This is a genomic window from Pseudomonas sp. GW823-FHT02C02, assembly GCF_058797635.1.
Genome location: NZ_JBXAJV010000003.1, coordinates 451,777 through 507,018 on the forward strand (window position 1 = coordinate 451,777; position 55,242 = coordinate 507,018).

Here is a 55,242-nt window from a genome sequence, read left to right on the forward strand (position 1 = left end):
GGTTGCCTGAGTGCTCCATGCGCTCAAACAACCCGTATTGATAATAGGGCTATTGGTCTTTGCCGATGACACGAGGATACTGGCCGCCGTTTCCCGTGACCTGAAGCCACCATGACTCTTAAAAGACTTTCTGTTGTATTGCTGGCCTGCCTGACCTTGTCTGCCTGCGGTGGCGTTGATCCGAATTCGCCGCTGGGACAACGCAAGGCGATCTTCAAACAGATGCTCAAGACCGGTGAAGACCTGGGCGGTATGTTGCGTGGTCGTATCCCGTTCGACGGTCCGAAATTTGCCGAAGGCGCCGTGAAACTCGACACCTTGTCCCGTGAGCCTTGGAAACATTTCCCGCAAGTGCGTGAAGAAGATCACAGCAGCGCCACGGACAATGTGTGGCAGCAGCAGGCACGCTTCCAGGACATGGTGCGCACCCTTGAAGCCGCCACCGGTGAATTGGTGATTGCCAGCAAGGTTCAGCCTTACAAGGCCAGTAACCTGGGCCCGGCGGTGCAGAAAGTCGAAGATGCCTGTAGTGCCTGCCATAAAGAGTTTCGGGATCATTGATTGGCAATGCATTCCTGTGGCGAGGGGGCGTTCCGACAAGCCCCTCGTCACAAAAGCTCCCTCGCACAATTCGGGGGTTACTTGTCCAACTCGTCGAGCGCGTTCTGCAATTCCTTTCGGGACTCGGCAAGTTTGTCTTTGCGCTTGTTGATCTTGTCCGGATCGCCTTTCTTCATGGCCTTGTCCAGATCGGCCTGGCGCTGGCTGACTTCATGCTTGGCGTCGAGCACCTTGTTTTCCCGTTCTTTCTTCAGCGAGGCGTCGGTGCAATGGGTGGTGACTTCGCTCAGGGCCGTTTCGAGGCCAGCCTGCTGTTCAGCATTGCCGTGGGATTTGGCCAGTTCGATCTGATTGATGATCCCCTGTTTCTTGGCGGCGCAGCCGGTCAGCCCCGGGGCTTCTTCGGCGGCCATCAGGGGAGCGGCCATCACGCTGCAAAGGGTCAGCAAGGCGAGTGGTGAAAGAAATTTCATAAAAGCTCCAAGTGCGAAGACAATCGGGTCGATGTGGCGATGGGCGTTTGAGCCCGTCGGCCCCTTTGGGTTCCCGGGCTGCCGGGGCTCGGTGTTTAAAAGCCGTCAATCCCGGCCATACGTAATGTTTGACTCAGTGCCAGGACGTGCGGGTCGCGGAAAAAGGCGCTCAATTGCGCTGCGCGTCCCGGGCCGATACCTGCTTCTGCCTGCCATTGTTCGGTGTTTCTATTCGCCAGTTCCTGCCATGAATCGGCAAGCCGTGCCTGGCCGGTCGGCGGCAACCCCAAGGCTTTGAGCCAGCGAGCGAAAGGGCGTTGCCGTGCGCTGTTGAAGCTGTTTAGAAGACGAGCCGCGCTGCGTTCGCCGAAGCCATCAATGTTAGCAAGCTCTTGAGCATCGAGGGTCAACCAATCCAACAGGCTGTCGAGGCGGCCTGTTTCGAAAAGTTTCTCCCAGGTGCCAGGGCCGAGATGGGGCAAAGCCAGTCCTTGCTTGCCGCTGAGCCAGGTCAGTCGCGCGAGGAATTGGCTCTCGCAGCCTGATGTCGGTTGCCAGCAACTCAAATGGTGAAAGTTTGCTGCCGATGGCACGTTTAATTCAGTGCGTTCGGTACTGCGCAGCACGACGCCATCGAGCCTTGGAATGGTCAGTCCCGCCAGGCTGATGGACACCTGATCCCCAGGGCGGACATCCAGCTCTTCCCAGCGTCGCAGGGAGCTGACGCTTACCCGTTTGATCTGTCGGTCATCCAGCTTCACCGGCGTCAGGTCCAGCACCGGAGTAATCCGACCTGTGCGACCAATCTTGAAGTGGACCTTGCGCACTTCGGCCAGTGCCTGGGCGAACGGATACTTCCAGGCAACGCTCCAGAAGGAGGGGCGCGCCTGCCAGCGTTCGGCCGGTGGTCGCTGGCTCTGGCGCAAAACGACGCCGTCACTGGCGAAGGGCAGTGGCGTGCGATACCAGTGATCGCGCCATCGTTCAGCGTCGGCAAACACCTTGATCGGCTGACTGTAGGGCGCCGTGCCCGGAAAACCCATTTCATCGAGAGCCGCCACGCGCGCCGGCAGGCTTGCCGGACCCTGCGGCCAATCCCAGACAAACAACCCGATACCACCTGCCTGCTCGGCGGTCAGCTCTTTGCGGGCCATCAACCCGGCCACCGTGGAGCGGGCGTTGAGGCTGCCTGCCTTGGCTTGCACATGGTCGTTCAGGCGCCAGTAGAGTTCGCCTTGCACCAGCACATCCAAAGGTTGCGGCAGATGCCGGGGAATGGCCGCAATCTGTCGGGCCGAGGCGGTCCAGTCCTGGCCATTGACGCCGTTACCGCGGCTGATCGCCTGATGCAGCGAGCCGTTGCGATAGATCAGCGTCACGGCCACGCCGTCGACCTTGGGTTGTATCCAGATGTCATTGCGCTCGCGTAGCCAATGCTCGACTGCTCCGCCATCACGCAGTTTTTCCAGGCCGGTGTGAGCGATGGGGTGGGCCATCTTGCCGCCCGCCGTGCGCAAGGGGTCGGGCGCCAGACTCAAATCAAAGCACTCACGCCATTCGCTCAATCGCGCGCGGGATTGATCATAGATTTCATCGGCGACCAGCGAGCGTCCGTGGCGGTGATAGTTGTCGTCCCAGAAATCGATCTGTTTTTGCAGGGCAGTGATTTCGTCCAGGGCGCGGGCGGGTGACCAGTCGGGGCAGTCGGCAGCGTTCGAGCTCAGGCAAAGCAGGGTCAGGAACAAAGCGGAAAACAGGCGCAGAAGCATCGTGAGCGTCCTTGCTCAGGGGGGATGCTTGAAGGTTAGTCAGTATTTTTTTTAGGAAGGAGTGGGTGTTTTGCCTGGTGTTTCCGGGCTGGATCTTCAGTGAGGGCAACGCTGGCGCATGACAGGACTAATGTGGGAGCGAGCCTGCTCGCGATGGGGGCGATCCGGTGTAAAGCGAAAACCAATAAAAAGCCCCGCACGGCGAACCGTGCGGGGCTTTTGGTACCGCCAGGAAAGTCTTACAGGCCGGCTGCAGTACGCAGGTCGTCGGCGCGGTCGGTCTTTTCCCAGGTGAACGTGGTGAAGGTGTCTTCGCCCACAGTCTTGGTTGCCGGGGTGCGACCGAAGTGGCCGTACGCAGCGGTTTCCTGGTACATCGGGTGCAGCAGGTCGAGCATGGTGGTGATCGCGTATGGACGCAGGTCGAAGATTTCGCGGACCAGTTTGACGATCTTGTCGTCGCTGATCTTGCCGGTGCCGAAGGTGTTCAGCGAGATCGAAGTCGGCTGGGCAACACCGATCGCGTAGGAAACCTGAATCTCGCAACGCTCGGCCAGGCCGGCAGCAACGATGTTCTTGGCCACGTAACGACCGGCGTAGGCTGCCGAACGGTCAACCTTCGATGGATCCTTGCCGGAGAACGCGCCGCCGCCGTGACGGGCCATGCCACCGTAGCTGTCGACGATGATTTTGCGACCGGTCAGACCGCAGTCACCCACCGGGCCGCCAATGATGAACTGGCCAGTCGGGTTGATGTGGAACTGGGTGTCTTTGGTCAGCAGTTCGGCAGGCAGCACGTGCTTGACGATCAGCTCCATCACGCCTTCGCGCAGGTCTTTGTACGACACTTCAGGGTTGTGCTGGGTCGACAGTACAACGGCGTCGATACCGACGACCTTGCCGCCTTCGTAACGGCAAGTCACTTGCGACTTGGCGTCCGGGCGCAGCCAAGGCAGCAGGCCGGATTTACGGGCTTCGGCCTGGCGCTGCACAAGCTGGTGCGAGAAGGTGATCGGTGCTGGCATCAGCACGTCGGTTTCGTTGCTGGCGTAGCCGAACATCAGGCCCTGGTCGCCGGCGCCCTGATCTTCAGGCTTGGCGCGGTCGACACCCTGGTTGATGTCAGGGGACTGCTTGCCGATGATGTTCATCACGCCGCAAGTGGCACCGTCGAAGCCGACATCGGAGCTGTTGTAGCCGATGTCCAGAATGACGTTACGCACGATCTCTTCCAGGTCGACCCAGGCCGACGTGGTGACTTCACCTGCGATGATTGCCACGCCGGTTTTAACCAGGGTTTCGCACGCTACGCGGGCGAACTTGTCTTCAGCAATGATGGCGTCCAGCACCGCATCGGAAATCTGGTCGGCGATTTTGTCCGGGTGCCCTTCGGACACGGACTCGGAGGTGAAGAGGGAGTATTCGCTCATCTCGATTTTTTCCTGAATTTACCGATGGTGAGTGTCGCCAGCCGGTCGCTGAAAATGGCGGACCTGGATCTGGAAACCATTACGTAAGCCTACATAGAGGCTTTCCCCGGGAACGAGTCCCGCAGCGGTGGCCCAACGGGCCAAATCGTCCTGTTCAAACCCCAACCACAGATCACCGCAGGCCTCCCTGGCCCAACTCTGGTTGTGGCTACATAACTCTGTCACGAGCAGGCTACCGCCCGGTTGCAGCAAGTCGGCCATGTGCTTGAGTGCTTCGGCCGGCGCGGCGAAATGGTGCAGCACCATGTTCAGTACAACGCAATCGGCCTTGAGGCTCACGCCATTCAATGCATCGGCCAGTTGCAGGCTGACGTTAGCCAGCGTTTCACGTTCGCAGACCTGGCGCGCCAGTTCGAGCATCGCCGGGCTGTTGTCCAGCGCCGTGACCTCGGTGAAGCGGCGCGCCAGTTCCGGCAAAAATTCACCGTCGCCGGGGCCGACTTCAATGGCCGTCGCGCCGTCTCTGAAACTCAGCTTGTCGAGCAGCGCCACCACGCTTTCGCGGTATTGCGGCAGGCCGGCGATCAAGTCTTGCTGGGCACGAAACTTCTCCGCCACCCGTGAGAAAAAGTCCTGGCTGGCCGCCGCTCGTTGTCCATGGACCTGAGCGATCCGCGACTGCACATCGGCCGGCAACGTCAGGTTGTCCACTTCTTCGAGCAAGGCGGCGTGCAGCTTGCCGCCCAGCAGGTCGGTGTGGGGCAGGGCGCGACGGTAGAAAATCGCGTTGCCTTCACGGCGGGTCGCCACCAGGTCGGCCTGGGCCAGGACCTTGAGGTGGTGGCTCATGCCGGACTGACCGATACCGAAGATCTGCGCCAGTTCCAGTACGCCAAACGAATCGTTGGCCAGCGCGCGCAATACATTCAGCCGCAGAGGATCACCGCCGGCCTTGCACAGGGCCGCCAGCTCATCGCAATCGTCATGTTGAATGGAAGGCACGCGTAAATTCATAAGGCCAGCAGTCTAGTGACGCTCAGAAATCACCGCAAGGGCAATATCAAAAAGTTTTGATATTGGTCGATAGATGGCACTTCCAGACGTTAGGTTCAGTCAACAAACGAACTGCAGAAAGGTTTCATCAGTCGAAACCGCTGTTAACAATTGGAAAAACGCCTCCAGATGACTATCTGTCATTGCCCCGAGGCGGGTGGGTGAGGGAAAATGCTCGCCTTTTTTCCGTTTCGTTTTATTCACTCTCGATACAGAACCCGCAGGAGAACAGCGATGCCCAGCCGTCGTGAGCGTGCCAACGCCATTCGTGCCCTCAGCATGGATGCCGTGCAAAAAGCCAACAGCGGCCATCCCGGTGCCCCGATGGGTATGGCGGATATCGCCGAAGTACTTTGGCGTGACTACCTGAAGCACAACCCGAGCAATCCATCGTTCGCCGACCGTGACCGCTTCGTGCTGTCCAACGGTCACGGCTCGATGTTGATCTACTCGCTGCTGCACCTGACCGGCTACGACCTGTCGATCGATGACCTGAAAAATTTCCGCCAACTGCACAGCCGCACCCCGGGTCACCCGGAATTCGGCTACACCCCGGGCGTTGAAACCACCACCGGTCCTCTGGGCCAAGGCCTGGCCAACGCCGTCGGTTTCGCCCTGGCTGAAAAAGTCCTGGCGGCGCAGTTCAACCGTCCTGGCCACAATGTTGTCGATCACCACACCTACGTGTTCCTGGGTGATGGCTGCATGATGGAAGGCATTTCCCACGAAGTTGGCTCCCTGGCCGGTACATTGGGCCTGGGCAAGCTGATCGCTTTCTACGACGACAACGGCATCTCCATCGATGGCGAAGTAGAAGGCTGGTTCACCGACGACACGCCCAAGCGTTTCGAAGCCTACAACTGGCAGGTGATCCGCAACGTCGACGGTCATGACCCGGAAGAGATCAAGACCGCGATCGAAACCGCGCGTAAAAGCGATCAGCCAACCCTGATCTGCTGCAAGACCACCATCGGTTTCGGTTCGCCGAACAAGCAAGGTAAAGAAGACTGCCACGGCGCCCCATTGGGTGACGCGGAAATCGCCTTGACCCGTGCCGCGCTGAAATGGAACCACGGTCCGTTCGAAATCCCGGCTGACATCTATGCCGAGTGGGACGCCAAGGAAGCTGGCCGCGCGGCCGAAGCCGAGTGGGATCAGCGTTTCGCTGCCTACTCTGCGGCTTTCCCTGAGCTGGCCAACGAACTGGTCCGTCGCCTGGGCGGCGATCTGCCAGAAGACTTCGCGGAAAAAGCCTCGGCTTACATCGCTGAAGTTGCGGCCAAGGGCGAGACCATCGCCAGCCGTAAAGCCAGCCAGAACGCACTGAATGCCTACGGCCCGCTGTTGCCTGAACTGCTCGGCGGCTCCGCTGACCTGGCCGGTTCCAACCTGACCCTGTGGAAAGGTTGCAAAGGTGTTTCGGCTGAAGACGCCAGCGGCAACTACATGTACTACGGCGTTCGCGAATTCGGCATGAGCGCGATCATGAACGGCGTGGCCCTGCACGGCGGTCTGGTGCCTTACGGCGCCACCTTCCTGATGTTCATGGAATACGCCCGCAACGCCGTGCGCATGGCTTCGCTGATGAAGAAGCGCGTGGTGTTCGTCTACACCCACGACTCCATCGGCCTGGGCGAAGACGGCCCGACTCACCAGCCGATCGAGCAACTGACCAGCCTGCGCAGCACACCGAACCTCGACACCTGGCGTCCAGCCGATGCCGTTGAATCGGCCGTTTGCTGGAAACAGGCCATCGAGCGCAAGGACGGCCCTTCGGCGCTGATCTTCTCGCGTCAGAACCTGCAGCATCAGGAACGCAGCGCGCTGCAGATCGCGGATATCGCCCGTGGCGGTTACGTGTTGAAGGACTGTGCAGGCGAGCCTGAGCTGATCCTGATCTCCACCGGTTCGGAAGTCGGTCTGGCGGTTCAGGCCTACGACAAGCTGACCGAGCAAGGTCGCAAGGTGCGTGTTGTTTCGATGCCGTGCACCAACGTGTTCGATGCCCAGGACGCCGGCTACAAGCAAGCGGTTCTGCCGTTGCAAGTCAGCGCCCGTATCGCCATCGAAGCCGCGCACGCGGACTACTGGTACAAGTACGTGGGCCTGGAAGGCCGCGTGATCGGCATGACCACCTACGGTGAGTCGGCGCCTGCGCCTGCCTTGTTCGAAGAGTTCGGCTTTACCCTGGAAAACATCCTGGGCCAGGCTGAAGAGCTGCTGGAAGACTGATCCAGAAGTAGCGTTATCGGGGCTGAAGTCTTCGCGGGCAAGCCTCGCTCCTACAAGGGATCGCGTTGTTTTCAAGACAACCGAAGACCTGTAGGAGCGGGCTTGCCCGCGAAGGCGGCAGTCCTGGCAACCTCATTCCCAAGCTTCATCGAGAACCCCATGCCTCAACCGCGTCCTTACAAAGTTGCACTCAACGGCTACGGCCGGATTGGTCGTTGCGTCTTGCGTGCGTTGTTTGAGCGAGGCTCGGCGGCCGGGTTTGAAATTGTTGCGATCAACGATCTGGCCGACATGGCCAGCATCGAATACCTGACACGCTTCGACTCCACTCACGGGCGCTTTCCCGGCGAAGTGCGAGTAGACGGCGATTGTCTGCATATTAATGGTGACTGCGTGAAAGTCCTGCGCAGTGCCACCCCCGAAGGCATCGATTGGGCGTCCCTGGGCGTCGATCTGGTGCTGGAGTGCTCCGGCGCTTACCACACGCGTGCCGATGGCCAGAGTTTCCTCGACGCCGGCGCACCCCGCGTACTGTTTTCCCAGCCGATGGCCAGTGAGGCGGATGTCGACGCCACCATCGTCTACGGCGTAAACCAGGATTGCCTGACCGGCGATGAGCTGCTGGTGTCCAACGCGTCCTGCACCACCAACTGCGGCGTTCCGCTGTTGCGCCTGCTGGATCAGGCCATTGGTCTGGAATACGTGTCGATCACCACCATTCACTCGGCAATGAACGATCAGCCGGTCATCGACGCCTATCATCACGAAGACCTGCGCCGCACGCGTTCGGCGTTCCAGTCGGTGATTCCGGTGTCCACTGGTCTGGCACGTGGCATCGAACGCCTGCTGCCGGAACTTGCCGGGCGAATTCAGGCCAAAGCCGTGCGGGTGCCGACGGTTAACGTGTCTTGCCTCGACATAACGATGCAGACCGTCAGCGACACCGACGCCACCGAGGTCAACCGGATTCTGCGCGAGGCTGCCACCAGCGGCCCGCTCAAAGGCCTTCTGGCCTACACCGAGCTTCCCCATGCAAGCTGTGATTTCAACCATGACCCACATTCGGCCATCGTCGATGCCAGTCAGACCCGAGTTTCCGGCCCACGGCTGGTGAACATCCTGGCCTGGTTCGACAACGAATGGGGTTTTGCCAACCGAATGCTGGACGTTGCAGAACACTATCTGCAAACAGCTATTTCCAAAAAACAGTAACCCAGGAATTGCGACCCATGACCGTGTTGAAGATGACCGACCTCGATCTGCAAGGTAAGCGCGTACTGATCCGCGAAGACCTCAACGTCCCAGTCAAGGACGGTGTTGTCACCAGCGATGCGCGAATCCTGGCTTCGCTGCCGACCATCAAGCTGGCCCTGGAAAAAGGCGCGGCCGTGATGGTCTGCTCGCACCTTGGTCGTCCGACCGAAGGCGAATTCTCGGCCGAGAACAGCCTCAAGCCAGTCGCTGACTACCTGAGCAAGGCCCTGGGCCGCGAAGTGCCGCTGGTCGCCGATTACCTGGGCGGCGTTGACGTGAAAGCGGGCGACATCGTGCTGTTCGAAAACGTGCGCTTCAACAAAGGCGAGAAAAAGAACGCTGACGAACTGGCCCAGCAATACGCCGCCCTGTGCGATGTGTTCGTGATGGACGCCTTCGGCACCGCTCACCGCGCCGAGGGTTCGACCCATGGCGTGGCCAAGTTCGCCAAAGTCGCCGCCGCTGGCCCGCTGCTGGCTGCTGAGCTGGACGCACTGGGCAAAGCCCTTGGCGCCCCGGCCCAGCCGATGGCTGCCATCGTTGCCGGTTCCAAGGTCTCGACCAAACTCGACGTCCTGAACAGCCTGAGCCAGATCTGCAACCAGCTGATTGTCGGCGGCGGTATCGCCAACACCTTCCTGGCCGCTGCCGGTCACCCGGTCGGCAAGTCGCTGTACGAGCCGGACCTGCTGGACACCGCTCGCGCCATCGCCGCCAAGGTCAGCGTGCCGCTGCCGGTCGATGTCGTGGTTGCCAAGGAGTTCGCTGAAAGCGCGACCGCCACCGTCAAGCTGATTGCTGACGTAGCCGCCGACGACATGATCCTGGATATCGGCCCGCAGACCGCGGCGAATTTCGCCGAGCTGCTGAAGTCGTCCAAGACCATCCTGTGGAACGGCCCGGTGGGCGTGTTCGAATTTGACCAGTTCGGTAACGGCACCAAGGTGCTGGCCCAGGCCATCGCGGAAAGCTCGGCGTTCTCCATCGCTGGCGGCGGCGACACCCTGGCTGCCATCGATAAATATGGCGTTGCCGACCAGATCTCCTACATTTCTACCGGCGGCGGCGCGTTCCTCGAGTTCGTGGAAGGCAAGGTCTTGCCTGCCGTTGAAGTCCTGGAAAGCCGGGCCAAGGGCTGAGGTCATTCATTTGGCCACGCAAAGGAGTGTTCTCATGGTCAAGCCATTAGCGCTGTTGATCGCCGCGGGTATGCTGGTGGCTTGCGGGAGTAACCCGAAAGCCAAGCCGGAACCTGCGCCGCAGTCAGTGGAAAAAGGCTGCTACCAGGCCGACTGGCAAGCGGAAACCAACCCGGTGATCAACAAGCGTTCCGGGCCTGATGGCCTGGAGAAATACGAGACCCAGACCCCGGCCAAGGAACATGGTTGCCCTTGACGGGTCAGACACTTTACTCAGGGCTGGCGGCGTGCGCCGTCAGTCGAGGAACATGGATGAAAGGTTTTATCGCCGTTACGGCGTTGGCATTGCTGGCCGGTTGCTCGAATTTCAACCTGTTCAAGCCTGCCGAATCGACGGACAACTGGACCACCTGGACCTGCGACAGCCAGGCCAAAGTGCTCTGGCGCTACACCGACGACAGCCGCAAGGAAGTCGACGTGCGCCTCGGCGGGGCCGATCAGGTCTACCGCTTGAAGCTTGAACCGGGCGCCGAAGGTTCGCTGTACAGCAACGACATGCTGGCGTTTCACGTAAAAGGTGAGGAAGGCCTGGTGTACTGGGTCGCCACCAATGATTTGATTGGCCGCGGTTGTAAAGCGCAGTAATTGAAGGCCTGTGCGAAACCTGTAGGAGCGAAGCTTGCTCGCGAAGACGTCATCACATTCAACACATGGGGTGCCAGTTAAACCGCTTTCGCGAGCAAGCTTCGCTCCTACGGGAATTCGATGGCTTGTAGAGATTCAGGCAACACCGAATTCGCAGCCCGGGCCAACCCCCGATCTGCAATAACTTGAATAGCCGCCGCCGCTCCGGCAGGCTGGCACGATTAACGACCCAAACCGGGAGAGACACACACAATGGCACTTATCAGCATGCGCCAGATGCTGGACCACGCAGCCGAGTTCGGCTACGGCGTTCCAGCCTTCAACGTCAACAACCTTGAGCAGATGCGCGCCATCATGGAAGCCGCTGACAAGACTGACTCCCCGGTGATCGTCCAGGCCTCGGCCGGTGCTCGCAAATACGCCGGCGCACCGTTCCTGCGTCACCTGATCCTGGCCGCCATCGAAGAATTCCCGCACATCCCGGTGTGCATGCACCAGGACCACGGCACCAGCCCTGACGTCTGCCAGCGCTCCATCCAGCTGGGCTTCAGCTCGGTAATGATGGACGGTTCCCTGGGCGAAGACGGCAAGACCCCGACTGACTACGACTACAACGTCCGTGTCACCCAACAAACCGTGGCCATGGCTCACGCCTGCGGCGTCTCGGTAGAAGGCGAGCTGGGCTGCCTGGGTTCGCTGGAAACCGGCATGGCCGGTGAAGAAGACGGCATCGGCGCCGAAGGCGTTCTGGATCACAGCCAGATGCTGACCGACCCGGAAGAAGCCGCTGACTTCGTCAAGCGCACCCAGGTCGACGCCCTGGCCATCGCCATCGGCACCAGCCACGGCGCGTACAAATTCACCAAGCCACCTACCGGCGACGTGCTGGCCATCGACCGCATCAAAGAAATCCACAAGCGCATCCCGAACACCCACTTGGTGATGCACGGTTCTTCTTCGGTTCCGCAAGAGTGGCTGGCGATCATCAACCAGTACGGCGGCGACATCAAAGAAACCTACGGCGTGCCGGTTGAAGAGATCGTTGAAGGCATCAAGCACGGCGTGCGTAAGGTCAATATCGATACTGACCTGCGTTTGGCTTCCACCGGTGCGATGCGTCGGTTGATGGCGACCAACCCGAGCGAGTTCGACCCGCGCAAATTCTTCGGCGCGACTGTGACTGCCATGCGTGATGTGTGTATCGCTCGTTACGAAGCATTCGGTACTGCGGGTAATGCTTCGAAGATCAAGCCGATCTCGTTGGAAGCGATGTACCAGCGGTATTTGAAGGGTGAGTTGAACGCTAAGGTTAACTAAGTTTTTAGCGTTTGAGTCGCATAAGAAACCCGCCGAGAGGCGGGTTTTTTGCTTGTAAGGAAGTCGTAATTGATTCGATTTTTCTGTCTCGATAATGTTTATCTTGTACGACCTTGATTTTTGGAATAGTTCCTAAGTGGTCGCGTTGTCTTGGTATTGTTGCGATAGCATGTGTTTCGCGCTTTTTGTTATTTCGAAATTGTATAAATAACTGTAATTTTTTACAGGTGATCCGCAAGTTATTTTGACATATCGTTCATATGCCGTATCCAAGGGGCAAGCGATGTGAATGAACTCATTTCGCTAGCTCTGTTGATTTGCAATTATGGAGATTAATATAATGTTGAATGGAGCATATGAAGGCGGAGATGGTGACAGCAAAGCTATTCTGAAGATCACAGACTCAGATGCTAGTCGCGATATTATAAATGGCGGAACATATGAGTATGCGGGGAAGGTCTATGATGTAAGGGGTAATTTTTATTATATGAGTCAGCCCAATACAAAGGTTGTTATTAATCTGGTATTGGCATCTCGTGACGACTCTCCGAGTTATGAGATGAAATTAATGTCGCCTGATAAAACTTATTCACTGCTGCAAGGTACTGTTTCGTATTTTGGCGGCGGTGCCACGGTGTTTAGTGCAAGTCTTGGAAAGACAGCATAAATGAAGATCTGAAAAAAAGGGGGCGGATCTATTTGACCGTCCCTTTGTTTGCTCTCTGAAAGTCGTTTTCTTTAACTTAAAGGGGACAGATTTATTTAATAATCGTCCCCGGCGTTCTTCTGTTCGAGTCGTTTTGCAGGTCTGCCTTGCACTCGATGTGAGATTCGCAAACCGGTGATTTTTTCAATCTCATCTGTGAATCGGGGATTGCCCGTCAGCTGTCCGCGCTGAAGGGCGCCTCTGATCAACTGCAACTCTGTGGAAGGAATCGTTTGTTCCATAAATGAGGTATAGCGGGCAAGGCGCTCGGCGTGAGTGTTGCCCAGTTCGGTAAAGCAAAGATCTTCATCAAGCCAATGATTTCCGGCTGCTTCGTTGAGGCGAAGGTGCAGACTCGACCAAGGGTAATCCTGTGCACGCTGTACCATTTGCGCTCGCACCGGATTTAGCTCGATGTATCGACTACAAGCCAGCAAATAGGTGTCGGTCTGAACCACGCTGGATTTGTATCGGCTCTCCCACAAGGTTCCGGAGCGTCCTTCCAGCTTGTTGCGATAGCGCGTCATGCGGCCTGCCAGGCCTTTCATCAATTGTCCGAGACTCGCAACGGAGTTACCTGGTGCGAGTAGTAGATGGACATGATTGGTCATCAAGCAGAAGGCATAGACTTTAACGTCGTATAGCGTTTTGAGCTCTCGCAGATCTTCGAGGTAGCGCTGGAAGTCGCCTGGCTCGGCGAACACGACCTGCCTGTTGTGGCCTCGTTGCACGACATGATGCGGATAATTGGGTAAAACAACTCGTCCCATTCTGGGCATATAGCCTCCTACGTCCTTGTAGTGATGGGTGAAGCATAGCAGCAAATAATCGATTAAATAAATCTGTCCCCTTTGTTTGCTTCGAGTTGTCGCTTGCTTTTTAGTTAACTCCGTTATCGCAAAAATGTATAAAAAACTGTCATTTATTACAGGTGATTTAATGCTGGCTGCCGCCTATTGTTTAATGCGTAACCGAGAGAAAAGGAAGGGAAGTGTTAAATAAATCTGCCCCCTTTCTTTGAAACATAAGGCTGGTCGGTTTCTTTTTACTATTATTGAAGGAGAGCAGGGTCATGGAAAATAGTAAATTTGGCGGGAGTAATACTCAACTTTCTATTCCGGCTCGATTGAGTTTGCTGAATGGCGGGGAGCGGATTGATGTAACTCTGAAAGATGGCACCACATTGTCAGGTCTTTTTGTTTCGTATGAAGATAATAAGCTGAAGTTGACGTTGGTTGGCACTGGTCATGATAAAGAGATCTTAGGAGGAACTATAAAGGACCTGCGTGTTCCGCAGATAACAGCAAAAGCGAGATGAAAGTCAGGGCGCGCTGCGGGCCGGCTGTGAGTATTTCGGTCCGCCATGATTTTTATCTTGATTTAAGTAAAAACCCGCAGTGATGCGGGTTTTTATTGCCTGATTTTTACTGCTGCTTAGGTGTATCAAATCCGCGCTGTTCAATGACCCCAAAAACGTCGGCGACGTCCTGAACCATGCTCCGGGCAATGTTGGTGACGGTGTTGATGTCGTTCTCGGCGTAGTCCGGCAGGCTGGTGCACGCCATCAGATTCAAATATTTGAGGACGGCGTTGAGGCGTTCGCTGACGCAGTTGTGGAGTTCGCGTAATGGGGCGTCGTTGTCGATGAGCAGCACGGGGTAGTCGGGTTCGCAGACCGAGGATACGAGGAACCCGGCAGACCCGAAGGTCTCCCACACACAGCCACCATAACAAAGGAGGGCGAGCGTTTACGTGCCCCTTTTTTCGAGGCGCTAGGTTACTACACGTATCGTCAGGGCTGCGAAACCCTATCGCTAACAATGTCAGCGACAGGCCAACTTTAGAAGACAGCGATTCGGGTACCCGCAACCGGGCTGTAGGACGTGTATGCGGTCATTGTGGCAAGGGCACTCGTTCCCATTCGGCGACGTGGGCGCCGTGAATCGGTGACGTGGTGTGTCTGTGGGAATCAGGTGGCAGGATTTGGGGCTACTTCGTAGCCCAGCGGGAGCAAGCTCCCTCGCCACAGTCAGAGGCGTCCTACGCGTTTTTCGGACGATGTAGCAGCTGTCGAGATTGAGAGGACTTCATCCTCGAACGCAGCCTCGCGTTGCTCGACAACTGCTACAGGGGCAGAGGTGTTCTTACTTATCGTGATCAATATCCAACTTGCTGAACGTCACTTTCCCACCTTCGCTGGTGTACCCGGTGTGGTCTTGCACATAGACCCCGGCCTTGAAATAAAGCGGCTTGTCCCGCCACGTCGCGCTGATGTCGGTGTCCCACTGATACCCCGCCGCACTGATGCCCAGCGCGCCGCCCGGGCTCAGGTGGATGAGGTAGGAGAACTCCCGGTCAAGTTTCACCCCGGTGGCGATGGTGATGATCCGGCCTTCGTCGTCATCCGGGCGCATGCGCACCTTGGCGACGATGTTGCCCGATTGCGTGCTGGTCTTGTACTGATACTCGAGCTTCACCATGGGTTTTTGGCTTTCATAGGCGTGGATCTGGCCGATGACGATTTTGCCCGTGCTCGGTACCTGGTTGACTGCGAGGGTGGCGCGCAGGGAGTTGTCGGCGTCCGGGTAGAGCCAGTTTTTCAGGGTGCCGTTGCTGTAGGTTTCGCGCAGTTCGGTGCGGGGGTATTTTGCATTTGCAGTTTTGGAGCCGGTGACCGGGGACCAGAAAAACAGGGTGCCGGTGTCGGAGTGGAAGTATTGATCCTTGAAGCCGTTCACCAGTTTGGGGGTGTCAACGGTGTACGGCGGACTGCCGACAGGAACACTAAGGTTCCAGGTTGCGAGATCGATCATAGTCAAAAGCTTCCACGATTTTTTTTGCTGCACGCCCGTGCCAGAAGCTCTGGCGCGGGCCTTGGGGGCCATCCTTATAAGCGTAGAAGTTCAATTTGTTAATGCGAAAATGACAGATGGATGGCGTCAAAATCCTGTCAAAAGGCCATCCTCCCCGGTTTCAGGGGGCTGTAGAAGCGACCGTTAGTCGGCAAATGTACGTGATGGTTAAATGATGGCGCACTGGCAGCTTCTGCTTTTGCGGATCCCGGTCTAGAGTGAAGGCTCAGTATTTGGCCGGTTTTCACGAGAGACTGGCCTGACGCCCCGAAATAAGAGAAGCAGCATGGAATGCGCGCACCCCACGCCAGCTGAAGGCAGCTCGATCCTTTTAATCGTCGATGATTACCCTGAAAACCTGATCAGCTTGCGCGCGTTGCTCCAGCGCCAGGATTGGCAGGTCATTACCGCAGCTTCCGGTTTCGAAGCGCTCAGTCTGTTGCTCGAACACGATGTCGACCTGGTGCTGCTGGATGTGCAGATGCCGGGCATGGATGGTTTTGAAGTGGCGCGCCTGATGCGCGGCAGTCAGCGAACCCGTCTCACACCGATTATTTTCCTGACCGCTAACGAACAGTCCCAGGACGCCGTGATCAAGGGCTATGCCAGTGGTGCGGTGGATTACCTGTTCAAGCCGTTCGACCCGCAAATTCTCAAGCCCAAAGTTCAGGCGTTGCTCGAGCATCAACGCAATCGCCGTGCCTTGCAGCGCCTGAGCCACGATCTGGAGGTCGCTCGCGCGTTTAATGCCTCGGTGCTGGACAACGCCGCCGAAGGCATCCTGGTGGTGGGTGAGGACGGTGTGATCCGCTTTGCCAACCCGGCGATGTCCCGGTTGCTCAATGCCACGGTGCAAGACCTGCAAGGCAAAGAGTTTCTGGATTTCCTGCAAAAGCCGCACATCCCGGTCTGGGCGGACTCTGACTTTTATACCGGTTACCGGCGCGGCGAAACCCTGCGCCTGCACGACGCGTTGCTGCGAACGGCGCCCGGCCAGCAAGTGCCGGTGGCGCTGTCTTGTGCGCCATTGCCTAGCGAACAACATGCGATGGTGGTGACGGTGCTGGATATGTCGGTGGTGCGCCATCTGCATCAGCAACTGGAATTCCAGGCGGTGACGGATCCGCTGACCGGGCTGCTCAATCGTCGCGGTTTCTACCAGACGGTGGAGAATCTGCTGTTGCGCGGTGAACGGTCCGACAGCGCCTGGGTACTGCTGTACCTGGATCTCGACGGCTTCAAGCGCGTCAACGATTCCCTCGGACACGATGCCGGCGACCGGGTGCTGCGCTGGGTGTCCGAGCAATTGAAAGCCTGTCTGCGGCCCTTTGACATTCTGGCGCGCATGGGCGGCGATGAGTTCACGGCGCTGCTGGATCTGGAGTTCCCGGAGCAAGCGGCGAAGATCGCCGAGAAGCTCATTGAGCGGGTGTCGATCTGTCAGCAGATTGATGGTCTGGATATCGCCTTGGGCGCCAGCATCGGCATCGCCACGTACCCGGATTGCGGTTCGAACCTCGACGGCTTGCTGCGTGCGTCGGACATTGCCATGTACGAAGCCAAACGGGCCGGCCGTCAGCAATACCGTTTCTACGATCACGACATGAATGGCCGGGCGCGCTCGCGGCTGATGCTCGAAGATAGCGTGCGCACCGCCATTGAGAACCGTGATTTCAACCTCGTGTATCAGCCGCAGGTGGCGATAGACAGCGGGCAGATTCGTGGTTTCGAAGCGCTGCTGCGTTGGCAGCACCCGAGCGTCGGTGACGTGCCGCCGGGGCTGTTTTTGCCGTTGCTGGAAGAGGCGCGGCTGATCAGTCGTCTGGGCAGCTGGATTTACCATCGCGGGGCCGGCCAGCGCAAAGCGTGGGAAACCTTGTTTGCCGAAGACCTGGTGCTGGGCGTCAGTTTGAGCAGCACCCAGTTCGGCATGCCCAACCTGGTCACTGAATTGCGCCAGGTGCTGGAGCGTCACGGCTTGCAGCCGCGTTATCTGGAAGTCGAAGTGACGGAAGAAGCGTTGATGCAAAACCCCGAAGAAACCCGCAAGACCCTGCGCTTGCTGCGCAATCTTGGAGTGCGGGTGGCGCTGGATGACTTCGGCTCCGGACCTTGCTCGCTGGCGCATCTGCGCGATCTGGAACTGGACACGCTCAAGTTTGATCGGCATTTGATCGCCCGATTGCCGGCGTCAGAACGGGACGCGGCGCTGGTGCGCAATGTGATCGACCTGTGCAAGCAATACGGGATGTTGGTGATTGCCGAAGGGGTGGAAACCATCACGCAATATGAATGGCTGCAAGCCAACGGCTGCCAGTACGTGCAAGGTTTTCTGGTGGGGCGGCCGATGATGGCCGAGGATGCCGGCGACTTTGTGACGCCGTTTGACTGGAGCGCGCTGATCCGCTGAATTCGCTACACTGGCGACCTTTTCGTGATTCGTGTTGCCGACCCTGATGACTGCGTTGAAATACCTCCAGGCCTATCCCGCTGCGTTGCAGGACCAGGTGCGCCAGCTGATCACCGAAGGTCGGCTGGGCGACTACCTGAGCAAGCGCTACCCGGAAAAACACGCGGTGCAGAGCGACAAGGCGCTGTACACCTTCGCGCTGGACCTCAAGCAGGAATACCTGCGCAACGCGCCGGCCATCGACAAGGTGCTGTTCGACAACCGCCTCGACCTGACCCATCGCGCCCTTGGCCTGCACACGACAATCTCGCGGGTGCAGGGCGGCAAGCTCAAGTCCAAGAAGGAAATCCGGGTGGCCTCGTTGTTCAAGGAAGCACCCTCCGAGTTTCTGAAAATGATCGTCGTGCATGAGCTGGCGCACTTTAAAGAGTCGGATCACAACAAGGCGTTCTACAAGCTCTGCGAACACATGTTGCCGGGGTATCACCAGGTGGAATTTGATCTGCGGGTATACCTGACGTGGCGGGATATGCAGTAAAGGGAGTGTTTGAATGGATGTAAGCAAGACCAAGAGCAGCTTTTATCGCCGGTTGTACGTGGCCTACCTGATCGACAGCGGGTTGGCCAGCAGCGTCCCGGCGCTGACCGAAGCAACCGGCATGCCCCGGCGCACGGCGCAGGACACAATTGCCGCATTGGCGGACCTGGACATCATTTGCGAGTTCGAGCAGGAAGAGGGCGCGCGCAATCATGCGGGGCGCTATCGGATTCGCGAGTGGGGGGCGATTGATCGGGGGTGGATCGAGCGGAATCTGCGGCAGATTAAAGCGGTGCTGGAATACCCGTGATTTGTGGCGTTGCCGATGACGCCTTCGCGGGCAAGCCTCGCTCCTGCAGGTGCGGTGAAATCCCTGCAGGAGCGAGGCTTGCCCGCGAAGAGCCCCTTAAGGGCGACGCATCCCGATATGCGGAATGTCATCCTCCAGAAACTCCTCACCCGCCACCACAAACCCGTACCGTCCGTAATACCCCTGCAAATGCGCCTGGGCCGAAAGATAGATCGGCACCTCGGGCCAGCGTTTTGCGGCCTGCTTCAACGCCTGGGCCATTAATTCATGCCCCAGCCCGGTGCCACGGGCGCCAGGCGCGATAATCACCCGCCCGATCACCACGTCGCCGCCCTGCGTTTCCGGGTCGAGCAAGCGCAGATAGGCCACCAGCCGATCCCCGTCCCACGCCATCAAATGGCAGGTGTCCCCTTCCAGATCCTGGCCATCGACATCCTGATAAGCGCATTTCTGTTCGACGACGAACACTTCTGCGCGCAACTGGAGAATGGCGTACAGCTGCTCTTTCCCCAGATCGCTGTGGTGTTTGCAGACCCAATCGATTGTCATCTTCACTTTCCTTGAGCAACGTCCTTCGGATACTAAGCGTCCCGGCGATATATGTCTTTATGACGGAGCAATCTGTGACGAAGGCCAAAATGCCATCATTCATTTCTCGCGGCACTGTCTTCTTTGTGTAATCTGCGATTGAGCGCAGTGCAGTGGCTTCAATGAGCTAATGTTGAGTACTTGGGTGCTGATACATGTGTCTTGGAGTTTTGGCAGAAAAATGCGTCGGGCAGCCCGCCCGCTAAGGATTTTCTAGCATGCCGCGATTGCATCGAGCGTTTGCTTTGATCGTTCTGCTGTTGCTGACACAGAGCGCGGCAGCGGAGAAGCTGCGTCTGGTCGCCGACGCCTGGCCACCGTTTACCGACGCCACGCTGGTCAACGGTGGCTTGGCCACTGACATTGTCAGCACTGCGCTGGCACGGGCCGGTTACGCCAGTGATTTCGAGCAGGTGCCCTGGGCGCGAGCGTTGCTCGGCGTCGGTGAAGGCCGTTACGACGTGCTGGTCAACGCCTGGTACACCGACGAGCGCACCAAGCTGGGCCAGTTTTCCGGCGAATACCTGCTCAACCGCGTGCGTTTTCTCAAGCGTAAAGACGCGCCCATCGAATACAACAACTTGCAGCAATTGCACACTTACCCGATTGCAGTGGTGCGCGGTTATGCCTATTCACCGGAATTCGATGAGGACGTGTCGTTGCAGAAAGTCCCCGTGCATAACTTCGCCATGGCCGTGCGCATGGTCGCGGCAGACCGGGTCAAGTTGACGCTGGAAGACGAATACGTCGCCCGTTATTACCTGGCTCGGGAATCATCCAAGGTGCGCAATGCCGTGGAGTTCCTGCCCAAGGCATTGAGCGAGAACAGCTTGCACATATTGGTCAGCCTGAAAAATCCGCAGCATGAACAGATCGTCGCCGGTTTCGATCGCGAGATTGCGGAGATGAAGGCTGATGGCAGTTATGAGCGGTTGATGAAGCAGCATGGGATGTAAGCCTCGGTGTGGCTGATGGCCCTATCGCGAGCAGGCTCGCTCCCACAGGATTTGCACCGAATCTGTGGGAGCGAGCCTGCTCGCAATGGGGCTCGCCCAGTCACTACAGATCTCAGGCTTCACTGGTGTCCTTGATCAGATGCGCCGCCAACGTCCGCAACGGCCCCAACTGCCGGCAGATCAACGCCAACTGCGTCTGTACCAGCCGCTGCCCTTCATCGATCTCATCCGGCATTTGCTCCAGCTCATTGGCCAGCGCCTCTTCGGCATCGCTCTGAATCGCAATTGGCTGTTTGCTCGCCAACCCTTGGGCGATCTCGTCGATGCTGGCCGCCAGGCTCACGCCCGCGCCGTCGATCAAATGCTCGCGAACATCCGTCGGTAACTGGGTTTCACGGTGCGCACCCAATCCCGACAAGTAGCTGAGCAACGTGTGCGACAGCACCAGGAAGCGAAACCCGACATCCGCTTCCTTACGGAAATGCCCTGGCTCCATGAGCATGTTGGCCAGCGTCGTCGACAATGCCGCATCAGCGTTGTGCGCATTGCGCCGGGCCAGGCGATAGGCCAGGTCGTCGCTTTTGCCGGCGGCGTATTGCTGCATGATCTGGCGCAGGTAAATGCTGTTGCAGGTCAGGGTATTGGCCAGCACTTTGTTCAGGCGTCGGCCCTGCCAGTCCGGCAGGAACAGGAACACCGCGAGCCCGGCGATCAAGCTGCCGAGCAAGGTGTCGAACAGCCGCGGCAGGAACAGCCCGTAACCATCACCGACCTGATTGAAGCAGAACAGCACCATCAAGGTAATCGCGGCGGTCGCCAACGTGTAGCGCGTGGTGCGGTTGATAAAGAACACCACTCCGGCTGCGATCGCGAAGCACGACTGGACCAGCGGATTGGGGAACAGATCGAACAGCGCCCAGGCCACCGTCAGGCCAATCGCGGTGCCGATGATCCGTTGGCCCAGTTTGCGTCGAGTGGCGCCGTAGTTTGGCTGGCAGACAAACAGCGTGGTGAGGATGATCCAGTAACCTTGCGAGGGGTGAATCAAGTGCACCATGCCGTAGCCGATGCTCAAGGCCAGGGGCAGGCGCAGTGCATGGCGGAACAGCAGCGAGGTCGGCGTCAGCTGCGTGCGCAAGCGAATCCATACATCCTTGAGGTTGCGCGGCGAGCGGTCGAGCAGGCTGCTGTCGGTGGCGTCGGCCAGGGCGTCGGGGTTGCTGGCGTCGCTGAGCAAACGGTCGAGGGTGCCGAGGTTGGCGGCCAATGCCCGCAAAGAGCGCAACAGACCGCGCCAGGCCGGGTTGCTCTGGATGCGCAGGTGTTCGATGGAGGCGTGCAGGTCGCTCAACGCTTCGGCGAAGCTGGCGTCATAGATGAACGGCTGGCGCATCTGGATCGATTCCGCCAGCGCCCGGCAGGCTTTGCCTTGCTGGCGTAGCAGACGCTGGCAACGGAACAGCACGTCGCTGTGAAAGAACGCCTCGGCCAGCGCGTTGTAAGGGTAGTGCGAAGAACTGGCGCGCTCGTGGATGTCCTGAGCGAGGAAGTACAGCTTGAGGTAGCGGCTGACTTTCGAACCCGGTCGTCCATTGCCGACCCGGTGCAGGATAATTTCCTTGGCAGCGTTGAGTGCCGCGACAACTCGACCGTTTTGCTGCGCCAGTTCCAGTCGGCGTGCTTCCACGTCCATCTGCCGAATCGGCTCGAACAGCGACGATTTCAGCTTCAAGTAAAAACCCAGTTCACGGAACAACCGAGCCAGGCTCTGCTGCACCGGCTGGTTGGAAAACATCGCCTGCCACAGCACCGAGAGCAAGCCGTACCAGGCGGCGCCGGCCACCAGCAGCACCGGTTCGTGCCAGAAATCGGTGACCGCGCCGCCGCGCTGATCCACGCCGATCATGGTGTAGACCGACAGAATCAACGTCGCCGAGGCAATCGCGCCATAGCGTTCGCCGAGGGCGCCGAGCATGGTCAGGCCGAAACTGGCGAGGGCCAGGGCGATGACAAAAACGATGGGGTAGGGGAACAGCAATTCGACGGAGAGGGCGGCGACGCTGAAGCACACCAGCGTCACGGCCAGCGCGTTGAGGCGACCCTGCCAACTGTCGTCGGTCTCGGCCAGGGCGCTGGCGATGATCCCCAGGAACAACGGGATCAGCAGCCCCATTTCATCCTGATACCAACAGACGGCCATGCTGCCGGTCAGGGCGATGAACACCCGCACGCTGTAGCTGAATTTATCCAGCGCCCAGAGACGGCGCAGCGACTGACGAAATGAGGTCGATGACATGAAGTGCGAAGGCCTTCCGAGGCAATGCCGCTAAATTGAGCCAGTAATGACGTCGACGCAATGGCGCCGATCACATCTGACAGCAAAATCTGTTCCTTGATTGTTCAGTGTTGTCTGTTCGGACGCCTTCGCGATCCGACTTGCCCGCGAAAAACGATGACGCGGTGTATCAGACGTACTGCGCAGCGGCATAACCCGAGGCCCAGGCCCATTGGAAGTTGAAGCCGCCCAGGTGTCCGGTGACGTCGAGCACTTCACCGATGAAATACAGGCCAGGGCTTTTCAGCGATTCCATGGTCTTGGATGACACTTCATGAGTGTCGACACCGCCCAAAGTCACTTCCGCTGTGCGATAGCCCTCGGTGCCGGCAGGAACCACTTTCCAGCTCGCCAGTTTTTCGGCGATGTCGGCGATTTCCGCGTGGGTGTATTGCTTCATCGGTTTGGAGACGAACCAGTTGTCCGCCAGCAAGTTGGCCATCTTCTTGGTGAAGATTTCACCGAGAAGGGTTTTCAACTCGCTGTTCGGGCGTTCGGCTTGCTGCTGTTGCAGCCAGCTCGGCACGTCGTGGTCCGGCATCAAGTTGATCTGGACCGTGTCGCCGGATTCCCAGAACGAGGAAATCTGCAAAATCGCCGGGCCACTGAGGCCGCGATGGGTGAACAGGATGTTCTCGCGAAAGCTCTGGTCGTTGCAGCTCACCAGGCAATCCACCGATGTACCGGACAGCTCGGTGCACAGTTCCTTGAGCTGATCGGTGATGGTGAACGGCACCAGGCCGGCACGGGTCGGTAGCAGTTCGTGACCGAACTGCTTGGCGACCTGATAACCGAAACCGGTGGCGCCCAGGGTCGGAATCGACAGACCACCCGTGGCGATGACCAGGGATTCACAGGTCAGTTGACCGAGCGTCGTGTCGAGCAAGTAACCGCTTTCGAGCTTCTCGATGGTCTGGATCGAGGTGTCCAGGTGCAGGCTGACGCCGACCTGATCGCATTCGGTGAGCAGCATCTCAAGGATGTCGCTGGATTTGTTATCGCAGAACAGTTGGCCGAGTTTCTTCTCGTGATACGGCACGCCGTGCTTGGCGACCATACCGATGAAATCCCACTGGGTGTAGCGCGCCAATGCGGATTTGCAGAAGTGTTCGTTTTGCGAGAGGAAATTGCCCGGTTCTGTGTACATGTTGGTGAAATTGCAGCGGCCACCGCCCGACATCAGGATTTTCTTGCCGGCCTTGTTCGCATGGTCGAGCAACATCACCTTGCGCCCACGTCCGGCGGCGGTCAGCGCACACATCAACCCTGCGGCGCCAGCGCCAATGATCACGACTTCGGTAGAGCGCAAAACGGTGTCCTCACACAGGAGCTTATATTGATCGTTCCCACGCTCTGCGTGGGAATGCCGCCATGGACGCTCTGTGACGCGGAGCGTGGGAACGATCAGGCAGGGGGGAGTTGCGGCGTTCTTAGAGGATACGAACGCGCAACGAACGGCCTTTGATCTTGCCGTCGTTCAGGCGCTGCAAGGCTTGCTTGGCGATCCCGCGTTCAACAGCCACATATGCCTGGAAGTCGAAAATCGCGATCTTGCCGACCTGAGCGCCCGGAATACCGGCATCGCCCGTCAGTGCACCCAGAATGTCGCCCGGACGCACTTTGTCTTTACGGCCTGCGCCGATGACCAGCGTGCTCATCACCGGCAGCAGCGGTGCGCCGCCCTGGGATTTGAGGTTGTCCAGCTGATCCCAGCTCAACGGCGACTTCTGCAGGAGCTCGATGGCCTGGGCGCGGTGCGCTTCGGACGGCGCGACCAGGCTGATCGCAATGCCTTTCTCGCCAGCACGACCGGTACGGCCGACACGGTGAATGTGGATTTCCGAGTCACGGGCCAGCTCGACGTTGATCACCATGTCCAGCGCATCGATGTCCAGGCCGCGCGCGGCGACGTCGGTGGCGACCAGTACCGAAGTACTGCGGTTGGCGAACATGGCCAGCACCTGGTCACGGTCACGCTGTTCCAGATCGCCGTGCAGGCCGACGGCGGAAATGCCTTTGGAGGTCAGGTGATCGACGGTTTCCTGAACCTGCTGCTTGGTGAAGCAGAAGGCGACGCAGGACGCCGGACGGTGATGCGCGAGGACTTTGACCACCGCGTCCATGCGCTCTTCCGGGGAGATTTCGTAGAAGCGCTGCTCAATCTGCGTGTCGTCGTGGAACGCTTCGGCCTTCACGATCTGCGGGTTACGCATGAATTTCGCCGCCAATTGCTTGATGCCCGTCGGATAGGTGGCGGAGAACAGCAGGGTCTGGCGACGTTCAGGGCTCTGGGCGATGATTTCTTCGATGGAATCGTAGAAACCCATGTCGAGCATGCGGTCGGCTTCATCGAGGATCAGCGTGTTCAGGCCATGGAGAATCAGCGAACCCTTGCGCAGGTGCTGCTGAATCCGACCAGGAGTGCCGACGATGATGTGCGCACCGTGCTCCAGCGAGCCGATCTGCGGGCCGAAAGCCACGCCGCCGCACAGGGTCAGGACCTTGATGTTGTCTTCGGCGCGGGCCAGGCGACGGATTTCCTTGGCGACCTGGTCGGCCAACTCGCGAGTCGGGCAGATGACCAGCGCCTGGCAACCGAAGAAGCGCGGATTGATCGGGTTCAGCAGGCCGACACCGAAGGCGGCGGTCTTGCCGCTACCGGTCTTGGCCTGCGCGATCAGGTCCATCCCCTTGAGGATCACCGGCAAGCTTTGCGCCTGGATCGGCGTCATCTCGGCATAACCCAAAGAGTCGAGGTTAGCCAGCATGGCGGCGGATAGCGGCAAAGTATTAAAAGCGGTGGCAATGGTGGTCACGGGACTGGCCTGCAAAACAAAATGTCGCGCAGTGTATCAGTCCCATGGCCATTCGCCCGTAGTTTCCAGACGAGAAGTCGCCGAGCGCAGGCACTTATCGTCTGGAAACTAAGGCTCTATGTGTTCTTCCGGGCTTCTGACGCGCCGTCCGTCTTCCTTTGAGAGCTGGGAGAAGATCGTCGCGGCCAGCATCGCCATGATTCCGACCGTCACAAACGTCAGCTGGAACGCACCCAGCACCGTGTCCACGCCATCGTTGCCGATCTCTGCGGTAAAGCCGCCGAGCAACGCGCCGGCACAGGCAACGCCAAGGCTCAGGGACAATTGCGCGACCACCGACAGCAGGCTGTTGCCGCTGCTGGCGCTGGCGTCGTCGAGGTCGATCAGGGTCACGGTGTTCATCGCGGTGAACTGCAAGGAGTTGATCGCGCCGAGAATCGCCAGCATCCCCAGCAGCAGCCAGTACGGCGTCTGCTCGCTGACCAGGCCCATGCTCGCCAGCATCAGCCCCAGCGCCAGGGTGTTGCCGGTGAGCACGATGCGATAGCCCAGGCGCTCAATCAGCGGACGCGCCACCGATTTGGCGACCATCGCCGCAGCGGCCAGCGGCAACATGCTCATCCCGGCTTGTGACGGCGAATAACCCAGCGCCACTTGCAGCAACAACGGCACGAGGAACGGCAGGGCGCCGCTGCCCAGGCGGGCGAACAGGTTGCCGAGGATGCCCACGGCAAACGTCCGGGTCTTGAACAGCGACGGCGCGAACAGCGGATTATCGATGTGCCCGGCGCGCAGCCAATACGCCGCCAGACACGCCATGCCGCCGAACAGCAGTAACATCACCCGCAAGTGCGGCAGGTGCAGTTCACCGAGGCCTTCCATGGCGATGGTGATCAGAATCATCGCCGCGCCGAACAGCAAAAAGCCCAGGCTGTCGAAACGCGTGCGTTCAGTGCCGCGCAGGTCGGGAATGAACTTCCACACGGCGTAGCAGCCGATGGCGCCCACCGGCAGGTTGATCAGGAAGATCCAGTGCCAGGTCAGGTATTCGACCATCCAGCCGCCCATGGTCGGGCCGATCAACGGACCGAGCAGGCCGGGAATGGTGATGAAGCCCATGATCCGCACCAGCTCCGAGCGCGGATAGGCGCGCAGCACCACCAGCCGCCCGACCGGCAGCATCAATGCACCGCCCAGGCCTTGTATCACTCGGGCACCGATCAGCATGCTCAGGGTGCTCGACAAGGCGCAGAGCAATGAGCCGAGGCTGAACAGCAGGATTGCGCCGAAGAAGATTTTCTTGGTGCCGAAGCGGTCGGCGATCCAGCCCGAGGCAGGAATCAGCAGCGCGACGGTGAGCATGTAGGCAATGATCACGCCCTGCATGCGCAGCGGATCTTCGGCCAGATCCCGGGCCATGGCGGGCAGGGCGGTGTTGAGGATGGTCCCGTCGAGGGATTGCATGAAGAAGGCGATGGCGACGACCCACGGCACCCAGCGGGCGGTGACAGCGTCGAGAGGCGGGCGGTTGGGCATGGGACCTCGTGTGAGTCGGAGTTAATGATCGTTCCCACGCTCCGCGTGGGAATGCAGTCCGGGACGGTCCGCGTCCCTGCCGAAGCGGACGCGTAGCGTCCATTGAGGCATTCCCACGCAGAGCGTGGGCACGATCGGTGTCAGAGGGTCAAGGTCAGCTTGCTGATCAGCGCCCCCGGCAACAACGCCGAGGCTGTGGCCCGCTGGCTGTAGGTGCTGGCCGACAACATAAGCTCACGCTCCTCGGTCAACGCTTCCAGTTGGGAACCAAGCAGACTGTACGCACTGTCATCAAAGCGCATGGTGCTCACCGGCGCCTGAATCTCGCCGTTCTCGACCCAGAACGTCGCGAATCGCGTCATGCCGGTCAGGCGTGCCGCCGGTTGGTCCGAGTAGTTCAGGTACCAGAGGTTGCTGATGTACAGACCGGTGCCCAGTTGCTTGAGAATCTCTGCATCGGGCAGCGTACCGGCGGCCATGTTCACAGCACTCGGCATTTCACCGCCGCTGGCGCCATTGGCGGTCAGGCCGTATTCGGCGGCACTGCGTGAACTGACCATCTGCGCGCCCGCCTTGCCTTCGACGATCAAGCCAAGATCGCTGCGCGGATAACCTTCGCCCGAGAACGCCGGGCTCAACGAACCGCTGACCTTTTCATCAACCGACACCAACGGGCTGAACGCACTGTCGCCCGCATACAGCTTCTGCAACGGGCTGCTTTTGGTGGCAATCGACTGTGCCGAGAAACCGCCCCAGCCCAGCATGTCCATTATTTCTCCCAAGGCTGCCGGTGCCAGATAGGCGCGGTACTGACCGGGCGCCAGGGTGCGTTGCGGTCTGCCGAGGAATGCCAACTGCTCACGCGCCTGCGCAAAGCGCTTGGCAAAACCTTCGCTGTTCCAGTCGTGCCCGGCGTAACTGGCTTTCACCGCTTGGCCGTTTTCATGGACCAGACTGAAATCAAAGTTGAAGCTGTTGGCCTGATGCCAGCCAAGCGCCCCCGAAGAACTGGCGAAACCACGACTGATCGGGCCGGCGGCGTAGAAGCCGACCAGATCCAGCCCCTCGGCGGCCTGGGTGATTTCGGCCACGACCTGCTCGGTGTCCGGCAGCGGATGCTCCTGTACGTTCTTGCTCTGCCAACCGTTGTGGTTGAGCAGCAGGTAGGGATCCTGCGGCAGCAGCGGCAAGGTTTCGCGCAACTGTTGCAGACCTTCGGCCAGGCGCTGAAGGTCGACTTCCTGATCGCCGGCCAGCGTGATGTTGAGGTCAGCATGCCGACCCTCGTTGATCAGCTTGAAACCGACGCTCGCCTGCTGCACCTGGCCGGCCTGACGCACCTTGGCGTGGTTGAAGCGCACGAAGGCCGAGGATTCGGCGGCGTAACTTAGAGTGAACTGTTCCGGCTCGCGAATCGCATCACGCAGCCAATTGACCAAGGCCTTGAACGCATCGGCCTGACTTTTTGAAGTACTCATCAGGCATCCCCCCCAAACACATCAACGTTGCTGAACACACAGGCCGGCGAGGCATGGCCGACGCGGATCACCTGGTTCGGCTCGCCCTTGCCGCAGTTCGGCGTGCCCAGGACCTTGACGGAGTTGGCATCGCCAACGGCGCTGAGGTTTTTCCAGAATTGCGCGGAAATCGCCCGGTAGTTCGGGTTCTTGACCACGCCTTTGAGTTCGCCGTTTTCGATCAGTTGGCCCCATTCACAGCCGAACTGGAATTTGTTGCGTGCATCGTCGATGGACCAGGACCGGTTGGTGCTCATCAAGATGCCGTGCTCGATGTTGCCGATCATCTGCTCCAGCGGTTGATCGCCGGCCTCGATGTTCAGGTTGGCCATGCGATCGATCGGCGGACGGTTCCAGCTGCAGGCGCGGCTGTTGGCCACGCCATCCATGCCCGCGCGAAACTGCGACAGCGCGCCGCCCAATGGGCGCAGCAGCAAGCCTTCTTTAATCAGGAATTGTTTGCTGGCAGCAGTGCCGTCGTCGTCATGGCCATAGCTGGCGAGCTGTTCGGGAATCTCCGGGTCGAAGGTCACGTTCAGCAGTTTCGAGCCGTACTGCAGGCTGCCGAAGTCTTCTGCCTTGACGAAACTGGTGCCGGCGTAATTGCGCTCGTCACCGAGGATGCGGTCCAGTTCCAATGGGTGGCCAATCGATTCGTGGATTTGCAGCATCATCTGGTCCGGCATCAGCAACAGGTCACGCGGGCCTTTCGGGGTGTTCGGCGCCAGCAGCAATTGCAGCGCCTGATCGGCGATTTTCGGACCGGCACCGACCAGGCCGCAGCGGCTGATCACATCAAAACCGCCCTGTTGACCGAAGTTCTCGCGGCCCAGGGTTCGGGTCTGGCTGTCGTTGCCGTCGTAGGCCGTGACTTCCAGGCTCGGGTAGACGAACCGCTGGGCCTGGCGCAGTTCGGCACCGGCGTTGCTGAGGTAGATCTGTTCGACATGGGTGATGCCGATGCTCACTTCCCAGTTCACCAGTCGCTCGTCCTTGGGCACGGATGCGGATTCGGCGCCGAGCAGTTGGTAGCAATCGCTCAGGGAAGGGAAGGGCTGGTCGAGGTTCGGCGAAAAGTAGTCGGCGCGGTCGCTGGAGACCACCTGTGCGCTCAGGTCGAGCAGGGCGTGGGGCTTGAGTCGGCGCGCTTGTTGCTCGGCCTTCTCCAGTGCGGCTTGCAGGCCTTGTTGCGACAGGTCGTTGGTCGCGGCGTAGGCTTCGACGCCGTTGACACGCACGGTCAGCATCGCGCCTTCGTCACGGCTCAGGCTCGGAGGTTCGGCGACATTCTTGCGCACCGACAGGTACTGGCCGGACTCGCGTACATAACGCAGCGAAAAGAATTCAGCGCCCGTGCGCAAGGCAGCGAAGCGCTGCTTGAGCTGGGGGTGGAAATCGAACATTCGGGAACCTCCTTGGTCTGGAGTGGCGGTGCAGCGGTGTTGCGAAGGGGGGGTGAAACGTTTGCGTGGCGCTAGATTAGGCCTGGGCGGGGGGTAGGATCAAGGGTGGAGCGGTGTAGGAAGGGATTACCGGTATGTGTCAGTTAGAGATGTGTTGCTTGGTCGGGCCCCTTCGCGGGCAAGCCTCGCTCCTACAAGTAATTGCGTTCCCTTGTAGACGCGAGGTTTGCCCGCGAAGGGCGCACCTCGGTATTAAGTCTTACTGAGCGGTAAGGCTCACTTCCCGCAACGGCTTGCCACGCACCGGCGCATCGCCGGCCACGTAGTAATCGGCCTTGCTGCGCGGTAACGGCTGGCGACCACGGATCTTGTCGGCGATTTTCTCGGCGATCATGATCGTTGGTGCGTTCAGGTTGCCGGTGGTGATGATCGGCATGATCGAGGCATCGACCACACGCAGGGCTTGCAGACCATGCACTCGACCTTCGCCATCGACCACGGCCATCTCGTCGGTGCCCATCTTGCACGAGCAGGAAGGATGGAACGCGGTTTCGGCGTGTTCGCGGATGAACTTGTCGAGCTGCTCATCGGTTTGCACGTCGATGCCCGGGCTGATTTCGCGACCACGGAAAGCGTCCAGTGCGGGCTGTTGCATGATTTCACGGGTCAGGCGAATGCCGTCGCGGAATTCCTGCCAGTCCTGCTCGGTGGCCATGTAGTTGAACAGGATGCTCGGGTACTCGCGCGGATCCTTGGACTTGGCCTGGATGCGACCACGACTCGGCGAACGCATGGAACCCATGTGCGCCTGGAAACCGTGCTCTTTCACACCGTTGCTGCCGTTGTAGTTAATCGCGACCGGCAGGAAGTGGTACTGGATGTTCGGCCAATCGAATTCTTCGCGGGTACGAATGAAACCGCCCGCTTCGAACTGGTTGCTGGCGCCGATGCCGGTGCCGTTGAACAGCCATTCGGCACCGATGGCCGGCTGGTTGTACCAGAGCAGCGACGGGTACAGCGAGACCGGTTGGGTGCAGGCGTATTGCAGGTACAACTCGAGGTGATCCTGCAGGTTTTCGCCGACGCCGGGCAGGTCATGGACCACCGGGATGTCGAGCTTGTTCAGCAGTTCAGCCGGGCCGACGCCGGAGCGTTGCAGAATCTGCGGCGACGCGATGGCGCCGGAGCACAGCAGCACTTCTTTGCGGGCACGGGCTTCAACGCGCTCTTCAGCGGCACCGATCAGGTAACGCACGCCAACGGCACGCTTGCCTTCGAACAGGATCTTGTCGGTCAGGGCGTGGGTGACGATGGTCAGGGTCGAACGCTTCTTGGCGATGTCCAGGTAACCGCGAGCGGTGCTGGCGCGGCGGCCGTTCGGCGTCACGGTGCGGTCCATCGGGCCGAAGCCTTCTTGCTGGTAACCGTTGAGATCTTCGGTGCGCGGGTAACCGGCCTGTACGCCTGCTTCAACCATCGCGTGGAACAGCGGGTTGTTGCCGGCTTTCGGCGTGGTCACGCTGACCGGACCGTCGCCACCGTGGTAGTCGTTCGGGCCGATGTCGCGGGTTTCAGCCTTGCGGAAGTACGGCAGGCAGTTCAGGTAGTCCCAGTCTTCAAGACCTGGAAGCTTGGCCCAGTTGTCGTAGTCCATCGCGTTGCCGCGGATGTAGCACATGCCGTTGATCAGCGAGGAACCGCCGAGGCCCTTGCCGCGACCGCATTCCATCTTGCGACCGTCCATGTGTGGCTCTGGATCGGTTTCGTAGGCCCAGTTGTAGCGACGGCCTTGCAGCGGGAACGCCAGGGCGGCCGGCATTTGCGTGCGGAAGTCCAGACGGTAGTCCGGGCCGCCTGCTTCGAGCAGCAGGACGGTGACGCCTTCGTCTTCAGTCAGACGGGTCGCCAGGGTGTTACCGGCCGAGCCGGCACCGATGATGATGTAATCGAATTCTTGGGACATAGGCCCTCCGGGAGTTTCAAGCTTCAAGCTTCAAGCTTCAAGCTGCAAGAGAGCAGCGAGCGGTGTTGAGATGGAGCGGCAAACCAAACTGCTTTTACTTGCAGCTTGCAGCTTGAAGCTTGCCGCTTGTCGCTGGATCAGCTAATCAAAATACCGAAACGTACTCACCCAGTTCGACTTGCACGGACTTGATGCGCGTGAAGTTATTGAGAGAGCTGATCCCGTTTTCACGACCAACACCGGACTGCTTGTAGCCGCCGACCGGCATCTTCGCGTCAGACTCGCCCCAGGCGTTGATCCAGCAGATACCAGCTTCCAGTTGATGAATCACGCGGTGAGCGCGGTTCAGGTCCTTGGTTACGATGCCGGCGGCGAGGCCAAAGTCGGTGTCGTTGGCACGACGGATCACTTCTTCTTCGGTGTCGTAGGTCAGGATCGCCATCACCGGGCCGAAGATTTCTTCGCGAACGATGGTCATCTCGTCGGTGCAGTCGGTGAACACGGTCGGGGCCACGAACGCGCCTTTGGCGAATTCGCCTTCGGTCAGACGATTGCCGCCGCACAGCACGCGAGCACCTTCTTCCTTACCTTTGGCGATGTAACCCAGCACGCTTTCCATGTGGGCGAAGCTGACCAGCGGGCCGAAGTTGGTGTTCTCGTCTTCCGGGTTGCCGATGCGGATGCGCGCAACGCGCTCAGCGATCTTGGCTTCGAAAGCGGCTTTCAGGTGAGTCGGCACGAACACGCGAGTGCCGTTGGTGCAGACCTGACCGGAACTGTAGAAGTTGGCCATCATCGCGGTGTCGGCGGCGCGATCGAGGTCGGCGTCGTCGAAGATGATCAGCGGGGATTTGCCGCCCAGTTCCATGGTCACGTCTTTCAGCGACGAAGCGGAAGCGCTGGCCATGACCTTCTTGCCGGTGTCGGTGCCACCGGTGAAGGATATTTTTTCGATGCGTGGGTGCTCGGTCAACCAGGTGCCGACTTCACGACCGCTGCCGGTCAACACGTTGAATACGCCGGCTGGCAGGCCTGCCTCGGTGTAGATCTCGGCCAGTTTCAGCGTGGTCAGGGAAGTGACTTCGCTTGGCTTGAAGATCATCGCGTTACCGGCCGCCAGGGCTGGCGCGGATTTCCACAGGGCGATCTGGATCGGGTAGTTCCACGCGCCGATGCCGGCCACGACACCCAGCGGCTCGCGACGGGTGTAGACGAACGACGTGGTACGCAGCGGGATCTGCTCGCCTTCGATGGCGGGCACCAGGCCTGCGTAGTACTCCAGCACGTCGGCACCGGTGACGATGTCGACATACTTGGTTTCGGAGAACGACTTGCCGGTGTCCAGGGTTTCCAGGGCGGCCAGCTCATCGTTGCGCTCGCGCAGGATGTCAACGGCACGACGCAGGATGCGCGAACGCTCCATGGCGGTCATTGCGGCCCAGATTTTCTGGCCCTTTTCGGCGCTGACTACCGCGCGCTCAACGTCTTCCTTGGTCGCACGCTGTACGGTTGCGAGGACTTCACCGTTAGCCGGGTTGATGGCTTCGAAGGTGGCGTCGCTGCTGGCGTCGGAGTAACCGCCATCGATGTAAAGTTTTTGCAGTTCGAAACGGGCCATAGTGTCCTCGCAAGTGCATAAGTGGTTGGCGTAGGCCACTGGAGTGAAGCCATAGGGTTGTGGCAACACCGATCAGCAGCAGTTCAGGGGTTGAGCGATTTATGTGTGCTCTAACTCACCTGCTTGGCCAGTTGAAAGTCCATGTATTCGTAAGCGATCCGGTGCGCCTGCTCGGTGTCGAAAGCATCTCCCGACAGCGCGCCGCGCAACCACAAACCGTCAATGAGGGCTGCCAGGCCCCGGGCTGCACTGCGCGCGTCATCGAGCGGCAATACGCGGCGGAACTGGCAGCACAGGTTGGAATACAGGCGGTGATCGTTGATCCGCTGCAACCTGTGCAAAGACGGGTGGTGCATGCTGGTGGCCCAGAAGGCCAGCCAGGTTTTCATTGCCGGGCCATTGACCTGGCTGGCGTCGAAGTTGCCTTCGATGATCACCTGGAGGTGCGCCCGCGGGCTGCTGTCCTCCAGCGCCTGACGGCGCGCGGTGACGTTCTCGCTCAGGACACTCATCAGATACTGCGCCGTGGCAGCAATCAGGCCGTTCTTGTCCTGAAAATAGTGACTGATGATGCCATTCGAGACACCGGCCAAACGGGCGATCAGCGCAATGCTGGCGTCCCCCATTCCGACCTGATCAACCGCCTGCAATGTGGCTTCGATCAATTGCTGGCGGCGGATGGGTTGCATACCGACCTTGGGCATCTTGCACATCTCCTTAGGCCTTCCGGCGGACGTAAAACGTCTATCGGATTGAGGGCCAGTCTATTTTGTTTTGATTGAACGTTCAATCAACAAAGAATAAGATCTGCGACAATTCGTCGCTGCTTACAGATTTTTCCTACGTGTAAATGACGATAAACCGACATCCAAAACGGCTCGAAACCCCTACGCACTGGCGTTCCGGGCTTCGGGCTTTTTTCGGGGTGTCTTTATATCACCCGTCGGTCGGCTGCCAACTAACCGATTGGTCGGGTACCGCGTTGCCTTGTGTTCTTCTCTCGCACTGCCTGGAGCATCTGTGCCATGAGTTCTGCCTCTCTAATAAAGACCCCGCCCGAGAAGGTGACGGTCAACGGTTGGGTGTTCTACACCTCTACCGCGCTGATTCTGTTGTTGACCGCCATTCTGATCATCGCCCCGCAAGAGGCCGGCAGATTGCTCGGCATCGCCCAGGCCTGGTTGTCCCGCAGCTTCGGCTGGTACTACATGGTGGTGATCGCCGCCTACCTGGTATTTGTCGTCGGCCTGGCGTTTTCGTCCTACGGCAAGCTCAAGCTGGGCAGCAAGGACGACACCCCGGACTTCAGCTACGGCGCGTGGGCGGGGATGCTGTTCTCGTCGGGTATCGGCATTTCGCTGCTGTACTTCGGTGCTTCCGAGCCGCTGGACCATTACTTCAACCCGCCGGAAGGCGTGGCTGCCAGCAACATGGCCGCCCGTCAGGCTGTGCAGCTGACATTCCTGCATTGGGGCCTGCATGGCTGGGCGATCTACGCCTTGGTCGGCCTGGCCGTGGCGTACTTTGCCTACCGTCATAACCAGCCGCTGGCGTTGCGTTCGGCGCTGTATCCGCTGGTGGGCGAGCGTTGGGTCAAAGGCGCGGCCGGTCACGCGGTGGACGGTTTCGGCATGTTCGTGACCCTGCTGGGGCTGGTGACGAACCTGGGGATTGGTTCGCTGCAAGTGTCGTCGGGCCTTGAAAACCTGTTCGGCATGGAACACAGCAACACCAACCTGCTGATCGTGATCATCGTGATGAGCACCGTGGCGACCATCGCGGCTGTGTCGGGTGTGGAAAACGGCATTCGCCGTCTGTCGAACCTGAACATCGTACTGTTCAGCGGTCTGCTGATTTTCGTGCTGCTGTTCGGCCCGACCTTGCACCTGTTGAACGGCTTCGTGCAGAACGTCGGCGACTACCTGAACGGCGTGGTCCTGAAGACTTTCGACCTCTACGTCTACGAAGGCGACAGTGAGAAGTCCGACCGCTGGCTGGGCTTGTGGACCCTGTTCTACTGGGCCTGGTGGATTTCCTGGGCCCCATTCGTCGGCATGTTCATCGCGCGTATTTCCCGTGGTCGCACGGTGCGTGAACTGGTGGCCGGCGTGCTGCTGATCCCGCTGGGGTTCACCCTGGCGTGGCTGTCGATCTTCGGTAACTCGGCCCTGGACCTGGTGATGAACCATGGGGCGGTGGAGCTCGGAAAGACGGCGCTCGAACAGCCGTCGATGGCGATCTACCAATTGCTTGAGCATTACCCGGCATCGAAGATTGTGATCGGCGTGTCGATCTTCGTCGGTTTCGTGCTGTTCCTGACCCCGGCGGATTCCGGCGCGGTGATGATGGCCAATCTTTCCTGCAAGGGCGGTAACGTCGATGAAGATGCGCCGCACTGGTTGCGGATCTTCTGGTCGGCGGTGATCACCCTGGTGACCATCGGCCTGCTGTTCGCCGGTAACTTCGAAGCGATGCAAACCATGGTGGTGTTGGCCGGTCTGCCGTTCTCGGTGGTGCTGGTGTTCTTCATGTTTGGCCTGCACAAGGCGATGCGCCAGGACGTGCAGATCGAACAGGAGCAAGCGGAGCTCGCAGCACGCGGTCGCCGTGGTTTCAGCGAGCGTTTGACGCAGCTGGACCTGCAACCGAATCAGTCGATCGTTCAGCGTTTCATGGACAAGCAAGTCAGCCCGGCGCTGGAAGATGCGGCCGTGCAATTGCGTGCCCAGGGTCTGGACGTGCAAACGTTGCTGGGCAAGTCCAAGCGTTGCATGGGTGTGCGCATCGAGATGGAAGAGGGCAACCCTTTTGTCTACGAAGTGAGCCTGGATGGCTATCTGGCGGCGGCGAGTGAAACGGTGTCGGCCGAAAGCGCTGACGAACCGCGTGCGCGCTATTACCGCGCCGAGGTTTACCTGCACAACGGCAGCCAGGATTACGATTTGATGGGCTTCACTCAGGATCAGATCACCCGTGACGTGCTCGATCAGTTCGAAAGCCATCGGCAGCTCCTTGGCCGTGTCTATAGCTGAAACTTGAGGTCATGCGGTGCAAGTTGCTGCACCGCAGATCCATTGTGGCGAGGGAGCTTGCTCCCGCTCGACTGCGTAGCAGTCGCATTTAACGATAACGCGGTCTTTCTGAATGACCGTGGTGTCTGGTTTTGGGGTTGCTGCGCAACCCAGCGGGAGCAAGCTCCCTCGCCACAGTTATCAGCATTCCAAGCCAAATATCTGCACTAACAAAAACGCCGCGATCCTCTCGCGGCGTTTTTGTGTCTGTTGCCTTAACCCAGGTTCTTGCCGAGCAGTGCGTGATACAGCTCGCTGTCGCCCAGAATCCCGACCACTTTGTTGTTGTCGTGCAGCACCAGTTTGTTGCCGGTCTGATAACGAATCTGCAGCGCATCGCGCATGCCGATGTTCGAGTCCACCAGCGTTGGCCGACGACCCAGGCCTTCAACCGCTTGCCCTGGAATCCAGTTCTGCAGATCCAGGCTCGCGCCGTTCTGGCGGGCGCCTTTGATGGTGTTGCCTTCGGCCAGGTCCAGCCATGAATCGCCGCCCGGATCGAGGCACACCGAACCGTTGATGCGTTTGCAGTTGTCCAGGGTGCGCATCAGGCTGCGACCGCACAGCACGTTCAGCGGGTTAGTGTGCGCGACGAAGGTCCGCACGTAGTCGTCCGCCGGGTTGAGCACGATCTCTTCCGGCACGCTGTACTGGATGATTCGGCCGTCTTTCATGATTGCGATACGGCTGCCGAGCTTCAGGGCTTCATCGAGGTCGTGGCTCACGAACACAATGGTTTTGCTCAGCTTGCTTTGCAGTTCCAGCAATTCGTCCTGCAGACCTTGGCGGATCAGCGGGTCGAGCGCTGAGAACGGTTCGTCCATCAGCAGAATGTCCGCATCCATCGCCAGCGCACGGGCCAGGCCCACGCGTTGCTGCATACCGCCGGAGAGTTCGTCAGGCTTCTTGTTGCGCCACTGGGTCAGGCCCACCAGCTCAAGCTTGTCGTCCACCAGTTTGCGGCGTTCTTTCTCCGGGCGACCCTGCATTTCCAGACCGAAACTGATGTTCTCGCGCACCGTCAGCCACGGCATCAGCGCGAATTTCTGGAACACCATCGCGATGCGCTTGGTGCGCATCATTTTCAGTTCTGCCGGGGTACAGGAAGCGATATCGATCTGCTTGCCTTCGTGCTCGACGAACAACTTGCCACGGCTCACGGTGTTGAGGCCGTTGATGCAACGCAGCAGGCTGGATTTGCCGGAGCCCGACAGGCCCATCAGCACGCAGATTTCGCCTTTTTCCACGTCCAGGCTGGCTTTTTCAACGCCGACGATCTGTCCGGTTTTTTTCAGGATCTGGTCGCGGGTCATGCCTTGGTCGAGGAGCTTGAGCGCCTCGCGTGGATCTTTGGAGAAGATTACGTCGACGTCTTCGAAGCGAATAATGCTCATGCGTCACCCCCTGCTTTAGCGTCGGGTTGTTTGCAGATACGGTCGAGCATGATCGCCAGCAGTACGATCGCCAGGCCGGCTTCGAAGCCCAGGGCGATATCAGCAGTGTTCAGTGCGTTGACCACAGGTTTGCCCAAGCCGTCGGCGCCCACCAGAGCCGCAATCACCACCATCGACAATGACAGCATGATGCACTGGGTGATACCGGCCGCGATGCTTGGCATGGCGTAAGGCAGTTCGATGCGTGCGAGTAACTGGCGGCGCGAGCAGCCGAAGGCTTTGCCGGCGTCCATCAGTTCTGCGGGAACATCACGGATGCCCAGGTAGGTCAGGCGGATAGGCGCGGCAATCGCGAACACTACCGTGGAGATCAGACCCGGGACCACGCCCAGCCCGAAGAGGGTCAGGGTAGGAATGAGGTACACAAACGTCGGTACGGTCTGCATCAGATCGAGCACCGGCCGCATCAGTGTGTAGAACATCGGTTTGTGCGCGGCGACGATACCCAACGGTACGCCGATGACCACGCAGACCAGGGTCGCGAAGAGCACCTGGGCGAGGGTTTCCATGGTTTCCTGCCAGTACCCCAGGTTGAGGATCAGCAGAAAGGAGGCAATGACGAAAACGGTCAGCCCCCACTTTCGTTGAATGAAATGAGCCAGTAGTGCGATGAGGCCGATCAATGCCAGCGGGTTGAACCAGGTCAGCGCGAAAGTCACGCCGTGGATCATCGTTTCCAGTGACACGGCGATGGCGTCGAAGGTGTTGGCGCCGTGTTGCGTCAACCATTCAACGAAGCCCGCGATGTACTGGCCTAGAGGTATTTTCTGATCAATCAGCATGGTAGTGAACGTCCGCATGCAAGGAAATAAACAGCCCGGGCGAGCGAACCCGCCCGGCGTAAGCGATGCTTCCTAAATCAAGGCTGCGCGAGCTTGGCTTTCACGGCTTCCAGGCCAGGTTTACCGTCAATGGTGGTTACGCCAGCGAGCCAGGTATCGAGCACCTGTGGATTCTTTTTCAGCCAGGCCTTGGCGGCCGCGTCAGGCTTCATTTTGTCGTCCAGGACGTTGCCCATCAGCGTGCTTTCCATGTCGAGGGTGAACACCAGGTTTTTCAGCAACTGACCGACGTTGCTGCATTCCTGCGCGTAGCCCTTGCGGGTGTTGGTGAAGATGGTCGCCTGACCGAAGTTCGGGCCGAAGAAGTCGTCGCCGCCGGTCAGGTACTTCATCTTGAAACGTGTGTTCATCGGGTGCGGTTCCCAGCCCAGGAACACCACGGCGGTGTTGCGGCGCTGGGCGCGATCGACTTGCGAGAGCATGCCTGCTTCGCTGGACTCGACCACCTTGAAGCCGGCGTCTTTCAGGCCGAAGGCGTTCTTGTCGATCATGCTCTGAATCAGGCGGTTGCCGTCGTTGCCCGGTTCGATGCCGTAGATCTTGCCGTCGAGTTCTTTCTTGAACTTGGCGATGTCGGCAAAATCTTTCAGACCCTTGTTATACAACTCTTCGGGCACGGCGAGGGTGTATTTTGCGTTCTCGAGGTTGGCGCGCAGGGTCTCCACGGTACCGGCATCACGGTAAGCCTTGATGTCGTTTTCCATGGTCGGCATCCAGTTGCCCAGGAACACGTCCATGTTCTTGCCGTCGGCCAGGGACTTGTAGGTCACCGGAACGGAAATCATCGTGGTTTTGGTCTTGTAGCCCAGGGCATCGAGAACGACGCTGGTGGTGGCGGTGGTGACGGTAATGTCAGTCCAGCCGACATCGGAGAAGTTTACGGTGCTGCACTGAGCGGGTTCTGCAGCTTGAGCCAGTAACGGCAGACTCAGCATGGCGGCCAACAACAACGACGGGGAACCTTTCATGGATGGACTCCTTGGTGTTTTTTTTGGCAGTGTTCCGACTGGACCACCGCACTTATAGGTTGCGGTTGGATGGCGTTTTGGAGACAGCTCTACCACGGCGCCTTGCAATCGAGTCGATACGATCATGTACCAGTGAAAATCTGACGCCTACAGGGTGCGTCGTAACCAGTACAGGGATGGTCGCATCCAGTGTCGGTGACGTCGTTTACAGCTTTTTTCAGCCCCCTTTGCCTCCCTGATCCGCAAAAAAACGGCGAAAACGAAGCGTAAAACGCCTGCGGCGTTAGTGAGCATGAGTGCGTCGGTGTGAGACGTCGAACGACACGGAAAAAGCCTGATGATGCGGCCAATCTCGGCGGATTGCAGCTTGAGCGTAGCAGCTCCGTCACTGGGCGCTTTTGCGTCTGGAGTTGGCACATCCAGGAGTTCGGCAGTAATGGCTATCAGTGTTTTCGACCTGTTCAAAATCGGTATCGGCCCTTCCAGTTCGCACACCGTGGGACCTATGCGGGCCGCCGCGCTGTTCGTGCAAGGTTTGCGTGAGCAGGGTCTTTTGGAACAAGTGCGGCGCGTTGAAGTTCAGCTTTATGGTTCGTTATCGGCCACCGGAATCGGTCACGGCAGCGACAACGCTGTGATCATGGGCCTGATGGGCGAGTGGCCGGACGCGATTGATCCGTCGCAAATCGGCATCCGTATCGAAACCTTGCGCGAGACCCACACCCTGTTGCTCGACGGTCGCTTGTCGGTGCCGTTTATCTGGGCTCGCGACATGCGCCTGATCGACGAAAACCTGCCGTTCCACCCCAACGCCATGACCCTGATCGTTGAAGGCGAACACGGTGAGTTGCATCGCGACACCTACTATTCCATCGGCGGTGGTTTTGTCGTGGATGAAGCGCAGGCTTCCAGCGGCGTGGTCGATCTGGATCGCACCGTGTTGCCCTACGATTTCTCCAGCGCTGTCGAACTGCTCAGCCTGTGCCAGAAGCACAACCTTCGCGTCGCCGAATTGATGATGGCTAACGAGAAGGTCTGGCGCAGCGAGGAAGAGATTCGCAGCGGTCTGATGAAGCTCTGGCGCGCCATGCAGGATTGCGTCGATCAGGGCCTCAAGCACGAAGGCATCTTGCCTGGCGGCCTGAATGTGCGCCGTCGTGCGGCCAAGTTGCATCGCAGCCTGCAAGAGCTGGGCAAACCCAACGTCATCGGCTCGACCTTGAGCGCCATGGAATGGGTCAACCTGTTCGCCCTGGCGGTCAACGAAGAGAACGCTGCCGGTGGGCGCATGGTGACGGCACCGACTAACGGTGCGGCGGGAATCATTCCGGCGGTGTTGCACTACTTTATGAAGTTCAGCGAGGCGGTGACGGACGCCAACGTGGTCGACTATTTCCTCAGTGCTGCGGCGGTGGGAATTCTGTGCAAGAAGAACGCTTCGATATCCGGGGCCGAGGTCGGTTGTCAGGGCGAAGTCGGTTCAGCCTGCGCGATGGCTGCGGCCGGGTTGGCGGAGATCCTTGGCGCGACCCCGGAGCAGTTGTGCAACGCGGCGGAAATCGGCCTGGAACACAACCTCGGCCTGACCTGCGACCCGGTGGGCGGGCTGGTTCAAGTGCCGTGCATCGAGCGCAATGCGATTGCCGCGGTGAAAGCCATCAACGCGGCGCAGATGGCGCTGCGCGGGGATGGTCAGCACTTTATCTCGCTGGATCGGGTGATCCGCACCATGCGTGATACCGGCGCCGATATGCATGACAAATACAAAGAGACTTCGCGGGGAGGGTTGGCGGTGAGCGCGGTTGAGTGCTGATAACGCTTAACTCTCTGGTGAAATGAGTATCTGTGGCGAGGGAGCTTGCTCCCGCTCGGCTGCGCAGCAGCCGAATAGCCCGCGACCGGGTATATCTGAAAGTTCGCGTTTGCAGTTTTCAGGGCCGCTTCGCGCCCCAGCGGGAGCAAGCTCCCTCGCCACAGAAAAGTCATCTGCGAGAGAAGACCAGTCAAAACTGCGCGCTAAGTGAACACCGGAATTAAAACGCGCCACGTTTTGGCGCGTCGCTTACAGATAAGCGGCTTCACCCAGGACAGGGATCCAACCTGGCCATTACCGCCTGTCACCTGTGCTTGTGGTGACACTCTCCAATAAGTCGCCGTAGCCCTGTTCCCACAAGTGCTACCGATTTGCTCAAGCCCAACGGGGCAGAGCGCCTCCCGCCGATAATGGCACTTATAACCCCCACTCGCGGCAAGGCTTATTTAGACACACCGCGACGTCGTTTTCAGGAGTTATTGAATGACCATTCAACTTTAGGCATGGCAATTGCTCTGTCATTACAAAGCCCGTCTCCCACGCGAGAACGATGGCAATAACAAGAGCCTCCGCCTGAGGCCATCACCCGCTTTGTGTGAGGAGATACCGCGATGACGACGTTCAACTCCGGGGCTCAACCCCAGAACCGTGCGCCTCAATCCATCGGCTTTCTGCTGCTGGACAATTTCACGCTTATTTCTCTGGCCTCCGCAGTAGAACCTCTGCGCATGGCCAACCAATTGTCCGGCCGCGAGCTGTATCGCTGGACCACGCTCACCGTCGACGGTGGTCAGGTCTGGGCCAGTGACGGTCTGCAGATCACCCCCGACTGCTCCATGCACAAAGCGCCCCCACTGGACACCATCATTGTCTGCGGCGGCATCGGCATCCAGCGCACCGTTACCCGCGAGCACGTGTCGTGGCTGCAAAGCCAGGCGCGTCAGTCCCGCCGTCTCGGTGCGGTCTGCACCGGCAGCTGGGCCCTGGCGTGCGCCGGCCTGCTGGACGGTTTTGATTGCAGCGTGCACTGGGAATGCCTGGCCGCGATGCAGGAAGCGTTCCCCCGTGTAGCCATGAGCACACGCCTGTTCACCCTCGACCGTAACCGTTTCACCAGCTCCGGCGGCACCGCGCCGCTGGACATGATGCTGCACCTGATCAGCCGCGATCACGGTCGTGAACTGTCGGCCGCGATCTCGGAAATGTTCGTCTACGAACGCATCCGCAACGAGCAGGATCACCAGCGCGTGCCGCTCAAGCACATGCTCGGCACCAACCAGCCGAAGTTGCAGGAAATCGTCGCGCTGATGGAAGCCAACCTGGAAGAGCCGATCGACCTCGACGAACTGGCGGTGTATGTCGCTGTTTCCCGTCGTCAGCTGGAGCGCCTGTTCCAGAAATACCTGCACTGCTCGCCGTCGCGTTACTACCTCAAACTGCGCCTGATCCGTGCCCGGCAGCTGCTCAAGCAAACGCCGATGTCGATCATCGAAGTGGCGTCGGTCTGCGGCTTCGTGTCCACGCCGCACTTCTCCAAGTGCTACCGCGAATACTTCGGCATTCCGCCGCGTGACGAACGCGTAGGTTCCAACACCACGCAACAGGTGGCGATGATGCCGTTGCCGCAAGCACTGGTGCTGTCACCGCTGTCCGGGCCGTTGTCGGCGCTGAGTCAGGCGCGAAATGAGTCGACGTTTGCCAGCGTAAGGCTCTAATGCTCTGATCGTTCCCACGCGCTGCGTGGGAATGCCTCAATGGACGCTCTGCGTCCGCTTCGGCAGGGACGCGGAGCTTCCCGGGCTGCATTCCCACGCGGAGCGTGGGAACGATCATGGTGAGGCGCTACTCAGGCGCTACGGCTCTGCTGATACTCCGCCAGCGCCGGCAGCAATTGCTTGTCGATCGCCTGGCGCACGGCCGGCAGGATGGTCGCACTGCTGGTGTACATCTGCTTGACCATAGTTCGCAGATCCGTTGCCCGTTCGTTGTTCAAACCCCGTACCGCGCACTCGCAGGCCTGCTCGGCGTTAGCGCCAGGGGGCACTGCAAATCCTAACGCCTTGAGCTGGCCCAACAGGTCTTCCTGGTCAATCAAATCGGCGTACATCATGACGCAATCCTTCTTCAGGGAACGGTGTCGTGATTCGATTCTCATCGGGGCAAGAGGTGGCGGCAAGGACGTTTTGTCGCAATGGCCGCGATACCTATGAACAGGTCGTTTTCGGCTAACTTGCGAAAGGGGAGAGTGGGCACACTGGATTCAGCTGGCAACACGAAGGTTTGGTCACCCTCGCGCGAAGGCTCCTCAACAGTACCCTCCTCAGCTCCGATCCTGTCACGGCTTGATCGGGGTTTTTTTTGCCTGTGAATCAGGGCGGGATGGGGTGTCCGGGCTGACGACATCGCGAGCAGGCTCACTCCCACGGGGATATGCGATGCCCTGTAGGAGCGAGGCTTGCCCGCGAAGAACGATGACGCGGTCTAGCGTTGCAACACAAGGATCCGCGACAACAATTCATCCCGATCAACATAGCACCCTTGAAAATGACGGGCGCCACTGGCGGGATCAAACGCATTGCGGGCATGAAGGGTGCGGCGGTTGTCGAAGCACCACAGCTCACCGGGATTGAGCCGCGTCATCACCCGGAATCGCGCTTCGCGGGTCATTGCAATAAACCGCCGATAAGCGCGGTACAGCTTGGGCATGTCCTCGATCGAGGCATCAAACGGTCCGCGTAGAAAGTTCGCCATGCGAATTTCCGAAACCTGCCCAAAGGCGTCCAGCGCGATGATCGGCGCGAGACGGCGGTAGTCGCTGTGGCGATCTTTGTTGCGGAACTCCACCGGGATTTCGCAGAGGCTTTTAAACGACTCGGGATCTTCCTCGCGCAACGCTTGGGCTATGGCAAAGCCGTCGACAAAAATACTCTCGCCACCGTCCGCGTCATTCACCAGGCAATGCAGAAATTGCAGCCCCGGTTGCAACTCGCGGGTCGGCAAATCGCTATGCAGCGGCAGGTTGAAGGCGGTGTAGGCGTTGCTATCGGCATCGGCCTTGGATTGCACGTTGAACAGCACGCCGAAATTGCTCTCGCGGATGAAGGAAATCCGCTGGGCGATCAGTTTAAGTGAGCCGGGTTCGGTGGGGACGCCGCGCACTTGAGTCAGGCCGATATCGCGCACCGCCAGCAGCCATTGCAGCAAGGCGTCGTTATCGTTCATCAGCGCCTGGTATTCGAACGCCGGCAGCTGCAAGTCGCTTTTCCACAGCCTGGATTTTGGTTTGCCGACACGGCGTTCGGCGCGGGACTCGTCGTCATAGGCGTGAGCCCGCAGCCAGCCCGGGTCGAAGCGGCTTAGGTGGCCGTCCTGCCATTCGACGCTGAGGCAACCTTCGGCGTCGACGTTTGCCGCTGTCGGCACCAGGTCCTCTGCGACGTCGACGATTTCCAGCACTTGCTCGCGGGTCACGGTGTAGACGCACTGCGGGCACGGGCAGTTATCTCGAAGCCATTGATGATGAAAGGGGCTGACCCGGCCGTCAGCCCACTGCACTTGAATTCGATCCGCCAGGGTTTGCACGGCGGACAACGCGCTGATCAACGGGTAGGTACGGAAGTCGGCAAAAGCGGCGGTGTTCAATGGCGATCTCCTTGTTATTTTTTAGGGGGTAATGCGATCACTCGGCCAATGTAGGCGGGGGTTGGCAGGTCGGTTTGCTCGGCGACGATGGCTTGCAGCTTGCTCAAGGTGTCTTCGCTGAACGGTGCGGAGCGAGGTCCGGCGAGGTCCACGTGCAGCAGCATTTGTTCGTTGCCCGCCAGTTCCTTGTCGTCGCCGACCAGATGCAGGCTGTGATAGATGTGCAGGCGTTTGCTGTCGTGGCCGATGATTTGGGTACGCACTTCGACGTCAGCCTCGAGCTTCACTTCATGCAGGTAATTGAGGTGCAGTTCGAGGGTGAACAGCGAATTGCCGCTGGCTTCGCGGTTGTTGCTGTCCATGCCCAGGCGATCCATCAGGGCGTCGGTGGCGTAGCTGAAAATAAGCAGGTAGAAGGCATCGCGCAGGTGGCCGTTGTAGTCGACCCATTCGGGGATGATTTTGGTTTGGTAGGTGGTGAGTGCGGGCATGTCGTCACATCCGAAATGGTTGAGGCCTGTAGGAGCGAGGCTTGCCCGCGAAGAGGCCGGTACATTCGACGGATCTCTTGCGGCAGGGAAATTGCCTTCGCGGGCAAGCCTCGCTCCTACAGGGGGTGGGGTGTTTAGTCAGCGAACGCCATCCCATGCTTCTCTTTGGTGGTCTTCACCGCTTCCAGCACCGCCAGCAAGCAATCATCACGATAGCGCTCCAGCGCGGAAATGCTGTGCGTGCCCAACTGATCGCTGGTGCCATCCACCACATCATCAATCAACTTGTCGGTCAGCTCCGGTGCCGGCAGATACGTCCACGGTAACTGCAACGCCGGTCCGAATTGCGCCATGAAGTGCCTCATACCCGCATCGCCACCCGCCAGGGTATACGTCAAGAACGTGCCCATGAATGACCAGCGCAGACCCGCGCCAAAGCGAATCGCATCATCGATTTCTCCGGTGGTCGCCACACCGTCGTTGACCAGGTGCAGCGCCTCCCGCCACAGCGCTTCGAGCAAACGGTCGGCGATGAACCCCGGCACTTCCTTGCGCACATGCAGCGGACGCATGCCCAGGGATTCGTAGACTTTCATCGCCGCTTGAACGGCTTGCGGCGCGGTGTTTTTGCCGCCGACCACTTCCACCAGCGGCAGCAGGTAAACCGGGTTGAAGGGGTGTCCGACCACGCAGCGTTCCGGGTGCGTCGAACTCTCGTAGAACTCGCTCGGCAACAGACCGGAAGTACTGGAACCGATCAAGGCATTGGGCTTGGCCGCCGCGCTGATTTTACTGTGCAGTTCCAGTTTCAGATCGAGGCGCTCAGGGGCGCTTTCCTGAATGAAGTCGGCGTCGCGAACGCATTCCTCAATGGTTGCGACAAAGCGCAGCCGATCCTGTGAAGCACCCGGTGCCAAGCCTTGTTTCTCCAGCGCACCCCAGGCATTGGCGACGCGCTTGCGCAACGCGGCTTCGGCGCCAGGCGCCGGGTCCCAGGCGACAACGTCGAGGCCGTGGGCGAGGGCGCGGGATACCCAACCGCTGCCGATGACACCGCTGCCCAGGGCTGCGAAGGTTTTGATTTCGGTGATAAAGCTCATGGCGTCGTCCTAAAAGAATTCGGTGATCTCTGTAGGAGAGAGGCTTGCCCGCGAAGAGGCCGGTACATCCGACGGATCTCTTCCGGCAGGAATGCCGCCTTCGCGGGCAAGCCTCGCTCCTACAGGTTATGTGCGTGGAGGATTAGCCGCGCTTGGTCAGGCCCATTTTTGCCCGTCCTTCCGCCGGAGTCAGGACGCGGGCACCGAGGCGGCTGAGGATTTCCGAGGCGCGTTCGACCAGCTGGCCGTTGGTCGCCAGCACACCCTTGTCCAGCCAGATGTTGTCTTCCAGGCCAACCCGCACGTTGCCGCCGAGCAGCACCGCTTGCGCCGCCATCGGCATTTGCATGCGACCGATGCCGAAGCCGGCCCACACCGCGTTCGCGGGCAAGTTGTCGACCATGGCTTTCATAGTGGTGGTGTCGGCCGGCGCGCCCCACGGAATGCCCAGGCACAGCTGGAACAGCGGATCGTCGAGCAGGCCTTCCTTGATCAACTGCTTGGCGAACCACAGGTGACCGGTGTCGAAAATTTCCAGCTCGGCCTTCACGCCCAGCTCTTGAATGCGTTTGGCGCCTGCGCGCAGTTGCGCCGGGGTGGACACGTAAATGGTGTCACCGTCGCCGAAGTTCAGGGTGCCGCAGTCGAGGGTGCAGATTTCCGGCAACAGTGCTTCAACGTGGGCCAGACGGGTCAACGGGCCCACCAGGTCGGTGTTCGGACCGAACTCCATCGGGTTCTCGCCCGCGCCGATCTCCAGGTCGCCGCCCATGCCGGCGGTGAGGTTGACGATGATGTCGACGTCCGCCTCGCGGATGCGCTCCATCACTTCGCGGTACAAGGCCACGTCACGGCTGAATTTGCCGGTTTCGGGGTTGCGCACGTGGCAGTGAACGACCGTGGCACCGGCCTTGGCGGCTTCCACGGCGGCAGCAGCGATTTGTTTCGGGGTGACCGGCACGTGTGGGCTCTTGCTGGTCGTGTCGCCAGCACCGGTGAGTGCGCAGGTGATGATGACGTCGTGGTTCATGAGGCGGGTTCCTTGCAGGCGTGATGATTCCGTTCGCAGCCCCGTAGGGCTGCGAGTCGGTGGTTCAATCGGGGTTTATTTGCTGGTCAGTTTCAAATTGTCAGCGGCCGGTTTGCCATCGAAGGTGGTGACGCCTTCGAGCCAGCGTTGCTTGTCTTGCGGGTGATCTTTCAGCCATTGTTTGGCAGATTCGAAAGCGTCTTTGTGATCCAGCAGCGGCTGCATCATCCGGCTCTCGTCTTCGGCGGTGTAGGTCAGGTTGCTCAGCAATTTGCCGATGTTCGGGCACTGCTGCGCATAGTTCGGCGAAGTGACGGTCCAGACCGTGGCCATGCCTTCGTTCGGGCCGAGAGCGTCTTCGCTGCCGGTGAGGTAAGTCATCTGCACGTTGACGTTCATCGGGTGCGGCGCCCAGCCGAAGAACACCACGGCTTCTTTGCGGCGCACGGCGCGATCCACCGCCGCGAGCATGCCGGCTTCGCTGGACTCGACGAGCTGGAATTTGCCGAGGCCAAACTGGTTCTTGGCGATCATTGCCTTGATCTGGGTGTTAGCGCCCGAGCCAGGCTCGATGCCGTAGATCTTGCCGCCCAGTTCTTTTTCGAACTTGGCGATGTCGGCGAAGGTTTTCAGACCCTTGTCGGCGACGTAAGTCGGAACGGCGAGGGTGGCGCGGGCGTCTTTCAGGCTAGGCGCTTCAAGCACCTTGACCTGATTGGCGTCGACGAACGGCGTGATGGTCTGGGTCATCAGCGGGTTCCAGTAACCCAGGAACAGGTCCAGGCGCTGGTCGCGGATCCCGGCGAAGATGATTTGCTGGGAGGCGCTGGTTTGTTTGGTGTTGTAGCCGAGGCCGTCGAGCAAGACCTGGGTCATGGCACTGGTGGCGATCACGTCGGTCCAGTTCACGACGCCCATGCGTACGTTCTGGCATGAAGCAGGTTCGGCCGCCATGACGCTGGCGCTCAAGAAGGCGGTACCGCTGAGTGCAAGAACACAGCTGCTGATCAGTCGTTTCATGTCGGGGTTCCTCGGCAGACGTTATTGTGGGTTCCGGCATCTTTGTGCGCCGGTGATGCCAAGTTACGCAGCTAAGGCCCCGTGAAAGCGCACTGCGGCGACCAGCTCTTGCACTGCAGCGACCTGCGCTCTTGAAAGCCTGTTGCAAGTGGCGTATCAACGTCCACACGCTACCCGCCCTCTCGTTACCTGCCAGTCGAGTGCGCTCCATGTCCCAGGACTTCTACTTCATGTTGATGCCGGGTTTCTCGGCCATCGGTTTTATCTCGGCCATCGAGCCGCTGCGGGTCGCCAATCGCTTTCGCGGCGAGTTGTATCGCTGGCACGTGCTGAGTGCCGATGGCGGGGCGGTATTGGCCAGCAATGGCATGTCGGTCAACGCCGACGCGGCGCTGGAACCGCTGAAGAAAGGTGCAACCCTGTTGGTGGTCGCCGGCTTCGAACCGCTGAAATTCGCCACGCCCGCGCTGGAGCACTGGCTGCGCCGTCTGGACAACGAGGGTGTGACCCTCGGCGCCATCGACACCGGCAGCTTCGTCCTCGCCGAAGCCGGCCTGCTCGACGGCCATCGCCTGACCCTGCACTGGGAAGCCATCGACGCGTTCAAGGAGTCTTATCCACAGCTCAGCGTCACCCAGGAGCTGTTCGAGATCGATCGCCGCCGTATCACCTCAGCCGGCGGTACAGCCTCCATCGACCTGATGCTCGACCTGATCGCCCAGGCCCACGGCCCGGAACTGGCGATCCAGGTCAGCGAACAATTCGTGCTCGGGCGCATCCGCCCGCGCAAAGACCACCAGCGCATGGAAGTCGCCACGCGCTATGGCATCAGCAACAAGAAGCTCGTTCACGTTATTGGTGAGATGGAGCAGCACAGTGAACCACCGCTGAGTACGCTTGAGTTAGCCGAATCGATCAAGGTGACGCGGCGCCAGTTGGAGCGCCTGTTTCGGTTACACCTGAACGACACGCCGAGCAATTTCTACCTGCGCTTGCGGCTGGAGAAGGCCCGGCAGTTGCTGCGACAGACGGACATGAGTGTGCTGGAGGTGAGCATTGCGTGCGGTTTTGAATCGCCGTCGTATTTCACCCGCAGCTATCGGGCGAAGTTTGCGCGGTGCCCGCGCGAGGATCGCCGACGGCTAGGGGATGGGCGAGAGCTGGTCTGAGCACAGATTCCAACAACAAAAAAAACCTGTGGGAGCGAGGCTGCTCGCGAATGCAATCTGTCAGCCGCCATTGATGTCGACTGACCTACCGCTTTCGCGAGCAGGCTCGCTCCCACAGTTATGATTTGGTGTGGATCTTATTTCTTCATTAAGGCCGAGCAGGCTGCTTTGTAGGCTTCATGCTGATACTTGTTCAGCGTCGCTGGCAGTTCCACGTTGTGCTTCTTGCTCTGCGCATTGATCGTCTGCGGCGACAGCAGCGTCACCTCGCAATTTTCCAGCAGCTGAAACACACCCTCGATCTTGAACGTGGTCGGTCCACCGGCGAACTCGCCTTTCTTGCTGCGCTTCTTGATCGCGATCCGGTCGATGGAGTTCTCGCGTACAAACGACGCCACCTGAGCGGCGAAGACTTTGACGTTCGCGGCTTCGTCGTCATCGTCGAGGGCGATTTTCTTGGTGGGCAGGGCTACGTGACTCAGCGTCTGACCGTCCAGGGACGCGACGGCAATGATCGCTTCGCTGCCTTTGATTTCGATGCCGCAGATTTTCATTTCGATCCCTTTCACAAATGGTGGTGTGCAGCCTACAGCTCAAGTTGATTAGCCGTGATGCCAAACGCCGCGGCAATTTTCTCGCGGGTGGCCTAGCGAGGCTTCGCTACAGTCTCTTGCTGGGCAAAAGCAGGTTGAGAAATGCCCATGCGTTTGGCCACCTCATCCTGTGTAAGGTTCAGGTGTTCGCGCCAGGCCCTGACCGGTAACGCGCCATCAACGATAAGGCTGACTACTTCGTGAGGGATCAAATCATTCTCCATATTTATGTTTTCACTCCTGCCCAATCGACTCCAAAAACTCCGACCGCTCATCACTCATCCGCGCCACGCAATCGTTCTGCGCAATGGTGAACGCCTTGCTGCCACTGGTCGCCGGAAACGCTTCAACCGCGCAATCCGCATCCCGGGTTTTCAGCCACTGCTGCTGCGCGGCCTTGAGCTTGGCGGTGATGTCGCTCAGTTGCGCCGGGTTCTTGCCGTAGGCCGTTTGCATGCGGTCGGTCAGGCTTTGGTAGTTGTCCTTGAGCAGGTCTTCGGCGGTGGTTCTGCTGAAGGCGGAGCATTCCAGGGTCTGGACGTCGTTTTCGACCTTGTCGCAGGGGTTGTCGTCGGCCTCTTCAGCTGCGTGTACGCCGGTCGCTATCAGTGCCAAAGCCAGGAAGATCGTTCTCATTGCGACGCAGCCCCTATTTTTCAGTGCCTATTCAGTAATGCAGCGGATTCTGGCCCAAGCAGCGGCCCTTGAACAGGTGGGCGATTGCGTCGATCAACGACCCTTTGTCGCGGATTGACGCTTTCGGCAAACCCCCTGTCGTTTTTGCACCCGGCTGCCCCGGTCCTCAGGCATATGCTGGCCCCAAAGCGCCGGCACACGATTCGGCGCATGAATCGCTAATAGGGGACAGCCTGATGAGCCCAGCCGAATTGCACGCCGACAGCATCGTTATCGACGGGCTGATTATTGCCAAGTGGAACCGTGAGCTGTTCGAAGACATGCGCAAGGGCGGTCTGACCGCGGCTAACTGCACCGTGTCGGTGTGGGAGGGCTTCCAGGCCACCGTCAACAACATCGCCGCCAGCCAGAAGCTGATCCGCGAGAACAGCGACCTGGTGATTCCGGTTCGCACTACCGCCGACATCCGTAAAGCGAAGGAGCAGGGCAAGACCGGCATCCTGTTCGGCTTCCAGAATGCTCACGCGTTTGAAGACCAGATCGGCTACGTCGAGGTCTTCAAGCAGCTCGGCGTCGGTATCGTGCAGATGTGCTACAACACCCAGAACCTGGTAGGGACTGGCTGCTACGAGCGCGATGGCGGCCTGTCGGGATTCGGTCGTGAAATCGTTGCCGAGATGAACCGCGTCGGGGTCATGTGCGACCTGTCCCACGTCGGCTCCAAGACGTCTGAAGAAGTCATTCTCGAATCGAAGAAACCGGTGTGCTACTCCCACTGCCTGCCGTCGGGCCTGAAAGTCCATCCGCGCAACAAGTCCGATGAAGAACTGAAGTTCATCGCCGATCACGGCGGTTTTGTCGGCGTGACCATGTTCGCGCCGTTCCTGGCCAAGGGCATCGATTCGACCATCGACGACTACGCCGAGGCCATCGAATACACCATGAACATCGTTGGTGAAGACGCCATCGGTATCGGCACCGACTTCACCCAGGGCCATGGCCAGGACTTCTTTGAATACCTGACCCATGACAAGGGCTACGCCCGCCGCCTGACCAGCTTCGGCAAGATCATCAACCCGCTGGGCATCCGCACCGTCGGCGAATTCCCGAACCTGACCGAAACCCTGCTCAAGCGCGGCCACTCCGAGCGTGTGGTGCGCAAGATCATGGGCGAGAACTGGGTCAACGTCTTGAAAGACGTTTGGGGCGAATAAGCCGCCGCATCTGAAGAATTCTTTCCCCCGGCCGTCCGCGCCGGGGGCAACACCCAAAATTTTCTGGAGTTAAGTTTCCATGGCCAAGATCGCCCCGCAATTGCCAATCGAAGTCGACAGCGAAACCGGTGTCTGGACTTCCGACGCCCTGCCAATGCTGTATGTGCCGCGTCACTTCTTCGTCAACAACCACATGGGCATCGAGGAAGTACTGGGCGCCGAGGCCTACGCCGAAATCCTCTACAAGGCCGGCTACAAATCCGCCTGGCACTGGTGTGAAAAAGAAGCCGAATGCCACGGCCTGGAAGGCGTCGCGGTGTTCGAGCACTACATGAAGCGCCTGTCGCAGCGCGGCTGGGGCCTGTTCAAGATCCAGGACATCGACCTCGACAAAGGCACCGCCAGCGTCAAGCTCGAACACTCGGCGTTCGTCTACGTGTACGGCAAGGTCGGGCGCAAGGTCGACTACATGTTCACCGGTTGGTTTGCCGGGGCCATGGACCAGATTCTGCAAGCCCGTGGCAGCAAGATCCGCACTGTTGCCGAACAGGTTTACGGTGGCTCCGAAGAAGGCCACGACGACGGTTTGTTCACCGTCAAGCCGTTGTAAGTCGAGGAACCCGCCATGGCTTTCGAAGCAATGTTCCAGCCGATCCAGATCGGCAAACTGACCATCCGCAACCGCGTGCTCAGTACCGCGCACGCCGAGGTCTACGCGACCGACGGCGGCATGACCACCGACCGGTACGTCAAGTATTACGAAGAGAAAGCCAAGGGCGGGATCGGCCTGGCGATTTGCGGCGGTTCCTCCAGCGTGGCCATCGACAGCCCGCAAGGCTGGTGGAAGTCGGTCAACCTGGCCGACGACCGGATCATTCCGCACTTCCAGAACCTGGCCGATGCCATGCACAAGCATGGCGCCAAGATCATGATCCAGATTACCCACATGGGCCGTCGTTCCCGCTGGGATGGCGAGCATTGGCCAACTCTGCTGTCGCCGTCGGGCATCCGCGAGCCGGTGCACCGTGCGACTTGCAAAACCATCGAGCCGGAAGAAATCTGGCGGGTGATCGGCAACTACGCCAGCGCTGCGGCACGGGCCAAGGCCGGTGGCCTGGATGGCGTCGAGCTGTCCGCCGTGCACCAGCACATGATCGACCAGTTCTGGAGCCCGCGGGTCAACAAGCGTACCGACGAATGGGGCGGCAGCTTCGAGAACCGCATGCGTTTCGGCCTGGAAGTGATCAAGGCTGTGCGGGCTGAAGTCGGCCCGGATTTCTGCGTCGGCATCCGTCTGTGCGGTGATGAGTTCCACCCGGACGGCTTGTCCCACGAGGACATGAAGCAGATCGCCAAGTACTACGACGACACCGGCATGATCGACTTCATCGGCGTGGTGGGTTCGGGTTGCGACACCCACAACACCCTGGCCAACGTTATCCCGAACATGAGTTATCCACCGGAGCCGTTCCTGCATTTGGCGGCCGGTATCAAGGAAGTGGTCAAGGCCCCGGTCCTGCATGCGCAGAACATCAAGGACCCGAACCAGGCGACCCGTATTCTGGAAGGTGGCTACGTGGACATGGTCGGCATGACCCGCGCCCACATCGCCGACCCGCACCTGATCGCCAAGATCAAAATGGGTCAGGTTGACCAGATCAAGCAATGCGTCGGCGCCAACTACTGCATCGACCGTCAGTATCAGGGCCTGGACGTGTTGTGCATCCAGAACGCCGCGACTTCCCGTGAATACATGGGCGTGCCGCACATCATCGAGAAATCGACCGGTGTGAAGCGCAAGGTTGTGGTGGTCGGTGCCGGTCCTGCCGGGATGGAAGCGGCGCGTGTGTCGGCCGAACGTGGCCACGACGTGACCCTGTTCGAGAAGAAAGAATTCATTGGCGGGCAGATCACTACCGCTTCGAAAGCCCCGCAACGGGACCAGATTGCCGGTATCACTCGCTGGTTCCAGCTGGAATTGGCGCGTCTGAAAGTCGACCTGCGCCTGGGCGTGGCGGCCGATGCGGCAACCATTCTCGACCTGCGTCCGGACGTGGTGGTGCTCGCCGTTGGCGGTCATCCGTTCCTGGAACAAAACGAACACTGGGGCGCGGCTGAAGGCCTGGTGGTCAGCAGCTGGGACATCCTCGACGGCAAGGTCGCGCCGGGCAAGAACGTGTTGGTCTACGACACCATTTGCGAATTCACCGGCATGTCGACCGCCGACTTCCTCGCTGACAAAGGCAGCCAGGTCGAGATCGTTACTGACGACATCAAGCCGGGCGTGGCGATTGGCGGTACGTCGTTCCCGACGTACTACCGCAGCATGTACCCCAAAGAAGTGATCATGACCGGCGACATGATGCTGGAAAAGGTCTACCGCGAGGGCGACAAGCTGGTGGCGGTGCTGGAAAACGAATACACCGGCGCCAAAGAGGAGCGGGTGGTGGACCAGGTTGTCGTTGAAAACGGCGTGCGTCCGGACGAAGAAATCTACTACGCCATGAAGGAAGGCTCGCGCAACAAAGGCCAGATGGACATCGAAGCCCTGTTCGCGATCAAGCCGCAACCTTCGCTGAGCCAGGCGGGCGACGGCTACTTGCTATTCCGCATCGGCGACTGCGTGGCGCAGCGCAATACACACGCCGCGATCTACGACGCGCTGCGGTTGTGCAAGGATTTCTAAGAGCTTGTGGATAACCCTTGTAGGAGCGGGGGGGGGGGGGGGGGGGGGGGGGGGGGGGGGGGGGGGGGGGGGGGGGGGGGGGGGGGGGGGGG

The 55,242-nt window shown here is 59.6% G+C and carries 48 protein-coding genes and 1 pseudogene; 20 read left to right on the forward strand and 29 right to left on the reverse strand.

Features of this window, described 5'->3' with window-relative positions; all coding sequences use genetic code 11:
• Positions 1-111: 111 nt before the first annotated feature.
• Positions 112-561 carry a c-type cytochrome gene (locus tag AC1ROI_RS07515; RefSeq protein ID WP_102593716.1) on the forward strand — a complete coding sequence of 150 codons (450 nt, stop codon included), beginning with the start codon at positions 112-114 and terminating at the stop codon, positions 559-561.
• Between the two features lie 77 nt (positions 562-638).
• On the opposite strand, the gene AC1ROI_RS07520 is transcribed toward AC1ROI_RS07515, so the two are convergent.
• The 4 genes from AC1ROI_RS07520 to AC1ROI_RS07535 form a co-directional block, all read right to left on the reverse strand.
• Positions 639-1,034, reverse strand: coding sequence for a DUF1090 domain-containing protein (locus AC1ROI_RS07520; RefSeq protein ID WP_010466929.1), 396 nt, complete (start codon positions 1,032-1,034; stop codon positions 639-641).
• Positions 1,035-1,129: 95 nt separating this feature from the next.
• Entirely contained in the window at positions 1,130-2,803 is a 1,674-nt protein-coding gene (ligB, locus tag AC1ROI_RS07525) for an NAD-dependent DNA ligase LigB (protein WP_102593717.1), read from the reverse strand.
• A gap of 239 nt (positions 2,804-3,042) precedes the next feature.
• On the reverse strand, positions 3,043-4,233 hold the full coding sequence (gene metK, locus AC1ROI_RS07530; protein ID WP_010466931.1) for a methionine adenosyltransferase: 1,191 nt from the start codon (positions 4,231-4,233) through the stop codon (positions 3,043-3,045).
• An 18-nt stretch (positions 4,234-4,251) separates the two neighbouring features.
• The gene (locus tag AC1ROI_RS07535) at positions 4,252-5,247 is read right to left on the reverse strand and encodes an ArsR/SmtB family transcription factor (RefSeq protein WP_010466932.1); all 996 of its coding nucleotides are present in this window, start codon (positions 5,245-5,247) and stop codon (positions 4,252-4,254) included.
• 273 nt (positions 5,248-5,520) lie between these two features.
• On the opposite strand from AC1ROI_RS07535, the gene tkt reads away from it, so the two are divergent.
• The 7 genes from tkt (at position 5,521) to AC1ROI_RS07570 (ending at position 12,540) form a co-directional block, all read left to right on the forward strand.
• The gene (tkt, locus tag AC1ROI_RS07540) at positions 5,521-7,518 is read left to right on the forward strand and encodes a transketolase (RefSeq protein ID WP_102593718.1); all 1,998 of its coding nucleotides are present in this window, start codon (positions 5,521-5,523) and stop codon (positions 7,516-7,518) included.
• 159 nt (positions 7,519-7,677) lie between these two features.
• Positions 7,678-8,730, forward strand: a complete 1,053-nt coding sequence (epd, locus tag AC1ROI_RS07545) for an erythrose-4-phosphate dehydrogenase (protein ID WP_102593719.1) — start codon at positions 7,678-7,680, stop codon at positions 8,728-8,730.
• Between the two features lie 17 nt (positions 8,731-8,747).
• Complete coding sequence (locus tag AC1ROI_RS07550; RefSeq protein ID WP_077747250.1) at positions 8,748-9,911, forward strand: phosphoglycerate kinase; 1,164 nt, start codon at positions 8,748-8,750, stop codon at positions 9,909-9,911.
• A 34-nt stretch (positions 9,912-9,945) separates the two neighbouring features.
• On the forward strand, positions 9,946-10,167 hold the full coding sequence (locus AC1ROI_RS07555; protein ID WP_010466937.1) for a hypothetical protein: 222 nt from the start codon (positions 9,946-9,948) through the stop codon (positions 10,165-10,167).
• A 56-nt stretch (positions 10,168-10,223) separates the two neighbouring features.
• The gene (locus AC1ROI_RS07560; RefSeq protein ID WP_077747251.1) at positions 10,224-10,556 is read left to right on the forward strand and encodes an MliC family protein; all 333 of its coding nucleotides are present in this window, start codon (positions 10,224-10,226) and stop codon (positions 10,554-10,556) included.
• 252 nt (positions 10,557-10,808) lie between these two features.
• Positions 10,809-11,873 (forward strand): class II fructose-bisphosphate aldolase, encoded by a 1,065-nt coding sequence (gene fba / locus AC1ROI_RS07565; RefSeq protein WP_008081027.1) that lies wholly within the window; start codon positions 10,809-10,811, stop codon positions 11,871-11,873.
• 340 nt (positions 11,874-12,213) lie between these two features.
• Positions 12,214-12,540, forward strand: coding sequence for a hypothetical protein (locus AC1ROI_RS07570; protein ID WP_010466945.1), 327 nt, complete (start codon positions 12,214-12,216; stop codon positions 12,538-12,540).
• 95 nt (positions 12,541-12,635) lie between these two features.
• Here the strand turns inward: AC1ROI_RS07570 and AC1ROI_RS07575 are convergent, their stop codons facing one another.
• A complete protein-coding gene (locus AC1ROI_RS07575; RefSeq protein ID WP_102593720.1) occupies positions 12,636-13,358 on the reverse strand; it encodes a transposase in 723 nt (240 codons plus the stop codon).
• Positions 13,359-13,651: 293 nt separating this feature from the next.
• On the opposite strand from AC1ROI_RS07575, the gene AC1ROI_RS07580 reads away from it, so the two are divergent.
• Complete coding sequence (locus tag AC1ROI_RS07580; RefSeq protein WP_102593721.1) at positions 13,652-13,897, forward strand: hypothetical protein; 246 nt, start codon at positions 13,652-13,654, stop codon at positions 13,895-13,897.
• A 106-nt stretch (positions 13,898-14,003) separates the two neighbouring features.
• Here AC1ROI_RS07580 and AC1ROI_RS07585 read toward each other — a convergent pair whose 3' ends face one another.
• Both AC1ROI_RS07585 and AC1ROI_RS07590 read right to left on the reverse strand, forming a co-directional pair.
• A complete protein-coding gene (locus AC1ROI_RS07585) occupies positions 14,004-14,297 on the reverse strand; it encodes a fructose-bisphosphate aldolase (protein ID WP_102593722.1) in 294 nt (97 codons plus the stop codon).
• 426 nt (positions 14,298-14,723) lie between these two features.
• On the reverse strand, positions 14,724-15,392 hold the full coding sequence (locus tag AC1ROI_RS07590) for a polysaccharide lyase family 7 protein (RefSeq protein ID WP_077747256.1): 669 nt from the start codon (positions 15,390-15,392) through the stop codon (positions 14,724-14,726).
• Between the two features lie 325 nt (positions 15,393-15,717).
• On the opposite strand from AC1ROI_RS07590, the gene AC1ROI_RS07595 reads away from it, so the two are divergent.
• From AC1ROI_RS07595 to AC1ROI_RS07605, 3 genes are read left to right on the forward strand one after another with little or no spacing between them, the layout of a single operon-like run.
• The gene (locus tag AC1ROI_RS07595) at positions 15,718-17,841 is read left to right on the forward strand and encodes a putative bifunctional diguanylate cyclase/phosphodiesterase (RefSeq protein ID WP_102593723.1); all 2,124 of its coding nucleotides are present in this window, start codon (positions 15,718-15,720) and stop codon (positions 17,839-17,841) included.
• Positions 17,842-17,887: 46 nt separating this feature from the next.
• The gene (locus AC1ROI_RS07600) at positions 17,888-18,379 is read left to right on the forward strand and encodes a M48 metallopeptidase family protein (protein ID WP_010466956.1); all 492 of its coding nucleotides are present in this window, start codon (positions 17,888-17,890) and stop codon (positions 18,377-18,379) included.
• 13 nt (positions 18,380-18,392) lie between these two features.
• Positions 18,393-18,689, forward strand: a complete 297-nt coding sequence (locus AC1ROI_RS07605; protein WP_010466964.1) for a winged helix-turn-helix domain-containing protein — start codon at positions 18,393-18,395, stop codon at positions 18,687-18,689.
• Positions 18,690-18,785: 96 nt separating this feature from the next.
• Here AC1ROI_RS07605 and AC1ROI_RS07610 read toward each other — a convergent pair whose 3' ends face one another.
• Positions 18,786-19,238, reverse strand: a complete 453-nt coding sequence (locus tag AC1ROI_RS07610; protein ID WP_102593725.1) for a GNAT family N-acetyltransferase — start codon at positions 19,236-19,238, stop codon at positions 18,786-18,788.
• A 257-nt stretch (positions 19,239-19,495) separates the two neighbouring features.
• On the opposite strand from AC1ROI_RS07610, the gene AC1ROI_RS07615 reads away from it, so the two are divergent.
• Positions 19,496-20,233: a substrate-binding periplasmic protein gene (locus tag AC1ROI_RS07615; protein WP_010466971.1), complete on the forward strand. Its 738-nt coding sequence runs from the start codon at positions 19,496-19,498 to the stop codon at positions 20,231-20,233.
• Between the two features lie 112 nt (positions 20,234-20,345).
• Here AC1ROI_RS07615 and yccS read toward each other — a convergent pair whose 3' ends face one another.
• From yccS to betI, 9 genes are all read right to left on the reverse strand, one after another.
• Complete coding sequence (yccS, locus tag AC1ROI_RS07620; RefSeq protein ID WP_102593726.1) at positions 20,346-22,529, reverse strand: YccS family putative transporter; 2,184 nt, start codon at positions 22,527-22,529, stop codon at positions 20,346-20,348.
• A 169-nt stretch (positions 22,530-22,698) separates the two neighbouring features.
• On the reverse strand, positions 22,699-23,877 hold the full coding sequence (locus AC1ROI_RS07625) for a BaiN/RdsA family NAD(P)/FAD-dependent oxidoreductase (protein WP_102593727.1): 1,179 nt from the start codon (positions 23,875-23,877) through the stop codon (positions 22,699-22,701).
• 121 nt (positions 23,878-23,998) lie between these two features.
• Entirely contained in the window at positions 23,999-25,336 is a 1,338-nt protein-coding gene (gene dbpA, locus AC1ROI_RS07630; protein ID WP_229801809.1) for an ATP-dependent RNA helicase DbpA, read from the reverse strand.
• A 156-nt stretch (positions 25,337-25,492) separates the two neighbouring features.
• Complete coding sequence (gene mdtD / locus AC1ROI_RS07635; RefSeq protein ID WP_010466979.1) at positions 25,493-26,920, reverse strand: multidrug transporter subunit MdtD; 1,428 nt, start codon at positions 26,918-26,920, stop codon at positions 25,493-25,495.
• Between the two features lie 140 nt (positions 26,921-27,060).
• The gene (locus tag AC1ROI_RS07640; RefSeq protein ID WP_102593728.1) at positions 27,061-28,398 is read right to left on the reverse strand and encodes a TldD/PmbA family protein; all 1,338 of its coding nucleotides are present in this window, start codon (positions 28,396-28,398) and stop codon (positions 27,061-27,063) included.
• Positions 28,398-29,840, reverse strand: coding sequence for a TldD/PmbA family protein (locus tag AC1ROI_RS07645; protein WP_083375596.1), 1,443 nt, complete (start codon positions 29,838-29,840; stop codon positions 28,398-28,400). Before AC1ROI_RS07645 ends, AC1ROI_RS07640 begins: the two co-directional genes overlap by 1 nt.
• 259 nt (positions 29,841-30,099) lie before the next feature.
• Complete coding sequence (betA, locus tag AC1ROI_RS07650; protein ID WP_077747261.1) at positions 30,100-31,803, reverse strand: choline dehydrogenase; 1,704 nt, start codon at positions 31,801-31,803, stop codon at positions 30,100-30,102.
• Positions 31,804-31,948: 145 nt separating this feature from the next.
• A complete protein-coding gene (gene betB, locus AC1ROI_RS07655; RefSeq protein WP_010466983.1) occupies positions 31,949-33,421 on the reverse strand; it encodes a betaine-aldehyde dehydrogenase in 1,473 nt (490 codons plus the stop codon).
• A 110-nt stretch (positions 33,422-33,531) separates the two neighbouring features.
• On the reverse strand, positions 33,532-34,125 hold the full coding sequence (betI, locus tag AC1ROI_RS07660) for a transcriptional regulator BetI (RefSeq protein WP_010466984.1): 594 nt from the start codon (positions 34,123-34,125) through the stop codon (positions 33,532-33,534).
• A 378-nt stretch (positions 34,126-34,503) separates the two neighbouring features.
• Between betI and AC1ROI_RS07665 the strand changes: the two genes are divergently transcribed.
• Positions 34,504-36,453 carry a BCCT family transporter gene (locus tag AC1ROI_RS07665; RefSeq protein ID WP_224795543.1) on the forward strand — a complete coding sequence of 650 codons (1,950 nt, stop codon included), beginning with the start codon at positions 34,504-34,506 and terminating at the stop codon, positions 36,451-36,453.
• A 254-nt stretch (positions 36,454-36,707) separates the two neighbouring features.
• On the opposite strand, the gene choV is transcribed toward AC1ROI_RS07665, so the two are convergent.
• From choV to AC1ROI_RS07680, 3 genes are all read right to left on the reverse strand, one after another.
• Entirely contained in the window at positions 36,708-37,886 is a 1,179-nt protein-coding gene (gene choV, locus AC1ROI_RS07670) for a choline ABC transporter ATP-binding protein (protein ID WP_010466986.1), read from the reverse strand.
• Entirely contained in the window at positions 37,883-38,728 is an 846-nt protein-coding gene (gene choW / locus AC1ROI_RS07675) for a choline ABC transporter permease subunit (RefSeq protein WP_010466987.1), read from the reverse strand. Before choW ends, choV begins: the two co-directional genes overlap by 4 nt.
• Positions 38,729-38,805: 77 nt before the next feature.
• Positions 38,806-39,756, reverse strand: a complete 951-nt coding sequence (locus tag AC1ROI_RS07680) for a choline ABC transporter substrate-binding protein (protein WP_010466989.1) — start codon at positions 39,754-39,756, stop codon at positions 38,806-38,808.
• 436 nt (positions 39,757-40,192) lie between these two features.
• On the opposite strand from AC1ROI_RS07680, the gene AC1ROI_RS07685 reads away from it, so the two are divergent.
• Entirely contained in the window at positions 40,193-41,569 is a 1,377-nt protein-coding gene (locus AC1ROI_RS07685; RefSeq protein WP_010466990.1) for an L-serine ammonia-lyase, read from the forward strand.
• 611 nt (positions 41,570-42,180) lie between these two features.
• The gene (gbdR, locus tag AC1ROI_RS07690) at positions 42,181-43,284 is read left to right on the forward strand and encodes a choline metabolism transcriptional regulator GbdR (protein ID WP_010466992.1); all 1,104 of its coding nucleotides are present in this window, start codon (positions 42,181-42,183) and stop codon (positions 43,282-43,284) included.
• Between the two features lie 131 nt (positions 43,285-43,415).
• Here gbdR and AC1ROI_RS07695 read toward each other — a convergent pair whose 3' ends face one another.
• The 6 genes from AC1ROI_RS07695 to AC1ROI_RS07720 all read right to left on the reverse strand — a co-directional run bounded on the left by AC1ROI_RS07695 (position 43,416) and on the right by AC1ROI_RS07720 (position 48,852).
• Entirely contained in the window at positions 43,416-43,679 is a 264-nt protein-coding gene (locus AC1ROI_RS07695) for a hypothetical protein (protein ID WP_010466994.1), read from the reverse strand.
• A 371-nt stretch (positions 43,680-44,050) separates the two neighbouring features.
• The gene (locus AC1ROI_RS07700) at positions 44,051-45,211 is read right to left on the reverse strand and encodes a gamma-butyrobetaine dioxygenase (RefSeq protein ID WP_102593729.1); all 1,161 of its coding nucleotides are present in this window, start codon (positions 45,209-45,211) and stop codon (positions 44,051-44,053) included.
• A gap of 14 nt (positions 45,212-45,225) precedes the next feature.
• A complete protein-coding gene (locus AC1ROI_RS07705) occupies positions 45,226-45,702 on the reverse strand; it encodes a thioesterase family protein (RefSeq protein ID WP_102593730.1) in 477 nt (158 codons plus the stop codon).
• 134 nt (positions 45,703-45,836) lie between these two features.
• On the reverse strand, positions 45,837-46,802 hold the full coding sequence (locus AC1ROI_RS07710) for an L-carnitine dehydrogenase (protein ID WP_010466999.1): 966 nt from the start codon (positions 46,800-46,802) through the stop codon (positions 45,837-45,839).
• A gap of 142 nt (positions 46,803-46,944) precedes the next feature.
• On the reverse strand, positions 46,945-47,832 hold the full coding sequence (cdhC, locus tag AC1ROI_RS07715; RefSeq protein WP_008151915.1) for a 3-dehydrocarnitine:acetyl-CoA trimethylamine transferase CdhC: 888 nt from the start codon (positions 47,830-47,832) through the stop codon (positions 46,945-46,947).
• A 75-nt stretch (positions 47,833-47,907) separates the two neighbouring features.
• Positions 47,908-48,852: a choline ABC transporter substrate-binding protein gene (locus tag AC1ROI_RS07720; RefSeq protein WP_102593731.1), complete on the reverse strand. Its 945-nt coding sequence runs from the start codon at positions 48,850-48,852 to the stop codon at positions 47,908-47,910.
• A 209-nt stretch (positions 48,853-49,061) separates the two neighbouring features.
• Between AC1ROI_RS07720 and AC1ROI_RS07725 the strand changes: the two genes are divergently transcribed.
• On the forward strand, positions 49,062-50,021 hold the full coding sequence (locus AC1ROI_RS07725; protein ID WP_010467001.1) for a GlxA family transcriptional regulator: 960 nt from the start codon (positions 49,062-49,064) through the stop codon (positions 50,019-50,021).
• Positions 50,022-50,158: 137 nt separating this feature from the next.
• Here the strand turns inward: AC1ROI_RS07725 and AC1ROI_RS07730 are convergent, their stop codons facing one another.
• From AC1ROI_RS07730 to AC1ROI_RS07740, 3 genes and pseudogenes are all read right to left on the reverse strand, one after another.
• A complete protein-coding gene (locus AC1ROI_RS07730; RefSeq protein WP_027926650.1) occupies positions 50,159-50,575 on the reverse strand; it encodes a DUF3010 family protein in 417 nt (138 codons plus the stop codon).
• A 92-nt stretch (positions 50,576-50,667) separates the two neighbouring features.
• Positions 50,668-50,838: pseudogene (locus AC1ROI_RS07735) on the reverse strand (helix-turn-helix domain-containing protein); the annotation flags it as partial.
• A 10-nt stretch (positions 50,839-50,848) separates the two neighbouring features.
• On the reverse strand, positions 50,849-51,250 hold the full coding sequence (locus AC1ROI_RS07740; protein ID WP_102593733.1) for a lysozyme inhibitor LprI family protein: 402 nt from the start codon (positions 51,248-51,250) through the stop codon (positions 50,849-50,851).
• 236 nt (positions 51,251-51,486) lie between these two features.
• Between AC1ROI_RS07740 and AC1ROI_RS07745 the strand changes: the two genes are divergently transcribed.
• The 3 genes from AC1ROI_RS07745 (at position 51,487) to dgcA (ending at position 55,150) form a co-directional block, all read left to right on the forward strand.
• Positions 51,487-52,464, forward strand: coding sequence for a dipeptidase (locus AC1ROI_RS07745; RefSeq protein WP_007907542.1), 978 nt, complete (start codon positions 51,487-51,489; stop codon positions 52,462-52,464).
• A 79-nt stretch (positions 52,465-52,543) separates the two neighbouring features.
• On the forward strand, positions 52,544-53,074 hold the full coding sequence (locus tag AC1ROI_RS07750; protein ID WP_007947752.1) for a DUF5943 domain-containing protein: 531 nt from the start codon (positions 52,544-52,546) through the stop codon (positions 53,072-53,074).
• Positions 53,075-53,089: 15 nt separating this feature from the next.
• A complete protein-coding gene (gene dgcA / locus AC1ROI_RS07755; RefSeq protein WP_008151900.1) occupies positions 53,090-55,150 on the forward strand; it encodes a dimethylglycine demethylation protein DgcA in 2,061 nt (686 codons plus the stop codon).
• Positions 55,151-55,242 lie beyond the last annotated feature (92 nt).

Excerpts from the sequence above, each read along its gene's own strand:
- AC1ROI_RS07515 (WP_102593716.1), top strand. The coding sequence starts at position 112 with ATGACTCTTAAAAGACTTTCTGTTGTATTGCTGGCCTGCCTGACCTTG.
- AC1ROI_RS07520 (WP_010466929.1), bottom strand. The coding sequence starts at position 1,034 with ATGAAATTTCTTTCACCACTCGCCTTGCTGACCCTTTGCAGCGTGATG.
- ligB (WP_102593717.1), bottom strand. The coding sequence starts at position 2,803 with ATGCTTCTGCGCCTGTTTTCCGCTTTGTTCCTGACCCTGCTTTGCCTG.
- metK (WP_010466931.1), bottom strand. The coding sequence starts at position 4,233 with ATGAGCGAATACTCCCTCTTCACCTCCGAGTCCGTGTCCGAAGGGCAC.
- AC1ROI_RS07535 (WP_010466932.1), bottom strand. The coding sequence starts at position 5,247 with ATGAATTTACGCGTGCCTTCCATTCAACATGACGATTGCGATGAGCTG.
- tkt (WP_102593718.1), top strand. The coding sequence starts at position 5,521 with ATGCCCAGCCGTCGTGAGCGTGCCAACGCCATTCGTGCCCTCAGCATG.
- epd (WP_102593719.1), top strand. The coding sequence starts at position 7,678 with ATGCCTCAACCGCGTCCTTACAAAGTTGCACTCAACGGCTACGGCCGG.
- AC1ROI_RS07550 (WP_077747250.1), top strand. The coding sequence starts at position 8,748 with ATGACCGTGTTGAAGATGACCGACCTCGATCTGCAAGGTAAGCGCGTA.
- AC1ROI_RS07555 (WP_010466937.1), top strand. The coding sequence starts at position 9,946 with ATGGTCAAGCCATTAGCGCTGTTGATCGCCGCGGGTATGCTGGTGGCT.
- AC1ROI_RS07560 (WP_077747251.1), top strand. The coding sequence starts at position 10,224 with ATGAAAGGTTTTATCGCCGTTACGGCGTTGGCATTGCTGGCCGGTTGC.
- fba (WP_008081027.1), top strand. The coding sequence starts at position 10,809 with ATGGCACTTATCAGCATGCGCCAGATGCTGGACCACGCAGCCGAGTTC.
- AC1ROI_RS07570 (WP_010466945.1), top strand. The coding sequence starts at position 12,214 with ATGTTGAATGGAGCATATGAAGGCGGAGATGGTGACAGCAAAGCTATT.
- AC1ROI_RS07575 (WP_102593720.1), bottom strand. The coding sequence starts at position 13,358 with ATGCCCAGAATGGGACGAGTTGTTTTACCCAATTATCCGCATCATGTC.
- AC1ROI_RS07580 (WP_102593721.1), top strand. The coding sequence starts at position 13,652 with ATGGAAAATAGTAAATTTGGCGGGAGTAATACTCAACTTTCTATTCCG.
- AC1ROI_RS07590 (WP_077747256.1), bottom strand. The coding sequence starts at position 15,392 with ATGATCGATCTCGCAACCTGGAACCTTAGTGTTCCTGTCGGCAGTCCG.
- AC1ROI_RS07595 (WP_102593723.1), top strand. The coding sequence starts at position 15,718 with ATGGAATGCGCGCACCCCACGCCAGCTGAAGGCAGCTCGATCCTTTTA.
- AC1ROI_RS07600 (WP_010466956.1), top strand. The coding sequence starts at position 17,888 with ATGACTGCGTTGAAATACCTCCAGGCCTATCCCGCTGCGTTGCAGGAC.
- AC1ROI_RS07605 (WP_010466964.1), top strand. The coding sequence starts at position 18,393 with ATGGATGTAAGCAAGACCAAGAGCAGCTTTTATCGCCGGTTGTACGTG.
- AC1ROI_RS07610 (WP_102593725.1), bottom strand. The coding sequence starts at position 19,238 with ATGACAATCGATTGGGTCTGCAAACACCACAGCGATCTGGGGAAAGAG.
- AC1ROI_RS07615 (WP_010466971.1), top strand. The coding sequence starts at position 19,496 with ATGCCGCGATTGCATCGAGCGTTTGCTTTGATCGTTCTGCTGTTGCTG.
- yccS (WP_102593726.1), bottom strand. The coding sequence starts at position 22,529 with ATGTCATCGACCTCATTTCGTCAGTCGCTGCGCCGTCTCTGGGCGCTG.
- dbpA (WP_229801809.1), bottom strand. The coding sequence starts at position 25,336 with ATGCTGGCTAACCTCGACTCTTTGGGTTATGCCGAGATGACGCCGATC.
- mdtD (WP_010466979.1), bottom strand. The coding sequence starts at position 26,920 with ATGCCCAACCGCCCGCCTCTCGACGCTGTCACCGCCCGCTGGGTGCCG.
- AC1ROI_RS07640 (WP_102593728.1), bottom strand. The coding sequence starts at position 28,398 with ATGAGTACTTCAAAAAGTCAGGCCGATGCGTTCAAGGCCTTGGTCAAT.
- AC1ROI_RS07645 (WP_083375596.1), bottom strand. The coding sequence starts at position 29,840 with ATGTTCGATTTCCACCCCCAGCTCAAGCAGCGCTTCGCTGCCTTGCGC.
- betA (WP_077747261.1), bottom strand. The coding sequence starts at position 31,803 with ATGTCCCAAGAATTCGATTACATCATCATCGGTGCCGGCTCGGCCGGT.
- betB (WP_010466983.1), bottom strand. The coding sequence starts at position 33,421 with ATGGCCCGTTTCGAACTGCAAAAACTTTACATCGATGGCGGTTACTCC.
- betI (WP_010466984.1), bottom strand. The coding sequence starts at position 34,125 with ATGCCCAAGGTCGGTATGCAACCCATCCGCCGCCAGCAATTGATCGAA.
- choV (WP_010466986.1), bottom strand. The coding sequence starts at position 37,886 with ATGAGCATTATTCGCTTCGAAGACGTCGACGTAATCTTCTCCAAAGAT.
- choW (WP_010466987.1), bottom strand. The coding sequence starts at position 38,728 with ATGCTGATTGATCAGAAAATACCTCTAGGCCAGTACATCGCGGGCTTC.
- AC1ROI_RS07680 (WP_010466989.1), bottom strand. The coding sequence starts at position 39,756 with ATGAAAGGTTCCCCGTCGTTGTTGTTGGCCGCCATGCTGAGTCTGCCG.
- AC1ROI_RS07685 (WP_010466990.1), top strand. The coding sequence starts at position 40,193 with ATGGCTATCAGTGTTTTCGACCTGTTCAAAATCGGTATCGGCCCTTCC.
- gbdR (WP_010466992.1), top strand. The coding sequence starts at position 42,181 with ATGACGACGTTCAACTCCGGGGCTCAACCCCAGAACCGTGCGCCTCAA.
- AC1ROI_RS07695 (WP_010466994.1), bottom strand. The coding sequence starts at position 43,679 with ATGATGTACGCCGATTTGATTGACCAGGAAGACCTGTTGGGCCAGCTC.
- AC1ROI_RS07705 (WP_102593730.1), bottom strand. The coding sequence starts at position 45,702 with ATGCCCGCACTCACCACCTACCAAACCAAAATCATCCCCGAATGGGTC.
- AC1ROI_RS07710 (WP_010466999.1), bottom strand. The coding sequence starts at position 46,802 with ATGAGCTTTATCACCGAAATCAAAACCTTCGCAGCCCTGGGCAGCGGT.
- cdhC (WP_008151915.1), bottom strand. The coding sequence starts at position 47,832 with ATGAACCACGACGTCATCATCACCTGCGCACTCACCGGTGCTGGCGAC.
- AC1ROI_RS07720 (WP_102593731.1), bottom strand. The coding sequence starts at position 48,852 with ATGAAACGACTGATCAGCAGCTGTGTTCTTGCACTCAGCGGTACCGCC.
- AC1ROI_RS07725 (WP_010467001.1), top strand. The coding sequence starts at position 49,062 with ATGTCCCAGGACTTCTACTTCATGTTGATGCCGGGTTTCTCGGCCATC.
- AC1ROI_RS07730 (WP_027926650.1), bottom strand. The coding sequence starts at position 50,575 with ATGAAAATCTGCGGCATCGAAATCAAAGGCAGCGAAGCGATCATTGCC.
- AC1ROI_RS07740 (WP_102593733.1), bottom strand. The coding sequence starts at position 51,250 with ATGAGAACGATCTTCCTGGCTTTGGCACTGATAGCGACCGGCGTACAC.
- AC1ROI_RS07745 (WP_007907542.1), top strand. The coding sequence starts at position 51,487 with ATGAGCCCAGCCGAATTGCACGCCGACAGCATCGTTATCGACGGGCTG.
- AC1ROI_RS07750 (WP_007947752.1), top strand. The coding sequence starts at position 52,544 with ATGGCCAAGATCGCCCCGCAATTGCCAATCGAAGTCGACAGCGAAACC.
- dgcA (WP_008151900.1), top strand. The coding sequence starts at position 53,090 with ATGGCTTTCGAAGCAATGTTCCAGCCGATCCAGATCGGCAAACTGACC.